A 57,671-nucleotide genomic window follows, 5' to 3' on the forward strand; every position below is an offset into this window, starting at 1 on the left:
CGGCGACGTGCTGGCCGAGATTGAAACCGACAAGGCCACCATGGAAGTCGAGGCAATCGACGAGGGCACCGTTGCCAAGCTCGTCGTTGCCGCCGGTACCCAGGGCGTCAAGGTCAACGCGCTGATCGCCGTACTGGCCGCCGATGGCGAGGACGTCGGTGCTGCTGCGAGCGGTGCGGGGTCCGCAGCCCCGGCTGCAGCGTCCGCGCCGAAGTCGGAAGCTGCACCTGCCGCCAAGCCTGAGGAAGCCGTCAAGGCGGATGCGCCGGCCGTCGCGGCCGCAGCACCTGCTGCGCCGAAGGCCGCTCCTGCAGCTGCCAGCGGCGCCCGGACCTTCTCGTCGCCGCTTGCCCGTCGCCTGGCGAAGGAAGCCGGAATCGATGTGTCGGCAGTGGCCGGTTCCGGCCCGCATGGTCGCGTCGTCAAGAGCGATGTCGAAGCTGCGGTTGCCGGTGGTGGCGCCAAGGCGGCCTCCGCAACACCTGCATCGGCCCCAGCAGCAAGCACACCGAAGGGTGCGTCGGACGAAGCCGTCATGAAGCTGTTCGAAGCCGGCTCCTACGAGCTTGTGCCGCATGACAACATGCGCAAGATCATCGCCAAGCGTCTGGTTGAATCCAAGCAGACCATCCCGCATTTCTATGTCACGGTGGATTGCAATCTCGATGCCCTGATGGCGTTGCGCGCGCAGCTCAACGATGCCGCACCGCGCAAGGACAGCGCGCCGGCCTACAAGCTGTCGGTCAACGACATGATCATCAAGGCGATGGCACTTGCGCTCCGCGATGTCCCGGATGCCAACGTGTCGTGGACCGAGAACGCCATGGTCAAGCACAAGCACGTGGACGTCGGCGTCGCCGTCTCCATCCCGGGCGGCCTGATCACGCCGATCATCCGCAAGGCCGAGCTGAAGACGTTGTCTGCCATCTCCAACGAGATGAAGGACCTCGGCAAGCGGGCCAAGGAACGCAAGCTGAAGCCGGAAGAATTCCAGGGCGGCACGACGTCGGTCTCGAACATGGGCATGATGGGCGTCAAGGAATTTGCCGCCGTCATCAACCCGCCGCACTCGACCATCCTGGCCGTGGGCGCAGGCGAGCAGCGCGTCATCGTCAAGAAGGGCGAAATGGCGATCGCTACCGTGATGAGCGTCACGCTGTCGACCGATCATCGCAGCGTTGACGGTGCCCTCGGCGCCCAGCTTCTCGCCGCCTTCAAGGGCTACGTCGAGAACCCGATGGGCATGCTGGTTTAGCGAATTTCCGGCCGCAACATCGTTGCGGCCGTCTGCCGACCACGTCACAACAGGCCGTGACATTTGGCGCACTCATCTCCATATTTTGTCGAGGCGGCTTTGGCGCCAAGGAGACACGCGATGGCAGATGATCCGAAAGACATGGTTATGCCGATGCTGCGCGAGATCCGCGCTGAGATCCGAGATCAGTTTCAGGAAGTGAAAGAGCGGCTGGACAAGTTGGAGAGTGGACAAAAGACCGTTCGCCACGCTTTGAAGGCGGACACCATGATGTCGTGACTAGTCACTGGTGACTTTGAAGATCGGATATTCGAGCTCGAGCGCAAGGTCGAAGCTCTTACGAAGGGCAAGTGAAAATGGTTTTCGCATGGCCCGGACTGACATTGGGGAATGAAGCTCGATGAGCGCCATGAAAACTGTTCTTTGCTACGGCGACTCCCTGACCTGGGGCTACGATGCCGACACGCTCGGCCGTCATGAATTCGAAAACCGCTGGCCGAGCGTGCTGCAGGAAGCACTCGGCGGCAAGGTTCGCGTCATCGCGGAAGGTCTGAATGGCCGCACAACGGCCTTCGACGATCATTTGGCCGACGGCGATCGCAACGGAGCGCGAATCCTGCCGACCGTGCTCGAGACGCATGCGCCTATCGACCTCGTTGTTATCCTGCTCGGCACCAACGATATGAAGCCGGTGCTCGCCGGTTCGGCGTTTGCTGCCTGCCAGGGGATGGCGCGGCTCGTCGGGCTGATCCGGCACCATGACTGGGCGTTTGACTACGACGCCCCTGAAATACTGATCGTTGCGCCGCCGATCATCTGCGAAACGGCGAATGCCCCATTTGCCGCGATGTTTGCCGGCGGTGTGGAAGAATCGCCGAAGCTGGCGACGCTCTATCGCGACCTGGCGGACGAGATGGGCTGCGGCTTCTTCGACGGTGCCTCGGTTGCCGTCACGACACCGCTCGACGGTGTTCACCTCGACGTTGAAAATACCCGGGCACTCGGCCGCGGCCTTGAGCCGATGGTGCGGATGATGCTCGGGCTTTGATTGATCTCTGGCTGGCCCTGGTTTTCGTGCGGCCGGTAACGACAAGAAACGACAAGACAGGAATTAAAATGGCAGAGAACTACGACGTCATTATCATCGGCTCCGGCCCCGGCGGTTACGTGGCGGCGATACGCGCGGCCCAGCTCGGCCTCAAGACGGCGATCGTCGAGCGCGAGCATCTCGGCGGAATCTGCCTCAACTGGGGCTGTATCCCGACCAAGGCGCTGCTTCGCTCGGCCGAGGTGATGGACCACGCCAACCATTTCAAGGATTACGGCCTGGTGCTCGAAGGCACCGTCAAGCCGGACGTGACCGCAGTCGTCGCCCGTTCGCGCGGCGTTTCCGCGCGGCTGACCGGCGGCGTTGCCTTCCTCATGAAGAAGAACAAGATCGACGTCATCTGGGGTGAAGCGAAGATCACCAAGCCCGGCGAGATCGTCGTCACCAAGTCGAAGAAGCCTGCCGTGCAGCCGCAGAACCCGCTGCCGAAAAATATCAAGAGCGAAGACGGCACCTACAACGCCAAGCACATCATCGTCGCCACCGGCGCTCGTCCGCGTGCGTTGCCGGGCATCGAGCCGGACGGCAAGCTCATCTGGACCTATTTCGAGGCGATGAAGCCCCAGGCTCTGCCGAAGACGCTGCTCGTCATGGGCTCCGGCGCTATCGGCATCGAGTTCGCCAGCTTCTATCGTTCCATGGGCGTCGACGTCACCGTCGTCGAGGTCATGTCGTCGATCATGCCGGTCGAAGATGTCGAGATTTCCGCCATCGCCAAGAAGCAGCTCGAGAAGCGCGGCCTGAAGTTCATCCTCGACGCGAAGGTGACCAAGGTCGACAAAGCGGCAGACAGCATCACGGCCACCATCGAGACCAGGGATGGCAAGAGCCAGCAGATCACTGCCGACCGGATGATTTCGGCCGTCGGCGTCGTCGGCAATATCGACAATCTCGGCCTCGAAGCGCTCGGCGTGAAGACCGATCGCGGCTGTGTCGTCATCGACGGCTACGGCAAGACCAACGTCCCCGGCATCTATGCGATCGGCGATGTCGCGGGTCCTCCGATGCTTGCCCATAAGGCCGAGCATGAAGGCGTCGTCTGCGTCGAGAAGATCGCCGGACTGCCGAATGTCCACGCCACCGACAAGAGCAAGGTTCCCGGCTGCACCTACTGCAATCCGCAGGTGGCATCGGTCGGCCTTACAGAAGCCAAGGCCAAGGAACTCGGCCGCGACATCCGCGTCGGCCGCTTTCCTTTCGCTGCCAACGGCAAGGCCATTGCGCTCGGCGAAGACCAGGGGCTTTGCAAGGTCATCTTCGACAACAAGACGGGCGAATTGCTTGGGGCGCACATGGTCGGCGCCGAGGTCACCGAACTTATCCAGGGCTTCGTCATCGCAATGAACCTGGAGACGACGGAAGAAGAGCTCATGCACACCATCTTCCCGCATCCGACGGTATCGGAGACGATGAAGGAAGCATCGTTGGACGCCTACGGCCGCGCGCTGAACGCTTAATAGACCGCTAAGCCGCCCTCTATTGTAGCGGACCAATGCAAAGGAGATTATCATGTCAATTCTATCGCAGCCTTGGGTCGTATTCCTGCTGATCGGCCTCGTGGCCGGCTTCCTCGCCAGCCTCGTAGTCGGCGGCGGCGGTCTGCTCAGCTGCCTGCTGAGCGGCGTCATCGGTGCGTTCGTCGGTGGTTTTCTGTTTCACGCGCTGGGCATCTCGCTCGGCATCCAAAATCTGCTGGTTGTGCAGATCATTCATGCGACTGTCGGCGCCATCATTGTGGTGTTGCTGGCGCGAGCGATAGCCTGAGGCTAAGGGCAAATCATGGGCGTAGGTTGGATTGGCGCTATCATCATCGGCGGACTTGCCGGCTGGCTGGCCGGCAAGCTGATGGAAGCGCGTTATGGCATCCTCTTGAATATCGTGCTCGGCATCGTCGGATCGGTGGTGGCGAACGCCATCCTGACCCAGTTCCACATCGCCGTGGCAGACACACGCATGGGCTTTTTCATCACCGGTTTCCTCGGTGCCTGCATTCTGATATTTCTCGCCCGGCTCGTCCAGCGATAGGTTTGTCGCTATAGCGGCAGAAAGAACGTTATGGTCACGATTCTCGACACCATCAATCCATCGGCCTTGCGCATCCGCCACCCGGAGAAGGCCCACAAGCCCGATACCGAAGTGCTGCGCAAGCCGGACTGGATCCGCGTCAAGGCCCCGACCTCAAAGGGCTACGCGGAAACGCGCGCTATCGTCAAGGAACACAAGCTCGTCACCGTCTGCGAAGAGGCGGGCTGCCCCAACATTGGCGAGTGCTGGGACAAGAAGCACGCGACCTTCATGATCATGGGCGAGATTTGCACCCGCGCTTGTGCCTTCTGCAACGTCTCGACCGGCAAGCCGAATGCCCTCGACATGGCGGAGCCTGAAAACGTCGCCAAGGCCGTCAAGGAAATGGGCCTCAGCCACGTGGTCATCACGTCAGTCGACCGTGACGACCTCGCGGATGGCGGCGCCGAGCATTTCGAGAAGGTGATCTGGGCGATCCGCGCCTCGTCTCCGCTGACCACCATCGAGATCCTGACGCCTGACTTCCTGAAGAAGCCCGGTGCGTTGGAGCGGGTCGTCGCTGCCAAGCCCGACGTCTTCAACCACAACATGGAAACGGTGCCCGGCAATTACCTGACGGTCCGTCCTGGTGCACGCTATTTCCACTCCATCCGCCTGCTGCAGCGCGTCAAGGAGCTCGACCCGACGATGTTCACCAAGTCCGGCATCATGGTCGGCCTCGGCGAAGAGCGCAACGAAGTGCTGCAGTTGATGGACGACCTGCGCACTGCCGATGTCGACTTCCTGACCATCGGCCAGTATCTGCAGCCGACCCGCAAGCACCATGCCGTCATCAGCTTCGTCACGCCGGACGAGTTCAAGTCCTACGAGACAGTTGCCTACACCAAGGGCTTCCTGATGGTGGCGTCCAGCCCCCTGACACGATCCTCCCACCACGCCGGAGACGATTTCGCGCGACTTCGTGCGGCGCGCGAAAAAAAGGTCCTGATGGCGGCTGAGTAGGCGGCATTTCTGGAGTGAGCCTGTTCTTTCCGACCAACTGGGGTTCGGAATGGTGATCTCCCGCTGTCATCCGCCGGTCATCGAAGCGGTTTAGGGCGTCGTCCGCGAATAGCATCCCCGGTCTCTGAGGTTCGATGAGGGCAGGGCGATTAACGCGGAGGCAGGCGATGACTGCATTAACGAAGCCCGAGGCCCCGAACTACCTCACTGATATCACAGACGTGGCCGAGCGCATTGGAAAAGCCAGTCGCATCATGGTGATCGGTTGCTCCGGCGGCGGTAAATCGACCTTGTCGCAATATCTGGCCGTACGCTTCGGCCTCACCTATGTCTCGATCGATCGTGATATTCTCTGGCTCCCCGGCTGGGCTCAGCGCGACAAGCAGGAACAGCGGCGGCTGATGGCCGAAAAGGTGCAGGAGGACAGATGGGTCTTCGACGGTACCGGTCCCACCAGTTTTGACATCCGCCTGCCGCGCACCGATATCGTCATCTGGGTGCGCATGCCACGCCTTCTCTGCATCTGGGGGGTAACGTCGCGATGGCTGCGATGGCTTGGCCGGACGCGACCAGAGATGGCGCCTGGTTGTCCCGAGAAGCTCGATTGGGAGTTCCTGCGCTATGTCTGGACGTTCGACAATCGCTTTGCGCCCCTGGTGGTCGCTTCACTCGTCAAGAACGGACCCGATGTTCCCGTTTTCCAACTAAATTCGCGCCGCCAGATGCGCAGGCTTCTTGATCTTCTGGGTCCGCCCGCTTAATTGCCGCTCATGCCAAAGTTCGAAACCCACCGTCCCGTTCCCCATACGCCCGATCAGATGTTCGACCTCGTCGCCGATGTTGAGCGCTATCCGGAATTTCTGCCGCTCTGCAATGGCCTCGTGGTGCGCAGCCGCAAGGAGCGCGACGGCAAGACCTTGCTGGTTGCCGACATGACTGTGGGCTACAAGGCCATCCGCGAGACCTTCACCACACAGGTGCTGCTCAACCGGGCGGAGCACGCCATCGACGTCCAGTACATCGACGGTCCCTTCAAATATCTCGACAACCGCTGGCGCTTCCAGCCCGACGGAAACGGTGGCTGCACCATCGACTTCTTCATCGACTACGAATTCAAGAGCCGTATTCTCGGCGCGCTGATGGGGTCGATGTTCGACCGCGCCTTCCGCATGTTCACGGAGGCCTTCGAGACCCGGGCCGGCAAGATCTACGCCTGAGCCAGATCCAGCAGCATTTCCAGCGCAGTCGCCACCGTCGCAAGCCGTACGGCATCCCGACCGAGATCGCCATAGCGCATCTCACGATGAACGATCGCGCCGCTGCGGGCACGAGCGGCGAGGTGCACAAGCCCGATCGGCTTTTCGGCGGAGCCGCCGCCCGGACCGGCAATACCGGTGACGGCAACGGCAAGCGCTGCATGCGAGCGGAACAGGGCGCCCTGAACCATCTGTAGCGCGGTCTCTGCAGACACCGCGCCATAGGCCACAAGCGTCGCTTCCTGCACCCCGAGCATCTCCATCTTCGCGGTGTTGGTATATGTGACGAAGCCACGGTCTACCACTGCCGACGAACCGGCGACATCCGTGAGCGAGCCGGCAATCAGGCCGCCCGTACAGGATTCCGCAGTGGCCACCATGAAGCCACGCGACTTGCAAAGCGTGACAAGCCGGGCCGCGAGTGTTGCGACCGGATCGGTAAAGGTGCTCATGGCTTGTTGCTCCTGTAGACCACTGTCGCCGTTGCAATCGCCGCAATGCCCTCGCGGCGGCCGATAAAGCCGATTTCCTCGTTCGTGGTCGCCTTGACCGAGCAGCGGTCGAGACTGATGCCGAGGCATTCCGAGAGCTTCTGGCGCATTTCGAGCCGGTGCGGGCCGATCTTTGGCGCTTCGGCAATCAGCGTCACATCGGCGTTCATGATGGTCCCGCCCGCATCGCGGACGATCCTTGCCGCATGCTCGATGAAGATCCGCGACGCGGCTCCCCGCCACTGCGGGTCGCTTGGCGGGAAGTGATCGCCGATATCGCCGGCACCGCAGGTCGCTAGCAGGGCGTCTGTGAGGGCATGCAGCGCCACGTCGGCGTCCGAATGGCCTTTCAGCCGCTGGTCGTGGGGCAGGAATATGCCACAGAGAGTGACACCGTCGCCGGGCTCCAGTTGATGAACGTCGTAGCCGTTGCCGGTCCGCACGTCGGGAAGGTTTGCCGACATTCTCTCATCTGCCATGCTGATATCCCTTGCGATCGTCAGTTTGATGTTGTCCGGGCTGCCGGCCACGAGTTGGACCGGCAAGCCTGCCCATTCGGCAATCGATGCGTCGTCGGTGAAGTCCGATCTGCCGTCGAGAGCGGCCTTTTCATGGGCGGCAAGGATAGCGGTAAGCTCGAAGGCCTGCGGCGTCTGGGCAGCGTAGAGCCCGGCACGCGCAACGGTTTCAACCACCAGACCGACAGAGCCGAGCCGCTTCAGTGTATCGGCGACCTGTATCGCAGGCAGCACGGCCGAGGCGCCGTTTTCGAGCGCGGTCATGATCTCGTCGAGGAGGGTATGGTTAAAAAACGGGCGGACCGCATCGTGGATCAGCACATGGGTTACGTCGGCAGCCTTGAGCGACCTCAAACCCTCCAGCACGGATTGCTGGCGCGTCTCGCCGCCAAATACGGTTGAGACCGATGCCGCTTCGCTGATTCCCCCAAGCGCCTTCGCCAGCAGCCGTTCGTCATCGCGATGAATAACCACGACTATTTGCAAAGCCTGGCGCCACGTCATAAAGCCTTCAAGCGTATGGGCGATAATCGCCTTGCCGCCGATCGGACGATACTGCTTCGGCCCGTCTTCCGGTGAACCTGCCCGCTCGCCCCGCCCGGCCGCAACGACGATAATTCCGATCTTGATCGGTTGCTTTGCGTGCATTTGCGTCCTAAACCCCGGATTGTCAGTCAAGTTCTGAAAGCGGGTCTATCGTCTCCCCCCGGGCTTTTCCAGCATTTGCCCAAAAAATATCGAGCACCTCCGAAAGCGCTTGGCAAGCATCGTAATTGTGGCTAAAAATAGTGCAAATTCCTCGCGTGCCCGAAAGATAACCGATTGTCAGCCATCGACATTGCATCCCCTTTGTCCATCGGGCCTGTCCAGATTAGAAACCGGGTGGTGCTTGCGCCCATGTCCGGGGTCACGGATCTACCCTTTCGCCAACTGGCAATGCGCTTCGGTGCGGGCCTTGTCGTCACTGAAATGGTGGCGAGCCGCGAGCTCGTTCAGGACACGGCAGAATCCTGGTCGCGCCTCAGGCATGCAGGTCTAAAGCCCCATATGGTGCAACTGGCCGGTCGCGATGCCTACTGGCTGGCGGAGGCCGCAAAGATCGCTGCCGGAAACGGCGCAGATATCATCGACATCAACATGGGTTGCCCTGCCAAGAAGGTTATCGGCGGTTATGCAGGTTCGGCTTTGATGCGCGAGCCCGATCATGCTCTTGCGCTGATCGAGGCAACGGTCAACGCCGTCGACGTGCCGGTAACGCTGAAGATGCGCCTTGGATGGGACGAGAATTCCATCAATGCTCCCGATATCGCAAGGCGCGCCGAGCAGGCCGGCATCAAGCTCGTCACGATCCACGGTAGAACGCGCATGCAGTTCTATCAGGGACGCGCCGATTGGGATGCGATCCGCGCAGTGCGCGACGCTGTCTCCATTCCGCTGGTTGCAAACGGCGATGTCGAGACATCCGAGGACGTTGCCGAGATCCTCCGTCGCTCTGGCGCCGATGCCGTCATGGTGGGACGCGGATGCCAAGGGCGACCCTGGCACGCCGGTTTCCTTGCCGGCCATGCAGCCCCTTCGGCAAGCGAGATCGCCGACATCGCTGTAGACCATTATCACGCCATGCTCGAATTCCATGGTGCTCAGGTCGGCTTGCGTCATGCGCGCAAGCACCTGGGCTGGTATCTCGATCGCCATGCGCCGGCCTTCGACAAGTCGGCCATCATGACATCGACCGATGCAGGGCAGGTGGCATCGCTTTTACACGAGGCGCTGTCCGGTCAATCGGGCGGCTCCCAAATGACGCAGGAGGCAGCATGACTTCCGGGTCAAAACACGAGCCAGCCGGCCACACCGTTGCCATGGCGGTGCTCAACGCCATCCAGAACCCCGTCGTCATGGTTGACGAAGCCGGCCTGATGGTGTTTGCCAACTGGGAGGCCGAGGCATTCTTCGGCGCCAGTGCCTCGCATCTGGCGCGCTACAATATCTCGACCTTCATTCCTTTCGGCAGCCCGTTGATCGGACTGATCGACCAGGTGCGCGAACGCCGCGCGCCGGTCAGCGAATACCGCGTCGACCTGAGCTCGCCGCGCCTCGGCCAGGACAAGCTTGTCGACATCTACGTGGCGCCGGTGGTGAGCGAGCCCGGCTGCGTCGTGATTGTCTTCCAGGAACGCTCCATGGCCGACAAGATCGATCGTCAGCTGACGCACCGGGCTGCGGCCCGTTCCGTCACGGGTCTCGCCTCGATGCTCGCCCATGAAATCAAGAACCCGCTTTCCGGCATTCGCGGCGCCGCGCAGTTGCTCGAGCAATCGGCTGCGGATGACGACCGCGCCCTGACCCGGCTGATCTGCGACGAGACCGACCGGATCGTATCGCTCGTCGACCGCATGGAAGTGTTCTCCGACGAGCGACCGGTCGACCGGACGCCGGTCAATATCCACTCCGTGCTCGACCGGGTGAAGGCCGTCGCCAAGGCGGGCTTCGGGCGCAACATCAAGATCACCGAGAACTACGATCCGTCGTTGCCGGCCGTCTACGCCAACCGGGACCAGCTTGTGCAGGTCTTTCTCAACCTCATCAAGAACGCCGCTGAGGCCGTTGCCGACCGCCCCGATGGCGAGATCGTGCTGACCACCGCCTATCGACCGGGCATCCGGCTGTCGGTTGCCGGCTCGCGTGAAAAGATTTCGCTGCCACTGGAGTTCTGCGTCATCGACAATGGACCGGGCGTGCCGGCCGATCTGCTGCCGCACCTGTTCGATCCGTTCATCACCACCAAAACCAACGGCACCGGCCTCGGCCTTGCGCTGGTCGCCAAGATCATCGGCGATCACGGCGGCATCGTCGAATGCGACAGCCAGAACCACAAGACCACCTTCCGCGTTTTGATGCCGGCTTCCAAGGGTACCACTCCCGAAGACTCCCTTCCCGCGAACACCACAGGATCTTCCAGATGACTGCTACGATACTTGTCGCTGACGACGATGCGGCCATTCGCACAGTTCTCAACCAGGCCCTCAGCCGGGCAGGGTACGATGTGCGCATCACGTCCAATGCCGCCACGCTCTGGCGCTGGATTTCCGCCGGCGAGGGCGATCTTGTGGTCACCGACGTGGTGATGCCCGACGAGAACGCCTTCGACCTGCTGCCGCGCATTAAGAAGGCAAGGCCTGAGCTGCCTGTTCTGGTGATGAGCGCCCAGAATACGTTCATGACGGCGATCAAGGCCTCGGAGAAGGGGGCCTACGACTACCTGCCGAAGCCTTTCGACCTTACCGAACTGATCGCCATCATCGGCCGCGCGCTCGCCGAGCCGAAGCGTCGCCCGATGAAGATCGAGGACGACATGCAGGACGGAATGCCACTCGTCGGCCGTTCGGCGGCGATGCAGGAAATCTACCGGGTGCTCGCCCGCCTGATGCAGACCGACCTGACGCTGATGATCACCGGCGAATCGGGCACCGGCAAGGAACTCGTGGCCCGCGCGTTACACGACTACGGCAAGCGCCGAAACGGTCCCTTCGTCGCCATCAACATGGCGGCTATTCCGCGGGACCTGATCGAATCGGAACTGTTCGGCCATGAAAAGGGAGCCTTCACCGGCGCACAGAATCGCTCGACAGGTCGTTTCGAGCAGGCCGAAGGCGGCACGCTGTTCCTGGACGAAATCGGCGACATGCCGATGGATGCCCAGACCCGATTGCTGCGCGTTCTGCAGCAGGGCGAGTACACCACAGTCGGTGGTCGTACGCCGATCCGCACCGATGTTCGCATTGTCGCGGCCACCAACAAGGATCTGAAGCAGGCGATCAACCAGGGCGTTTTCCGCGAAGACCTGTATTACCGCCTCAACGTCGTGCCGCTGCGCCTGCCGCCGCTGCGCGACCGCGCCGAGGACATCCCCGATCTGGTCCGTCATTTCATCCAGCAGGCCGAAAAAGAAGGTCTCGGTACCAAGCGATTCGACACCGAAGCGCTGGAGCTGATGAAAGCCTATCCGTGGCCCGGCAACGTCCGCGAGCTGGAAAACCTCATACGACGCCTGATGGCGCTCTACCCGCAGGAAGTCATCACCCGCGAGATCATCGATTCGGAACTCCGCGCCGATGTCGCCGACAGCCCGATCGACAAGGGCCCGGTACGCACGGGAACGATGACCATCGCCCAGGCGGTGGAAGAAAACATGCGCGCCTATTTCACCAGCTTCGGCGATAACCTGCCACCGCCCGGCCTTTACGATCGCGTTCTCACGGAGCTCGAATATCCGCTGATTCTGGCCGCGCTGACGGCCACACGGGGTAACCAGATCAAGGCGGCCGATCTCCTTGGTCTCAACCGCAATACTTTGCGCAAGAAGATCCGGGAACTGGGCGTCTCCGTGTACCGCAGTTCGCGCACGGCTTGACAACCGCCTCGCAACCGTTGCATTTTCGCCACAATGCGTTGCTTAAAGGTCACGCAGCCGGTGGAGGATTTTCCGAGGCGGTCTTGCGACAATCGCAATGCATCGAAGCTGTCTGAAGGTTGATGCACTCACAGTGTGCCGACTCTTGGCGAACTCGACGTTGTGACGGGTGGGTTACCCTCCTGGTCGCAGATTGCCGAATGCTGTGTCCTGCAAACCCGGTTTATCCAGTGGGCCAAGCGCTTCCCAGCGCCGGTGCCGGGAGACGAATGTATGAACGAGGACGCTGTAGCGCCGTCTGCCAGCGGCCAGGCGATCGTCAAGGTCACCGACCGCCGTGCGAGCTTCGCCTTGCCCGGCCTGATACTGGCAGGCGGAGCCTTGCTCTGCGCCGGCGTGACGCTTTTCATATTGCTCGGCCTGACACCCGTTCCGCCCACCTCCCATGTCGTCGTCGCCTCCGTTATCGTCAATTCGCTTTTCGTCGCGGCGCTGATCATCCTGATCGGTCGCGAGGTCTTCCGGCTTTTCAAGGCGCGCAGCCGTGGTCGTGCCGCAGCCCGCCTGCATATCCGCATCGTCGTGCTATTCTCCATCGTCGCCATAACGCCCGCCATCCTCGTGGCGATATTTGCCAGCTTGACGCTGAATGTCGGCCTTGATCGTTGGTTCGCGTTACGAACCCAGCAGATCATCCGCTCGTCGCAGAACGTTGCGCAGGCTTATCTCATGGAAAATGCTAGCTACCTGCAGGGGCAGACCGCGTCGATGGGCAACGACCTCGAGCGCAACCACACGCTCTACAGCCTGGACAGGACGGGTTTTGCCGACCTGATGACCCGTCAGGCCAAAGGGCGCGGTCTCCTGGGCGCCTTCCTCGTCCGTGGCGACGGTTCGGCCATCGTCCAGGCAGACATCAAGACGGAGCGGCCGCTGCCGGCCATTCCCAAGGATGCGCTGGAAGCATCGGCCGGCGGACAGCCGACACTCATCCCCCCGGGTGTAACCAACCTCGTCGGTGCCATCATCAAACTGGACGAAATTCCGGGCGCGTTCCTCTACACCGTTCGCGCCGTCGATCCGCGCGTGATGAATGCCATGCGCATGGTCGAGGAAAATACGGCCGAATACAAAGGCATGGAAGAGGGCCGCATGTCCCTCCAGATTGCCTTTGCGGTCCTCTATATCGGCTTTGCCCTGATCGTCCTGCTGGCGGCAATCTGGACAGCAATCGCGGTCGCCGACCGTATCGTCCGGCCGATACGGCTGCTGATCAGCGCCGCCGACAACGTCGCCTCCGGCAACATGAACGTGCTCGTGCCGGTGCGCGCCGCCGATGGCGACGTCGGCAGCCTGTCGCGGACGTTCAACAAGATGATTTCCGAGATCCGCACCCAGCGTGACGAGATCCTCGAGGCAAAGGACGAGGTCGACGACCGTCGCCGCTTTATCGAGGCCGTGCTGTCGGGCGTTACCGCAGCCGTCATCGGCGTCGAGCACGATCGCCGCATTACCATCGTCAACCTTTCCGCAGAAGTGCTGCTGACGCTTTCGAGCAACGAACTGCTGGGCAAGAGCCTTGCCGAGATTGCCCCCGAGGTCGATCAGGTCGTGACGGAAGCGACCGCTCGCCATCGCAATGACTTCCGCAAGCAGATCAGCCTGGTGCGCGGTGGAACCGTCCGCACGTTGAGCGTCCAGGTGACGCGCGAGGAAACGCGCGACATGAAGGAGTCCTATGTCATCACGCTCGATGACATCACCGACCTCGTCATCGCCCAGCGATCGACGGCTTGGGCGGATGTCGCCCGCCGCATTGCCCACGAGATCAAGAACCCGCTGACGCCGATCCAGCTTTCCGCCGAGCGTATCCGCCGGCGCTACGGCAAGCAGATCGACGAGAACGACCGGGCGGTGTTCGACCAGTGCACAGATACGATCATTCGCCAGGTCGGCGACATCGGACGTATGGTCGACGAATTCTCCTCCTTTGCCCGCATGCCGAAGCCTACCATGGAGCCCACGGACCTGCGCAGCATCATCCGCGATGCAGCCTTCCTGCGGGAAATGGGCAACAACCATGTCAAGTTCAAACGCGAACTCGGCAGCGAGCCGCTGGTCGGCATGTTCGATACCCGGATGCTCGGACAGGCGTTCGGCAATATCATCAAGAATGCCGTCGAGGCGATCGATGCGGTTGGGGCCGGGGAAGAACGGGGCGAGCCGACCATCCTCGTCAGGGCGTCGCTGGATCGGGAGCGCGACCGCTTCACCGTCGATGTCATCGACAACGGCCGCGGCCTGCCGGTGGAAAACCGCCACAGCATCCTTGAGCCCTATATGACGATGCGGGAAAAGGGCACGGGCCTCGGCCTGGCAATCGTCAAGAAGATTATAGAAGACCATGGCGGGCAGCTCGAACTGCACGATGCTCCCGCCGAATTCGACCAGGGAAGGGGAGCCATGATCCGCGTGCATCTGCCACGCCGCGAACTGGCGACCATTGCTCCCGAGGCAAACGACAAGGAAGCAGCTTATGGCATCTGATATTCTGGTGGTGGACGACGAGGAAGACATTCGCGAGATTGTCTCCGGTATTCTCTCCGACGAGGGCCACGAGACCCGAACGGCGCATGACAGCGACAGTGCGCTTGCGACCATTGCCGAACGCGTGCCGCGGCTGATATTTCTCGATATCTGGATGCAGGGCAGCAAGCTCGACGGGCTGGCGCTGCTGGACGAGATCAAGATACGTCACCCGGATCTGCCGGTGGTGATGATCTCTGGTCACGGCAACGTCGAGACAGCCGTTTCCGCCATCAAGCGCGGTGCCTTCGACTTTATCGAGAAGCCCTTCAAGGCCGACCGTCTTATCCTGATCGCCGAGCGGGCGCTCGAAAACTCCAAGCTCAAGAAGGAAGTGGTCGACCTGAAGCGGCGCACAGGCGACACGATCGAGCTGATCGGTACTTCGGTCGCTGTGTCGCAGTTGCGCCAGACCATCGACAAGGTGGCGCCGACCAACAGCCGCGTCATGATCTTCGGCCCGTCCGGCTCCGGCAAGGAACTTGTCGCGCGCATGGTGCACAAGAAATCGACCCGTGCCAACGGCCCGTTCGTCGCCCTCAACGCGGCCAATATTACCCCGGACCGGATGGAAGTGGCGCTGTTCGGCACCGAAGGTTCGCCCGGGCAGGCGCGCAAGATCGGCGCCCTCGAGGAAGCCCATCGCGGCATGCTCTATCTGGACGAAGTCGGAGAAATGCCGCGCGAGACGCAGAACAAGATCCTCCGGGTTCTGGTCGATCAGCAGTTCGAGCGCGTCGGCGGCTCCAAGCGCGTCAAGGTCGATGTCCGTATCATTTCGTCGACGGCCTATAATCTCGAAAGCCGGATCGCCGAAAACCTGTTCCGCGAGGACCTCTATCACCGGCTGGCCGTGGTGCCCGTCCGCGTTCCGGCGCTTGCCGAGCGTCGCGAGGACATTCCGTTCCTGGTAGACCAGCTGATGCGGCAGATCTCCGAGCAGGCCGGCATCCGCCAGCGCCGCATCGGCGACGACGCCATGGCAGTGCTGCAGGCTCATGACTGGCCAGGCAATATTCGCCAGCTGCGCAACAACATCGAGCGGCTGATGATTCTCGCCCGCACCGACGGACCGGACACACCGATCACCGCCGAGATGCTGCCGACCGATCTGGGCGATATGCTGCCGAAGGTGTCGGCGCAGAACGACTATCACATCATGACGTTGCCACTGCGCGAGGCCCGCGAAATGTTCGAACGCGATTACCTGATCGCCCAGATCAACCGTTTTGGCGGCAACATCTCGCGGACTGCCGAGTTCGTCGGCATGGAGCGATCGGCGCTGCATCGCAAGCTGAAGTCGCTGGGCGTGTGAGTCGCCGGGCAGGCAGACGGTAGCCGGCTGGGCCACATGCTTCGAGGGAGAGATGTCTTTTTATCGGTCTCTGGCGGGATATATAAGCAATTGCCAGCGGTTAGGGAGGTGACATTGGCCGAAATTCCGGCATAGCCTTTTCGACATTGCGGAAAAGACTGCGATTTGATACCAAGATTTGCTGGAGGAGAGGCGAGGGTATCTCCTGCCGCATCCCATAGTCTATAATGATATTGCACCGGCCGAAATGGTCGGCAAGAAAGAAAGAAGCGGCGCCATGGCGGAACGTTCTCAGAATTTGCAGGACTTATTTCTCAATACGGTTCGCAAGCAAAAGATTTCACTGACGATTTTTTTGATTAACGGTGTAAAACTCACGGGCGTTGTTACGTCCTTCGACAATTTCTGCGTCCTGTTGCGTCGTGACGGCCATTCTCAGCTTGTCTACAAGCACGCTATCTCTACGATTATGCCAGGCCAGCCCATGCAGATGTTCGAAAGCGAAGAAGCCGCTTCCTGACTGCATCCCCGATAGGATTTCTGACATCACAACACGCGATACCAAAAATGACAGCATCATCCCGGAAGCGGAAAAGCACAGGGATGACATGCGGGCCGTCGTCATCGTTCCTGTTCTGAAGCAGGCGCGCGGCAGGGCTTCCAAACCCGATGGCACCGTTACCACGACACGGACGCCGGAAAGCCGGCTGGAGGAAGGCAGGGGTCTGGCCCATGCCATCGACCTCGAAGTCATGTACGGCGCCATCGTCCCCGTAAACGAACCCCGTCCCGGGACGTTGCTCGGCAGCGGCAAGATCGAGGAGATCGGCGCGCTGCTTGACGAGTTCAATGCGGGCCTGGTCATCGTCGACCATCCGCTGACGCCGGTGCAGCAGCGCAATCTCGAGAAGGAATGGGGCGCCAAGGTCATCGACCGGACGGGCCTGATCCTGGAAATCTTCGGCCGCCGCGCCTCCACCAAGGAAGGTACGCTGCAGGTCGATCTTGCCCATCTCAATTACCAGAAAGGCCGCCTGGTCCGCAGCTGGACCCACCTTGAACGGCAGCGCGGCGGCGCGGGCTTCATGGGCGGTCCGGGTGAAACCCAGATCGAGGCCGACCGTCGGCAGTTGCAGGACCGGATCATCAAGCTCGAGAAAGAACTCGAGCAGGTGGTGCGGACGCGCCAGCTGCACAGAGCAAAGCGCCGCAAGGTGCCGCATCCGATCGTGGCACTGGTTGGCTATACCAATGCCGGCAAGTCGACGCTGTTCAACCGCATCACCGGCGCCGGCGTGCTGGCTGAGGATATGCTGTTTGCGACGCTTGACCCGACTTTGCGCCGCATGAAGCTGCCGCAGGGCCGCACCGTCATCATGTCCGACACCGTCGGCTTCATCTCCGACCTGCCCACCCATCTCGTGGCAGCCTTCCGCGCCACGCTGGAAGAGGTGCTCGAGGCAGACCTGATCCTGCACGTGCGCGACATGGCGGATGAGGACAATGCTGCCCAGAGCGTCGACGTCATGCGCATCCTGGCCGACCTCGGCATCGACGAGGCCGAGGGCGAAAAGCGTATCATCGAGGTCTGGAACAAGATCGACCGGCTCGAGCCCGAAGCCCATGACGCGATGATGCAGAAGGCCTCGACGGCGAAAAACGTCATCGCCGTATCGGCAATCACCGGCGAGGGTGTGGACACGCTGATGGACGAAATCAGCGGCCGGCTCTCGGGCGTGCTGGTCGAGGCAACGATCACGCTGCCTCTCGACAAGCTGGCCCTTCTGCCCTGGCTCTACAGCCACGGCATCGTCGATGGTCGCGAAGATCACGAGGACGGCACGGTGTCGCTCGACGTCCGACTTTCGGAAGCCGAAACCGCCGAACTGGAACGGCGCATGGGCAACGGCCAGAAGGCGCAAAACGCCGACTGGTGAACTATTCGGGACTGCAGCTCAAGTCAGCTGCCGCTCGATTGCCTTCGCCGCTTCCCAGAGTTCTTCCATTCTCTCCAGTGTCGCTGCTTCCAGCGTTTCGCCTTCTGCCTGAAGCGTGCGCTCGATATGGCCGAAGCGGCGGCGGAATTTGGCGTTGGTGCCGCGCAGCGCCTGCTCCGGATCGGCATCGACATGCCGACCGACATTGACGACGGCAAAGATGAGATCGCCGAGCTCGTCGCGGACCTTGGCCCGGTCGCCCTCTCTTAGCGCCTCGCGCAATTCAGCAATTTCCTCCTCGATCTTGTCGAGGATAGGTTCTGCCGTGGACCAGTCGAAGCCGACCTTGGCGGAGCGCTCCTGCAGCTTGAGGGCTTCCGTCAGTGCCGGAAAGCTGCGCTGCACTGAACCGAGATAGCCGGCGTCCGGATCGGCCTTCGATCCGCGCTTGGCGCGCCGTTCTGCCCGGAGCCGCTTTTCCTCAGTCTTGATCTGATCCCACTGCAGCTTTACGGCGCCGGGCGTGGATGCGTCGGACACGGCAAAGACATGCGGATGGCGCCGCACCATCTTGGCCGTAATGGCCTCAACCACGTCGCCGAATGAAAACTCCCCGGCTTCTTCCGCCATGCGGGCGTGAAACACAACCTGCAGCAGGAGGTCGCCGAGCTCGTCACAGAGATCGTCCATGTCGTTGCGCTCGATAGCGTCCGAAACTTCGTAAGCCTCTTCGATTGTATATGGTTTGATGCTTTCGAACGTCTGGACGATATCCCAGGGGCAGCCGGTTTGCGGATCGCGCAGTGCTGCCATGATCTCGATCAGGCGCGAAATGTCCTTGGAAGCTTCCATCACGATTTCTCGGTCACTTTTCGATCGTCAGTTGAGGGGGATGGCGTTGTCGTCTTTCGTCGCCTGATAGCTGTCCGAAAGTTGATCGTAGACGGCTTTGATCCGCGCTGTCTGTGCCTCGAGCGCCGCCTTGACTGGCTCCGGTTCGATGGCGACGAGGTCGGCGATGGCAAAGGAATTCCAGAAGGCGTTCTGCTTGCGGTAACCGCCGGGCTCGAGACCGAAAACTTCGCTCAGGATCTTCAGGTCGTGGGGTATGGCGAAGGCATCGCGCGAGTCCTCGTGGCTGAAGAAATAGTAGAAATTGTCGAACCCCGCCCAGGTGATTGCCGACATGCACATGCTGCAGGGTTCGTGAGTCGACAGGAAGATCAGCTCCTTGGTATCGGGCGTTTCGCCCATCTCGTAGAACCGCTTCAGCGTGTGAACTTCTCCGTGCCAGAGCGGGTTTTCCATCTCGTTGTTGGTGGCGGCAACGACGAGCGAGAGGTCAGACTTGCGCAGGATGGCCGCGCCAAAGACCTTGTTGCCGTCGGCAACGCCTTTTTCCGTCAGGGGAAGGATGCTCTGCTCGATGACATCGAGGAGACGGGCGACGATATTGGATGGCACGCGGGGATCTCCTTGGACGAGGTTTCCTGACCTTAGCCGCACAAAACCCCCGGATGAAAGCGAAAATGGCGAATGGACATTCTTTGTCACAGAGAATAAAAATCGCCGATCTGGTCAAGACGGCCGGTGAGTTTTACTCCAAGGCGGTGATTGTCTGGTAAAAGAATACGCAGGGCTTCCGCTATTGGAATTTCTGTTTCTTCAATTTCCCGCTGACAAGAGCCATATTCGGGCACTCTCGAAGTGGATTGATAATGCTTTCCTGGAATAAGCAGCTTTCAGTGTTTCCGGCTTTCATGCGCGTGGAAGGACGGATTGCAGCCGTATTCGGCAACGGTGACGAGGCTTTCGCCAAGGCGAGGCTTCTATCGAACACCCGTGCCAAGATCGTCGCCTATGCCGACGATCCTGCAGATGACTACGCCGCCTTTCTCGAATCGAACGGCATCGAAACCCATCGGAAGCCCTTTGCGCCAGAATTGATGGAGGGGGCCGTGCTCGTCTTTGCGGCAACCGGCGACGGCGCACTCGACCGGCGCATCGCGGAAGCCGCGCGCGCGGCAAGAATTGTGGTCAACGCCGTCGACCAACCGGATCAATGCGACTTCTATACGCCTGCCATCGTCAATCGCGCTCCGCTTGCCGTTGCCATAGGCACGGAAGGGGCGGGTCCGGTGCTGGCGCAGATGGTCCGTGCCCAGGTCGATCAATTGCTCTCTCCATCTCTCGGCCGGCTCGCGCAACTGGCAATCAGCTATCGCAAGGCTGTGGAGGAACGCATACCGAAGGGTGTGGCACGCCGCATCTTCTGGAGGCGCTTCTTCTCAGGCGGCGTCGCCGATGCCATGGCCACCGGCGATGTCACGCAGGCACAGCATGTTGCAGACGGGCTGCTCGCACAATCCGGGCGCGCCGAGGGGCACGTCTGGCTGGTTGGCGCAGGACCCGGTGCCGAAGACTTGCTGACGCTGCGCGCCCAGCGGGTGATGATGGAAGCCGATGTGCTGGTCTATGATGCGCTTGTGCCGCAGGCGATCGTCGACATGGGCCGCCGCGATGCAGAGCGCCTGTCGGTGGGCAAGCGCAAGGGCTGCCATTCAAAGTCGCAAGCCGAAATCAACGACCTGCTGGTACAGCTCGGTCGCGATGGCAAGCGGGTCGTGCGCCTGAAATCGGGCGATCCGCTGATCTACGGGCGTGCTGCCGAGGAAATGGCCGCACTTCGGGCAGCTGGCATATCCTATGAAATTGTTCCCGGCATAACCTCTGCCCTGGCTGCGGCCGCGGATTTCCAGCTGCCGCTGACATTGCGCGGCGTCGCCTCGTCGCTGGTTTTCACGACAGGCCACGACCTTACCGGCGACGCCTTGCCGGATTGGGCAAGCCTGGCGATATCGGGCGCCACCATCGCCGTCTACATGGGACGTACTGTGGCCGCCTCGGTCGCCGGCCGGCTGATGGAGGCCGGACTTCCGGCGGAGACGACGGTCGCTGTCATCGAGAACGCCAGCCGTGCCGATCGCCGCCTGTTGCACGGCACGCTGAAGGATCTTCCGGATCTGGAGTTCCGCGATGAACTCACCGGTCCGGTCATGGTCATCATCGGCGAAGCCGTGGCGGGCGCCAATTTCGATCACTCCGAGCCGCTGGTGCACCAGCAGTCCGTGGCTCAAGAACGTGCAAGGAACTGAGATGGCAGACAAGGTCCTGACCGCTAACCGCCTGACGGACGGCATTTCCGTCTGGCTTGACGCCAACGGCCAGTGGGCCACGTCTTTGCAGGAAGCGCTTGTCGCGCGCCATGCCGAGGCTGTGGCTGCCCTCGAGGCGATTGGCAAACAGTCCTATGCGGATAACAAGGTCGTTGACGTCAATCTCATCGACGTTCAAGAAACGGACGGTGTCCTGTGGCCGTTGCGTCTTCGCGAGCGCATCCGCGCCGAGGGCCCGACCATGGAATACGCACCGGGCTATCCGGTCGCCGATCCCAAATTCATTGATGCCTGAGGAAGACGATGTATCGCTACGACGAATTTGACCATGCCTTTGTCGCCGAACGCGTCGCCCAGTTTCGCGATCAGGTCGAGCGCCGGCTCTCCGGCGAACTGTCCGAGGATGCCTTCAAGCCGCTGCGCCTGATGAACGGCGTATATCTGCAGCTCCACGCGTACATGCTGCGCATCGCCATTCCCTACGGCACGCTTAGCTCCAAGCAGATGCGTATGCTGGCGCATGTGGCGCGCACCTATGACCGCGGTTACGGCCACTTCACCACGCGCCAGAACCTGCAGTTCAACTGGCCGAAGCTTTCCGACATGCCGGCGGTTCTCGACGACCTGTCGAAGGTCGAGATGCATGCCATCCAGACATCTGGCAACTGTATTCGCAACGTCACCGCAGACCATTTTGCCGGTGCCGCGGCCGACGAAGTTGCCGATCCGCGCCCCTATGCCGAAATCCTGCGCCAGTGGTCTTCGGTTCATCCCGAATTCTCGCTGCTGCCCCGCAAGTTCAAGATTGCCGTCACCGGCGCCGAGCGCGACCGTGCCGCTATCCAGGTGCACGACATCGGCCTGCACCTGAAGAAGAACGAAAAGGGTGAGATCGGTTTTGCCGTCTATGTCGGCGGTGGCCAGGGCCGCACGCCGATGATCGCCAAGCTGATCCGCGAATTCCTGCCGGAAGAGGACCTGCTGTCCTACACGACGGCCATCATGCGCGTGTACAATCTGCACGGCCGCCGCGACAACAAGTACAAGGCGCGCATCAAGATCCTGGTGCACGAGACCGGTGCCGAGGAGCTCGCCCGCCAGGTGGAGGTCGAGTTCGCGCAGCTGAAGGACACGGAACTGAGACTTCCGGAGGCCGACGTCCAGGCAATAACATCCTATTTCGCACTGCCTGACATGCCGGAGCGTCCCGAAGGCTGGGAAAGCCTGGCGCGCTGGAAGAAGGCCGATCCAGATTTTGCCCGCTGGGTCCAGCAGAACGTCCAGCCGCACAAGAACCCCGACTATGGCATGGTGACGATCTCCCTGAAGCCGATCGGCGGCATACCGGGCGATGCGACCGATGCGCAGATGGAAATCGTCGCCGACATCGCCGAGGAATTCGCCTTCGACGAGATCCGCGTCAGCCATGAGCAGAACCTGATCCTGCCGCACGTGGCGCTGGCCGATCTGGAATCGGTCTATCGCCGACTGCAGGGCACCGGTCTCGAGACAGCGAATGCCGGTCTGATCACCGATATCATTGCCTGTCCCGGGCTGGACTATTGCGCGCTGGCAAATGCCCGCTCCATCCCGCTGGCGCAGGAGATTTCGACGCGCTTCGGCTCGTTCGAGCGTCAGGCGGAAATCGGTGAATTGAAGATCAAGATTTCCGGCTGCATCAACGCCTGCGGCCATCATCATGTCGGTCACATCGGACTGCTCGGCGTCGAGAAAAAGGGCGCGGAGCTTTACCAGATCACGCTCGGCGGCTCCGGCGACGAAAACACATCCATCGGAGAAATCATCGGTCGCGGTTTCGATCCGGACAAGGTGACCGACGCCATCGAGACGCTGGTCAACACCTATCTCGGCCTGAGGCTGGATCCATCCGAGATTTTCCTCGCCGCCTACAGGCGCGTCGGACCGCAGCCCTTCAAGGATGCGCTCTACGGCTCGGCAGCGGAAGCGGCATAGGGGATGACCATGACACGTATCTGGAGAGAGACCGGTTTTGTCGACACCGATCCTTGGGTCGCCGAAACCGAAGAAGTCCAAGCGACGGAAAGCCAGACCCGGCTGCTCGACATCGACACGTTGGTGGCACGGGCCGAGGAAAGCAATGACGTCGGTCTCGGTGTGCTGCTGAAGCCTGCCGACGACGTCATGCGGCTGGAGCCCTATCTCGATCGTCTGGCCATCGTCGCGGTATCGTTTCCGGCGTTCAACGATGGCCGTGGCTTCAGTCAGGCCTCGCTGCTTCGCCAGCGACTGGGCTACGCCGGCGAGGTTCGCGCCATGGGAGACGTGCTGATCGACCAGGTGCCGCTGATGCTGCGCTGCGGTTTCGACAGCTTTTCCGTGACCAATGCGACGGCCTTGAAGCGCCTCTCGGAAAACAGGCTGCCCGGGATCCAGTACCACTACCAGCCGACGGCCCAGCCGGCAGAGGCAGGGCAGGGTTACAGCTGGCGCCGGATCTCGCCGAAGACGGCCTGATATTGGTTGTCGCTTCACCGCATGGCGGTGTCCTGCAGGCTTGAAACTTGACAAGTAGGTGCATATTTCCGTTCCTCGCTGCATTGCGGAACGGCATGCCTTCAAATTGCGGGCATTGTGGAATATCAGCCTGCGATCGATAGAAGTCGCACACGCATTATGGGATCTGAAATCGCATGAACGCCCCCACGACGACAGATGATTTTGCATCGACCGTACCCGCCGGCGTTTTCGCCGAGACGGTTTTGAGTGTCACCCACTATACCGATCGCCTTTTCCGTTTCACCATGACGAGGCCGCAGGGTTTTCGTTTTCGCTCCGGCGAGTTCGCGATGATCGGTCTGATGGTCGACGGCAAGCCGATTTACCGGGCCTATTCGATCGCCAGCCCGGCCTGGGCCGACGAACTCGAATTCTTCTCCATCAAGGTACTGGACGGTCCCCTGACGTCGCACCTGCAGGGCATCAAGCCTGGCGATCAGGTGCTCATGCGCAAGAAGCCCACGGGTACGCTGGTGCTTGATGCGCTCACCCCCGGAAAACGCCTCTATATGTTTTCCACCGGTACCGGCATCGCGCCGTTCGCCAGCCTTATCCGCGATCCAGAGACCTACGAGAAGTTCGACGAAGTCATCCTGACGCACACCTGCCGCGAAATCTCCGAGCTGAAATATGGATTCGATCTCGTCCACGAGATTCAGCACGACGAGTTGCTGAGCGAGATCGTCGGGTCGAAGCTTCGCCACTACGCGACTGTTACACGCGAGGATTTCGAGTATCGCGGCCGGATCACGGATCTCATCTCCTCCGGCAAGCTGTTCACCGATCTTGGCGTCCCGTCCATCGATCCCGCAATCGACCGCGGAATGATTTGCGGGTCTTCAGAGATGCTGAAAGAGACGAAGGAAATCCTGGAGAAGGCCGGTCTCGACGAAGGCGCCAACAACAAGCCGGGCGAGTTCGTCATCGAACGGGCATTCGTCGGGTGATCGTGGTCTAACCGCACAGCAAAAGGGCCGTGCGACGAACACACGGCCCTTTCTAGGACGCAAAACGTTATACGTTCAATCCTTTAGCGATCTACCGTCGTATCGGTAGCCGGCGGCCGTCTCTTGGCCGCCATGAGCAGGTCCAGTTCTGTCGAAGAAGGACCGAACTTCGTGAAGAGGCGCTCAGCCTCTTCTGCTTCGAGACTGTACTTTTCCGCAAACTCGGCGACGCTGTAAGGACGACCCCGGCTGACTTTGCGATTGGTTGAAGCGATCGATATTTCCGTCATTTCGTTCTCCCCACAAAACGAAGTGCGTCAGGTTAGCGGCGAATAAGACGTCCGACGGCGATCAGGATGCAAGCGCCGATGAAGCCGGCGATCAAGTATGCAATCCAGCCCGTGCCGAGGCTGATGTGAAGTGCGCCGAGGATAAAGTTGGCGACGATAGCGCCGACGATACCGAGAATGATGTTCATGATGATGCCGGTATTGCTCTTCATGAACATTTCGGCCAGCCAGCCTGCGAGGCCACCGATAACAATTGCTGCGATCCAACCAATTTGTGCGTCTTGCATAATATTCTCTCCGGTTAAGTAAAATCCCACGTAAAATGCACTTCACGCAGATTTGTTCCACGAGCGGCGTGAATTAAATGCGCCGATTCAACTCGGTAGCCGAAGATATTTGCTGCAGCGCAAACGCCGATGCGGTCAACGCTTTGTTTGGTTGACTTGGCAATCGATATTGAGGTGATCAATTTGGATCGGGAGATCGCTTCTTCACCTGCCTCGGCGGTCAAGCGATTTGCTTTATCTCGGGTCGGACAATTGTTGAAGTGGTGGGCGGGATGGGACTCGAACCCATGACCATTCGATTAAAAGTCGAATGCTCTACCAGCTGAGCTACCCGCCCCACCGTTGGCCTTGGGTCTCTGAACCGACCCTGCCTGAAGTGCGCGGAACATAGGCAGACGTCCCGATGCGGTCAACCCGGAAAATCGTGCTTTTTCGTCGCACAAACCGGTTTTCTTCTGCCTTCCTCAAAAGGTGATTGGCTTTGGCGGAATGCCGGCGATAGGTAGGCGATCTCGCTGGATCTGGAGTGTTTCGTGTCGATTGCCGATATTTCGCTGCTCAGTGCTCTGCTGGCCGGTGCGTTGTCCTTCCTGTCGCCTTGCGTCCTGCCGCTGGTGCCGCCTTACCTCTGCTACATGGCGGGTATCTCGGTGGAGCAGTTTCGTGGCGGTAACGCAGTGGTCACGGATCGATCGCAGGTGCGCGGCGGCGTGCTGCTTTCGGCGCTGTTCTTCACGCTGGGTTTTTCCACCGTCTTCGTGGCGCTCGGGGCCGGGGCCTCGACTATCGGCCTTATGTTGCGCCAGCATCTCGATCTGCTGGCACAGGTCGGCGGCTTCATCATCATCGTCATGGGGCTGAATTTCCTCGGCATCTTGCGGTTCGGCCTGCTGTCGCGGGAGGCGCGGTTCCAGGGTGGCGGCAAGCCTGCGACCTGGACCGGCGCCTATATCATGGGTCTGGCCTTTGCCTTCGGCTGGACGCCGTGTATCGGCCCGGTGCTTGGCGCCATCCTCGGAGTTGCCGCCTCGCGTGAAACCGTCGGTGCCGGAGCAGGGCTGTTGGCCGTCTATTCGCTGGGCCTTGCCGTGCCGTTTTGGATTGCCGCCGGATTTTCGGGCGCCTTCATGGGCTTTCTGGCACGCTTCCGCCGCCATCTCGGTCTGGTCGAAAAGGTGATGGGGGCGTTCCTGGTGCTGACCGGGCTGGCCTTCATTTTCGGCTTCGTCAGTCAAGCCGCGATCTGGTTCCAGCAGACCTTTCCCATCCTCATGCAAATCGGGTAGCAAGGCGAACTAATATTCTCCTGCTTTTCGAATCGGAAATGCCTGATGGCTGACATTGTCGGTCTGCTCCTACCGTTTTTCGGCCTGATCCTGATCGGTGCCGTCGCGGCGCGCATCACGAAGCAACCGGCCGAGGCTCTTGGCTGGCTCAACACCTTTATCGTCTACGCCGCGCTGCCTGCGCTTTTCTTCAAATTGGTGTCGCAGACGCCGATCGAGCAATTGACGCGCCTCGGCTTCATCGGCACCGATCTGGCTGCGACCTATTCCATCTTTGTCCTGCTGCTGCTGGTCGGGCGGTTCGTGCGACGAAACTCGCTGCCGGAAAGTACGATGCAGGCCTTCGCCGGGGCCTATGGCAATATCGGCTATATGGGGCCGGCCCTGGCGCTGCTGGCGCTTGGCGAGAAGGCTGCAGTGCCAGTGGCATTGATCGTCTGCCTGGAGAATGCGTTGCATTTCATCGTTGCGCCGGCGCTGATGGCAATCGATGGAAATGACAAAAGGACGAAGTCGCGTCTTGCTTTCGACGTCGCGCGAAAGGTCTTGTTTCACCCCTTCATCCTGTCCACGGCGCTGGGATCTGTCGCCGCCGCAACCGCTGTGGATCAGCCATTGGCGTTCCGCCGGTTCGTCGACTATCTCGCGCAGGCTGCAGCGCCTTGCGCCCTGTTTGCGATGGGTGTCACCCTTGCGTTGCGGCCACTGCGACGTATTCCGGCAGAGATCGGCTACATCGTGCCAGCCAAGCTCATTCTTCACCCGCTTGTCGTCTACCTGGCACTGGAGGCCGTCGGCGGCATAGAGCCAATCTGGATCTATTCCGCCGTACTGCTCGCCGCGTTGCCGACTGCCACGAATGTCTTCGTAATGAGCCAGCAATACGGTGTCTGGCAGGAGCGTGCGTCGGCGACCATCCTTATCAGCACGGCGGCCTCGATCGTCACGGTGTCGGCGATCCTCTATTTGATCCGCTCAGGAAGCCTGCCGGCGCAGCTTTTCCATTAGGAACGTGGGGATAAAGCGCAAACCTTTACCGGGCTCGATGCCTTCGCGCATGACGATGTTGCGCAGTGGCGTCAGCGAGGCGAGCACGTGCAATCCGGCTGCGCGAAGCATTTGGACCGGCAGGAAATCCGACAGAAGAGAACGGTTGAGCAAATCGACGCTTGCTGTCCGGCTGAGGATATCGGCACGCCGCTTGCGGTCGAAGCGATCGCCTGAAAGCGGTGAAACTGCCTCCTGCGGATTATCGCAAAGAATGTCGGTGAGCGCCATGATATCGCGCAGGCTGAGGTTGAGGCCTTGCGCACCGATGGGCGGGAACACATGGGCGGCCTCGCCGATCAGCGCCGCGCGACCCTTGCCGAAATGCGCAGCGGTCATCCCGGAAAGTGGCCACACCTGCACGCCATCCGCGACCGTCACCTTGCCCAGCAGCGACTGCATCCGTTCCTCGACGAGGACGCTGAGATCTTCAGGCGTCCTGGCTGCATTGCGCGCAGCCTCGTCCGGCTTCTGGACCCAGACCAGGCTCGATCGGTTGCCGGGAAGGGGCACTTGCGTGAATGGCCCGCTCTCGGTGTGGAATTCGGTAGAGACGTTACGATGGGGAAGGGAATGCTCGAAATTCAGCACCATCGCGGACTGTGGGTAGGACCAGGTCTTTACCGAGATGTCGGCAGCGTCTCTCACCATCGAACTCCGACCATCGGCGCCGACGACGAAATCGGATCGCACGGTCTCACCGGTGTCGAGCGTCACGATGACACCCTCGTCGCGGATGTCGATGCCAGCAGCTGTCGCCTCTATCGACGTAATGTTGCGTTCCTCACTGACAGCTTTGGCAAGTGCGGCCAGCAGCACCGAGTTCGGCATGTTGTACCCAAATGCCTCGAGGCCGATCTCGGCTGAATGGAAGGCAACGGTGGGCGAGCGCAGGAGGCGGGTGGTGCCGTCGATGATCTGCATGGTCGTCAAGGCAGCGGTGGACGGTGCAATCTCCTGCCACACGCCAAGCCTCTCGAGAAAGCGAATCGACTGGTCCATCAAAGCCGTGGTGCGCCGGTCGGTTTTAGCCGGCGCCGGCGCGACGAAGGCAACTTGCCTGCCACCGCGGGCAAGCGCAATGGCGGCAATCATGCCAGCAGGGCCACCGCCGACAATCGTGATATCCATCTGCTCCATAGGTCCCGTCCTGTTGTTTCAGGCATCAGAGGTAGTCTCTCGCACCGGCGAAATCCATGGGATGAAATGGCGCAGGCAGCGAAAATCGGCGGGCACAACGGTTATAAATTGTGCTTTTGCGCTGGCAGCGTTGAACAAAGGATGCATATTGGGCAAAACATGCCTGCCGGGACGGGCTGATAGGGTGGCGATACGGGGACGCATGAAAATCTTTAAGTACAGGCGGGTGCCTTATGCGGAGATCCGTGCGTTCTCCGTCCACATCCTGACAGCCTCCGGCTCGTTCCTGGCGTTCCTCGGCGTCGTGGCGGCGGCCGAGCATCGTTTCGTGGTGATGTTCTGGTGGCTCGGGCTGGCACTGCTGGTGGACGGGATAGACGGTCCCATCGCCAGAAAGGTGCGCGTCAAGGAGGTCCTGCCGAACTGGTCGGGCGATACGCTCGACAACATCATCGACTATGTGACCTATGTCCTGCTGCCGGCCTTTGCGCTTTACGAGAGCGGCATGATCGGCGAGCCGCTTTCCTTTGCCGCCGCCGGCATGATCGTCGTCTCGAGCGCGATCTACTACGCCGACACCGGCATGAAGACGGAAGAGTATTTCTTCTCCGGCTTCCCCGTCGTCTGGAACATGGTGGTATTCACGCTTTTCGTCATCCAGCCCGGAGCGACGACCGCCATGGTCATCGTCAGTTTCTCGGTCGTGCTGACATTCCTGCCGATCAATTTTCTTCATCCGGTGCGCGTCAAGCGGCTGCGACCGCTCAATCTCTTCGTTTTCCTGCTGTGGTCGGCGCTCGGCATCTTTTCGTTGCTGAGGGACTTCGTGATGCCCCAGTGGGCCCTCGTCCTGTTCATCCTGAGCGGCATCTATCTCTATTGCATCGGTGCCGTTCTGCAGTTCTTCCCGTCACTCGGTCGTCGCTGACGGGAAGTTCATCCACAGGATGAGCTTCGACGCATTATTTGCTGTTGTGCAAAGCAACAAAGTCGGTATCAATATCAACCAGACGTCGCCGTAGCCCGTGCTTGCGGTTGCATGAGAACAGAGTGGAACGAGACTGCTGAGGCCTAGAAGATCCTGAGAGGACGAGGGCTGCAGGGAAAATGAGGAATCCGTGTCGTCATCCGATGCGTCGCCGAACGGCGCGTTACTGTCGGTCCGAAAGCTGACGAAACTGTTTGGCAGTTTCGCTGCCTGCAACGAAATAGATATCGACATCCAGCCTGGCGAAATTCACGCGCTGCTCGGTGAAAACGGCGCCGGCAAGTCGACTCTCGTCAAGATGCTGTTCGGCGTCCTGGAGCCTAGCGACGGCGATATCGTCTGGCAGGGCAACGCTGTGTCGATCCCTTCACCCGGCGACGCCCGCAGGCTCGGCATCGGCATGGTATTCCAGCATTTCTCACTGTTCGAGGCGCTGACGGTGGCCGAGAACATCGCGCTTTCGCTGGACGACAATATCCCGATTGCCAAGATCGCCGAGGAAGCCGCCGCCCTGTCAGAGGCGTACGGACTGCCGCTCGATCCCTATGCCCACGTTGCCGATCTCTCCGTTGGCGAACGCCAGAGGATCGAGATCGTCCGGGCACTGCTGCAGAATCCGAAACTGATCATTCTCGATGAACCGACCTCCGTGCTGACACCGCAGGAGGCCGATCGCCTGTTCGAAACGCTGTTCAAGCTGCGTGCGGAAGGTCGCTCGGTACTTTACATTAGTCATCGCCTCGAAGAAGTGCAGCGTATCTGCGACCGCGCCACCGTGCTGCGCCACGGGCGCGTCACCGGCGCCTGCGATCCGAAGCAGGAGACGACCGGCTCGCTGGCGCGCATGATGGTCGGCAGCGACGTTGCCAGCATCAAGCACGGCGATCGCGGCGAAAAGGGCGAGATCCAGCTCGAGATTGCCGGTCTTTCCGTGCCCGCGCGCACGCCGTTCGCCATTTCGCTGAGCCAGGTGTCGCTCCGCGTCCGCGCCGGCGAAATCCTTGCAATCGCCGGGGTTGCCGGCAACGGCCAGGGCGAACTTTTCGACGTCATCTCCGGCGAGTTCCCGGTGGTCTCCGACGACCTTATTTTCATCCGCGGCGAGCCGGTGGGGACAAGGGGCATAACCGCCCGCCGCCTGCTTGGCGCCGGTTTCGTGCCCGAGGAGCGCCACGGCCACGCTGCCGTCACGACCCTAAGCCTTTCCGACAATCTGGTGCTGGCCCGCAGCCAGTCCGACCGCAAGGCGTTTCTCGGCGGAGGCGCGTTGCAGATCATTCGCCGCGCTGCGGTGACGCTGGCGACAAAGCGGATTTCCGCGGCCATGGACGTGCGCAAAAGCGGTGAGGACCCGATGGCCGGCTCGCTCTCCGGCGGCAACTTGCAGAAATTCATCGTCGGCCGCGAACTCGACCGCCAGCCGGACGTGCTGGTTGTCAACCAGCCCACCTGGGGCGTCGACGCCGGCGCTGCGAGCCGTATCCGCCAGGCCCTGGTCGACCTTGCCAAGGCCGGTTCGGCAGTGCTGGTCATCAGCCAGGACCTCGACGAAATCTTCGAGGTTGCCACCGAGATTGCCGTCATATCGGACGGGCACCTGTCCCCGTCTTATCCGGCAGGCGAGATGACACGTGAAAAGATCGGACTGTTGATGGGTGGCACCCACGGCGTGTCGACAGAGGCGGAGCCGGCCCATGCGCATTGAACTCGAAAAGCGCGGCGAAGTCTCCAGGCTGTTCGGCCTGCTGTCGCCGCTTCTGGCCCTGCTGCTCACCCTGATTGCCGGGGGCATCATGTTCCTGCTCCTCGGCAAGGATCCGCTCGGTTCGCTCTATGCCTTGCTGGTGGAACCGCTGTTCGATCCCTGGTCGCTGAACGAGCTTGCCAAGAAGGCCGCACCGCTGATCCTGATCGCCGTTGGCCTGTCTGTCTGCTACCGCTCGAACAACTGGAACATTGGCGCGGAAGGCCAGTACAGCGTCGGTGCCATCGTTGGCTCGATGATCCCCGTCTATTTCTACGACTGGCAGTCGCCGCTGGTCCTGCCGCTGATGCTGGTCATGGGCGCGCTCGGCGGCGCCCTGTTTGCGACGATCCCGGCACTGCTGAAGACGCATTTCAACACCAACGAAATTCTCACCAGCCTGATGCTCACCTATATCGCCCAGCTGTTTCTCGACTGGCTGACGCGCGGTCCCTGGCGCAATCCCGATGGGCACGGCTTTTACGGGACGCGCGACTTCACGCCAGACCAGGTGCTGCCGCCGATCTGGGACGATATCGTCACGGCCCATTGGGGACTGATATTCGCCATCGTTGCGGCGGTGCTCATCTGGTTCATGATGCGCTTTACCCTGAAGGGCTTCGAGGTCGTGGTACTCGGCCAATCCGAACGGGCAGGGCGGTTTGCCGGCTTTTCGCCCCGTAAGATGGTTTGGTTCAGCTTCATCCTCTCGGGTGCGCTGGCGGGCCTTGCAGGGATCTCCGAAGTTTCAGGCTCCATCGGCCATCTGCAGCCCGATATCTCGCCCAGCTACGGCTTCACGGCCATCATCGTCGCCTTTCTCGGCAGGCTCAATCCGCTCGGCATCATTGCATCGGGCTTCGTCCTGGCGCTCACCTACATCGGCGGCGAGGCGGCACAGTTGTCGATCGGTGTTTCGGACAAGGTGACGCGCGTCTTCCAAGGCTTCCTGCTGTTCTTCGTGCTCTCCTGCGATACGCTGATCTACTACAAGGTGCGCATCGTCTGGTCGCGCATCCGGGCCCGGACAGGAGCCGCATCATGACCTTTTTCGAAGCCGTCCTGCTGACCATCATCACCGCATCGACTCCGCTCGTCATTGCCGCCATCGGCGAACTGGTGACGGAGCGGGCCGGCGTCCTCAATCTCGGCGTCGAGGGCATGGTGGTCATCGGCTCCGTCAGCGCCTTCGCCGCAGCACAACTGAGCGGCTCCGCCTATATCGGCCTGCTGGCAGGGATTGCCGGCGGCGCATTTTTCTCGCTACTGTTCAGCTTCCTGACCCTGACGCTGGTGGCAAACCAGGTGGCGACGGGGCTGGCGCTGACGATTATGGGGCTCGGCGCCTCCGGCATGATCGGCGAGTCCTATGTCAGCGTTCCCGGCATCCGGCTGCTTCCGATCGAGATCCCGCTGCTGTCGCAGATACCCTACATCGGCACCGTGCTGTTCAAGCAGGACATCGTCTTTTACGTATCCATCTTGCTCGTCATCGCCGTCAACTGGTTCCTGTTCCGCAGCCGGGCGGGGCTTAAACTCCGAGCCATCGGCGACAGCCACGGATCGGCCCATGCCCTCGGCATTCCTGTCATCAGGACGCGCTATCTGGCCGTGATGTTCGGCGGTGCCTGCGTCGGGCTGGCTGGCGCGCAGCTGTCGCTGATCTATACGCCGCAATGGACGGAGAACATGTCCGGCGGCCGTGGCTGGATCGCCCTGGCGCTCGTGGTGTTCTCGTCCTGGCGTCCGTGGCGCATATTGGCGGGCGGCTACCTGTTCGGGGCGGTGACGATCCTGCAGCTGCATGCACAGGCGTTCGGCATCGGCATTCCAGCCCAGTTTCTGTCGATGCTTCCCTATGCGGCGACAGTGATCGTGCTTATCATCATTTCTCAAAATCGGCGTATGACTCTCATCAATACGCCGGCATCGCTCGGCAAATCCTTCGTGCCGGACCGGTGATAAAATGCCAGAAGACGGGCTCTCGCCAACTTTACAAACAACAGGGGTTCTTATGAAAAAAATTGCAATTGCACTGGCAGCAACCGCCGCCGTGATCATCGGTTTCGGCTCGTCGGCCGAAGCGGCTGGCAAGACCAAGGTCTGCTTCGTCTATGTCGGTTCCCACACCGACGGCGGCTGGTCGCAGGCCCACGACATGGGCCGCCTTGCGGTCGAAAAGGAATTCGGCAGCAAAGTCGAAACCGCCTACCTCGAAAACGTTGCCGAAGGCCCGGACTCCGAGCGCGCCATCGAGCGCATGGCCCGTTCGAATTGCTCGATCGTCTTCACGACGTCGTTCGGTTTCATGGATTCGACGGTTGCAGTTGCCAAGAAGTTCCCGAAGGTCAAGTTTGAACACGCGACCGGATTCAAGACTGCCGACAACCTTGCCACCTACAATTCGCGCTTCTACGAAGGCCGCTACATTAACGGCCAGATCGCCGGCAAGATGTCGAAGAAGGGTATCGCCGGATACATCGCGACCTTCCCGGTTCCGGAAGTCGTCATGGGCATCAACGCCTTCGAGCAGGGCGCCAAGTCGGTCAACCCGAACTTCAAGATGAAGGTCATCTGGATCAACACCTGGTTCGACCCGGGCAAGGAAGCCGATGCGGCGAAGGCGCTGATCGACCAGGGCGTCGACGTGCTGACCCAGCATACCGATACCACGGCACCAATGCAGGTCGCCGAACAGCGCGGCGTCTATGCTTTCGGTCAGTCCTCGGACATGATCAAGGCCGGCCCCAAGGTACAGCTGACGGCGATCGAAGACACCTGGGGTCCGTACTACATCAAGCGCGTCAAGGCGCTGATGGACGGCACCTGGAAGTCCGAGCAGTCCTTCGACGGACTGAAGGCCGGCAACCTCACCATGGCGCCCTACACCAACATGCCGGATGACGTGAAGAAGATGGCCGAAGACACCGAAGCCAAGATCAAGTCCGGCGAGCTTGCACCGTTCACCGGCCCGATCAACAAGCAGGACGGTACGCCTTGGCTCAAGGCTGGCGAGAAGGCCGACGACGGCACACTGCTGGGCATGAACTTTTACGTCGAAGGCGTTGATGATAAACTGCCGAAGTGAACAGTATATTCCAATGAACTAACAGAAAGGGCGCCGATTTGGCGCCCTTTTTGCTGCAGTGCGTCACACTATCCGCATTTACAAAAGTATTACTATATGATTTTTTGACGTTGGCCGCGTGGAGGCGGCCCAATGGGAGGAAATCATGAGATTGAAGACCGCACTCGCGAGTGCAACGATTCTTGCTGCCTGCATGTTTAATTCGGCCTACGCCAAGCCATTGGTTGTGGGCTTCTCGCAGATCGGCTCCGAATCGGGCTGGCGCGCCGCCGAGACGACGCTGACGAAGAACGAAGCCAAGAAGCGCGGCATCGATCTGAAGTTCGCCGATGCGCAGCAGAAGCAGGAAAACCAGATCAAGGCCATCCGTTCCTTCATCGCCCAGGGCGTCGATGCCATCCTGATCGCACCGATCGTTGCAACAGGCTGGGACGCTGTCCTGAAGGAAGCCAAGGAAGCCAAGATCCCGGTCATCCTGCTCGACCGCGACATTGACGCACCGAAGGACCTTTACCTGACTGCCGTTACCTCCGACCAGGTCTACGAAGGCAAGGTTGCCGGCGACTGGCTGGTAAAGACGGTCGGCACGAAGAAGTGCGATATCGTCGAGCTTCAGGGCACCACAGGTTCATCGCCTGCCATCGCCCGCAAGAAGGGCTTCGAGCAAGCCATTGCCGGCCATGACAACCTCAAGATCGTTCGCAGCCAGACTGGCGACTTTACCCGTTCCAAGGGCAAGGAAGTCATGGAAAGCTTCCTGAAGGCCGAAAATGGCGGCAAGGACATCTGCGCCGTCTACGCACATAACGACGACATGGCTGTCGGCGCTATCCAGGCCATCAAGGAAGCCGGCCTGAAGCCAGGCAAGGACATCCTCACAGTTTCGATCGACTCGGTGCCGGATCTGTTCAAGGCAATGGCAGCCGGCGAAGCCAATGCCACGGTCGAGCTGACGCCGAACATGGCGGGACCAGCCTTCGACGCTCTCGAAGCCTACCTGAAGGACAAGAAAGAGCCTAAGAAGTGGATCCAGACGGACTCCAAGCTCTACACGCAGGCTGACGACCCGCAGAAGGTCTACGAAGCCAAAAAGGGCCTCGGCTACTGATTTGAACTATAGAACCGCACCGGCCCATCATGGGCCGGTGCGGAACAGCCTTGGCATCGTATCGGACATCATGTCCGCCGCCGTGGCCTGAACGCTCAATATCAGGAAACATATCCTTCCATGGCTCACGATTTCGAGAACATTCTCGCGGCCACCGATTTCTGCAAATATTTCCCTGGCTCAACCGCCCTCGATCACGTCAATTTCACATTACGACGCGGCGAAGTGCATGCGCTGCTTGGCGAAAACGGCGCAGGCAAATCGACGTTGATCAAATGCATGACCGGCGCTTACCGTCCCGATGCCGGCACCCTCGTTCTCGATGGCGCTGAAATTCAGCCGCACGACACGCTGTCGGCGCAAATGCTCGGGATCGGAACCGTTTATCAGGAAGTCAACCTGCTGCCCAACCTGAGCGTCGCCGAGAACCTGTTTTTAGGGCGTCAACCGCGCAAGTTCGGCATGGTCAGCACCCGCAAGATGAACGAGCAGGCCCGTACGCTGCTGGCGCAATACGGCATCGATCTCGATGTCGGCCGCCAGCTCGACCGCTTCTCCGTCGCCATCCAGCAGGTCATCGCCATCGCCCGTGCCGTCGATCTCTCCGGCAAGGTGCTGATCCTCGACGAGCCGACCGCCAGCCTCGACGCGCAGGAAGTCGCGATGCTTTTTGGCATCATCAAGAACCTGAGGGCTCGCGGCCTAGGCATTATATTCATTACGCATTTTCTCGAGCAGGTTTTCGAGATCAGCGACCGTATCACTGTTCTTCGCAACGGCAAGCTGGTCGGAACGCGCGACCGCGAGGGACTGGAGCGGCAGGCGCTGATCGAGATGATGCTTGGCCGTGAGCTGGCCGCAGCCGAGGCTACCGTCCGGGTGGATCAGGACGCTGCCGGGCCGGTCAAGTTCCAGTTCAGGAATTTCGGCAAGCGCGGCAAAATCATGCCGTTCGATCTCGATGTTCGCGCCGGCGAAGTGGTCGGCGTTGCCGGCCTGCTCGGCTCTGGCCGGACGGAGACGGCGGAGGTCATGTTCGGCGTCGTCCGAGCCGACAGCGGCGAGGCGAAGGCAGACGGCAAGCCCCTGGCACTGTCCACACCACGCGCTGCCATCAAGAGCGGCTTCGGCTTTTGCCCGGAAGACCGCAAGACCGACGGCATCATCGGCGACCTGTCGATCCGCGAAAATATCGTCGTGGCGCTGCAGGCACGCCGCGGCTGGGCGCGGCCGCTTGCACGGAGCGAACAGAACGCCATCGCCGACCGCTACATCAAGGCCCTCGATATCCGCACGACCGACCGCGAAAAACCGATCCGGCTTTTGTCCGGCGGCAACCAGCAGAAGGCCATCCTTGCCCGCTGGCTGGCGACCAACCCGAGCTTCCTCATACTCGACGAGCCGACGCGCGGCATCGATGTGGGCGCGCATGCCGAGATCATCCATCTCATCGAGGATCTCTGCGCCCAGGGCATGTCGCTGATCGTCATCTCGTCCGAACTCGACGAACTCGTCGCATATAGCTCGCGCGTCGTCGTCTTGCGCGACCGCGAACACATCGCCGAACTGACCGGCGCCGAAATTTCGGCCAACCGCATCGTCGAGGCAATTGCCGGCACATCCAGCAAAAAGGTGGATGCATGACTTCCGCATTCAAGCCACTGCTGATCAGGCTGGCTCCGCAGCTGATCGCACTCGCTCTCATTCTTCTTTTGAATTTCATCATGTTCCCGCAGTTCTTTCATCTGGAAATTCAGAATGAGAGACTTTACGGGAGCCTGATCGACGTCCTCAATCGCGGCGCGCCGGTGGCGCTGCTGGCAATTGGAATGACGCTGGTGATCGCCACCAAGGGAATCGATTTGTCGGTCGGTGCTGTCATCGCCATCTGCGGCGCTGTTGCGGCATCCTCGATCGTCTCGGGCAATTCGGTCGGCTACACCCTGGTGCTGGCGCTGGGTACAGGCCTGCTCTGCGGCGTCTGGAACGGCTTCCTCGTCGCAGTCCTCGACATACAGCCGATCATCGCTACCCTGGTGCTGATGGTGGCAGGTCGCGGCATCGCCCAGTTGGTGACCGAAGGCGTCATAATGACCTTCAACAATGACGGGCTGATCTTTTTTGGCAGCGGCTCGATTGCAGCCCTGCCGATGCCGGTCGTCATCTGGATCGTCGCCGGCATCGCCATCACGCTGTTGGTGCGACGGACCGCGCTCGGCATGCTGGTCGAAGCCATCGGCATCAACAGGCGGGCGAGCACGCTGTCGGGCATCCAGACACCGGTGCTGCTGATGGCTGTCTATGCACTGAGCGGCCTATGCGCCTCGGTCGCAGGCGTCGTCGTCGCTGCGGACATCAAAGGCGCCGATGCGAATAATGCGGGCCTCTGGCTGGAGCTCGATGCGATCCTTGCTGTGGTCGTCGGTGGAAACTCGCTGCTCGGCGGCCGGTTCAGTATCGTCGGCTCGTTGCTGGGCGCGATGATCATCCAGTCCGTCAATACCGGCATCCTGCTGTCGGGTTTTCCGCCGGAGTTCAATCTGGTGATCAAGGCGGTCATCGTGATCGTCATCCTCGTCATCCAGTCGCCAGCCCTGAAATCCGTCGGTATTTTCTTCAGCCGTCGCCCGGAGCGACAGGTCGAAATGCCCAAGCCCGATAGCCAGAGGGAGCCGGCCAAGTGAACTCCAAATACCTGCCCTTACTGGCCACCATCATCATCTTCATCCTCGCCTACGCGCTGTGCGCGGTCCAGTATCCGACCTTCCTCTCGACCCGGGTCGTCGGCAACCTGTTCACCGACAACGCCTTCCTCGGTATCGCGGCCGTCGGCATGACCTTCGTCATTCTCTCCGGCGGCATCGATCTGTCGATCGGCTCGGTGATCGCCTTTACCGGCGTGTTTCTGGCGGTCGTGTTGCGCGATACGTCGATCCATCCGCTCGTCGCATTCGCAATTGTGCTCGTCATCACCAGCACCTTCGGCGCTGCGATGGGGGCGACCATCCACTATCTGCAAATGCCGCCCTTCATCGTCACGCTTGCCGGCATGTTTCTTGCCCGCGGCATCGCCTTCGTGGTTTCGATCGACAGCATTCCGATCAACAACGACTTCTACACCCAGCTCAGCGATTTCTATCTGCTTCTGCCCGGCGGCGGCAGGTTGACATGCATCGGTTTCATTATGCTCGTCGTCTTTGCCGTCGGCATGCTGCTTGCCCACCGCACGCGTTTCGGCGCAAACGTCTATGCGCTTGGCGGCGGAGTGCAGACGGCAGCGCTGATGGGCGTTCCGGTGGCACGCACGACCATCCTGATCTACGCGCTTTCCGGTTTCCTGGCAGGTCTCTCCGGGATAGTCTTCTCGCTCTACACCTCAGCCGGCTATTCTCTGGCAACGGTCGGGGTGGAGCTCGATGCTATTGCGGCCGTGGTGATCGGCGGCACGCTGCTCACGGGCGGCGCCGGCTTTGTCGGAGGCACGCTGATCGGCATCCTGATACAGGGCCTCATCCAGACCTACATCACCTTCGACGGTACGCTGTCGAGCTGGTGGACCAAGATCCTTATCGGCTTTCTGCTTTTTGCCTTCATCCTGCTGCAAAAGGGCCTGCTCCTGCTGTCACGCTATAACCGGCGTTTTGCTTGAGAGGATAACAAGTTGCGCAGCCGTTTGATCGACAGACAACAGCCGAACGGCAAATCGCGGAACAGCCATTCCCAGGTCGTCGACGATCTCGGCAAGGCCATCGTCAGCGGCTCCTTTGCCGTCGGCGAGATCCTGCCCGGCGATGGCGATCTGCTCCAGCGCTTCAAGGTATCGCGCACCGTGCTGCGAGAGAGCATGAAGACCCTGGCGGCCAAGGGGCTGGTCGTGCCGCGTGCCCGCGTGGGCACGAAGGTCACCGAAAAAATCCACTGGAACATGTTCGACAGCGAGGTGCTGACCTGGCATTTCGACAGCGGCGTCAATCGTGAATTTCTGTTGCATCTCTATGACATACGGCTTGCTTTTGAACCTTTTGCTGCAGGTCTGGTTGCCGAGCGCGCCATCGAGTCGGAGATCGAGGATCTGCGGCTGCTGGCAACCGAGATGGCGGCCACGAACCACACGAGAGACAGTCTCGCCGTCGCCGACCTCAAGTTCCACATGGCCATCGCCGATATCTCTCACAACCCCTTCATGCGGACGCTCGGAAGCCTGATCGAGGCGGCGCTGGTCGGAATGTTCCGCATGAGCACGCCGCCTTCGAGCGAGGGCTTCAGCAACATTTCAGTCACCCACATGCAGATCGTCGACGCCATCGGCGCCCGCGATGTGAAGGCTGCCCGCGCGGCTATGGAATATGTGATTCTCGATGGTCGCGGCCATGTGCTGGAGGCTTTCGAGGCACTGAGCAAACCATGATCGGCCATCGCTTTTTGCTCTTGGTGCCGCTCCGGTCTAGCTGCTATGAGACGCCCAAGCGGTGTTGACCGCACAAGATCCAGTCGCCGGAGCTCGCCATGGAACGCACTTGCCTTGCCGTCATTCTCGCTGCCGGCGACAGCACCCGTATGAAGTCGTCGATGTCGAAGGTGCTGCATCCCATCGCTGGTCGCCCGATGATCGCGCATGTGATGGAGGCCATCGCCAGAACCGATATTGCAGCGACAGCGCTGGTCGTAGGGCGTGATGCCGAGGCTGTCACCCGGGCAGCCCGGCGCGACGGCATGGAGATCCAGGCTTTCCTCCAGAAGGAGCGACGCGGAACCGGCCACGCCGTGTTGGCCGCGAAGGAGGCGATTGCATCCGGCTACGACGATATCCTGATTGCCTATGGCGACGTTCCGCTGATCACCGATGGACCGCTCCGGGCAGCGCGGGCAGGGCTTGCTGCCGGCAACGATGTCGTCGTGATCGGCTTTCACACGGACAAGCCGAGCGGTTACGGACGGCTTCTGGTCAGGGACGACGAACTGATCGCGATCCGCGAGGAGAAGGACGCAACCGATGAAGAGCGCGCCGTGACCTGGTGCAACAGCGGCTTGATGGCGATCAACGGTGCCAAGGCGCTGGACCTGTTGTCGCGTATCACCAACGAAAATGCCAAGGGCGAATATTATCTGACCGACCTCGTCGAGATCGCCCGCTCCGAGGGCGGCCGCGTGGTTGTTGTCGATGCGCCCGAGTCAGAGGTCATCGGTTGCAACAATCGCGCTGAACTGGCCGTCATCGAGCGCCTCTGGCAACAGCGACGCCGATACGAGGTCATGCTGTCGGGTGTGACGATGATCGCCCCGGAGACCGTTTATCTCTCCTACGACACTATCATCGGCCCCGATGCGCTGATCGAGCCGAATGTCGTTTTCGGCCCCGGCGCTGTGGTCGAGGGTGGCGCGGTGATCCACGCCTTTTCCCATGTCGAGGGTGCTCGCATCAGCGAGGGCGCGACTGTTGGCCCGTTTGCGCGCCTCCGTCCCGGCGCCGACCTGGCCACAGGCGCCAAGGTCGGCAATTTCGTCGAGATCAAGAACGCGAAGATCGGCGAGGGCGCCAAGGTCAGCCATCTCACCTATATCGGGGATGCCACCATCGGGGCCGACAGCAACATCGGCGCCGGCACCGTGACCTGCAATTACGATGGCATCAACAAGCACCACACGACCATCGGCGCCGGCAGCTTCATCGGCTCGAACTCGTCCCTCGTCGCCCCGGTCACCATCGGCGACGGCGCCTATGTGGCATCCGGCAGCGTGATCACTGCCGACGTGCCGGCCGACGCCCTGGCGCTTGGACGTGCGCGGCAGGAGATCAAGCCGGAACGTGCCCGGCTGATCCGCGAACGGGCGCGCGCGCTGAAGGCGGCAAGGTCGGCAAAATCCTGAAAATCGGCTGCGTAACGGTCGGAAATTCAATGTGACCGCTGGCCCGATTGAGTAACGCCGAAGAACCGCTAGAAGTCGTTGCATCGAAGAGTTGAGACGGAGAAGTTCATGTGCGGCATTGTCGGTATCGTAGGAGCCAAGCCTGTGGCCGGCCGTTTGGTCGATGCGCTGAAGCGTCTCGAATATCGCGGCTACGATTCGGCCGGCGTCGCCACCATCCATGACGATATTCTCGAGCGCCGCCGCGCCGAAGGAAAGCTGTTCAATCTCGAAAGCCTGCTCGACCGCGAGCCGCTGGACGGATCGATCGGCATTGCCCATACGCGGTGGGCGACCCACGGCGTTCCGAACGAAACCAATGCCCATCCGCATTTCGTCGATGGCGTCGCTGTTGTCCACAACGGCATCATCGAGAACTTTTCCGAGTTGCGCGAAGAGCTGAAAGGCGAGGGCGCAGTCTTTACCACCCAGACCGACACCGAGGTCGTTGCCCATCTGCTGGCAAAGTCGATCCGCGAGGGCCTTGAGCCGCAGGCAGCGATGCTCCGCATGCTCAACCGCGTCACCGGCGCATACGCGCTGGTGGTGATGTTCAAGGATCATCCCGATGTGCTGATGGCTGCCCGCTCGGGCCCGCCGCTGGCCATCGGCTACGGTCGTGGCGAGATGTTCCTCGGCTCGGACGCCATCGCGCTGTCGCCGTTCACCAACGATATCGCCTATCTCGTCGACGGCGACTTCGCCATCGTGACGCGCGAGGCTGCCGAGATATTCGATTTTGCCGGCAAGCCGGTCCAGCGTGCCCGGCAGATCTCTCAGGCAACTGCCTTCGTTGTCGACAAGGGAAATCACCGGCATTTCATGGAAAAGGAAATCTATGAACAGCCGGAAGTCATCTCCCATGCGCTAGGCCATTATGTCGACTTTGCCAGCAACCGCATCAATGCCAATGCGTCGGCGATCGATTTCAGCGGTGTGACCGGGCTTGCGGTATCTGCCTGCGGCACTGCATTTCTTGCGGGTCTGATCGGCAAATACTGGTTCGAGCGCTATGCGCGCCTGCCAGTCGAAATCGATGTCGCATCCGAGTTCCGATACCGCGAGATGCCAATTTTGCCAAGCCAGGCAGCGCTGTTCATCTCGCAGTCCGGGGAGACGGCAGATACGCTGGCGTCGCTCCGCTACTGCAAGGAAAACGGCCTGAAGATCGGCGCCATCGTCAACGTTCGCGAATCGACCATTGCCCGTGAATCCGATGCCGTCTTTCCGATCATGGCAGGCCCAGAGATCGGCGTCGCTTCGACGAAGGCCTTCACCTGCCAGCTGGCCGTCCTGGCAGCGCTCGCAATCGGAGCCGGTCGCGCGCGCGGGACTGTCAGCGCCGACGAGGAGGTGACCCTTGTCCGCCACCTGGCCGAGATGCCGCGTATCATGAGCCGGGTGCTTAACCTGATCCAGCCGCAGATGGAAAGCCTTGCCCGCGAGATCGCCAAGTTCAAGGACGTGCTCTATCTCGGTCGCGGCACCAGCTACCCGCTGGCGATGGAAGGCGCGCTGAAGCTGAAAGAAATTTCCTACATTCACGCCGAAGGCTATGCGGCAGGCGAGCTCAAGCACGGACCGATCGCATTGATCGACGAAAACATGCCGGTCATCGTCATCGCGCCCTATGACCGCTTCTTCGAGAAGACCATTTCGAACATGCAGGAGGTTGCGGCACGCGGCGGGCGCATCATCTTCATCACCGACGAGGCCGGTGCTGCCGCCTCCAACCTGCCGACCATGGCGACTATCGTGCTGCCGGTCGTCGACGAAATCATTGCGCCGATGATCTTCTCCATGCCGATCCAGCTGCTTGCCTACCACACGGCAGTCTTCATGGGCACCGACGTCGACCAGCCCCGCAATCTGGCGAAATCGGTCACGGTTGAGTGATTTGAGGCGCTACGCTGTCGATTGCTGCGTCCTGATGCATTAACGGGTTGGTGGCAAGCGTTGCTGCGGGTTGTGCGTCGCAGCAACTTCTGGCAATTTCAACTCTGTCGGCAATGGGGATTTTGCTGACGACGCGGCAGGCTGAACGGAGTTCAGAAACGACAAATGGCGGAAAATCCCGAAAAGACGACGACGAGACTGTCGGTCGCGGCACGCATCCGCAACAATTTTCTGACGGGGCTCATCATCTGCGCGCCGATCGCCATTACGCTGTGGCTGACCTGGTCCGTCGTCCACTGGGCTGACAGTTGGGTTGAACCCTACATTCCCGCCCGCTACGACCCCGAGAGCTACCTTAACTTCGCCGTGCCCGGAACCGGGCTTGTCATGGCGATGATCTTCATCACTATCATCGGCTTTCTCGGCAAGAACCTCATCGGCCAAAGCATCGTCCAGTTTGGTGAATCCTTGGTGCGTCGGGTGCCGCTGGTCCGCACCATCTACAAGAGCCTCAAGCAAATCTTCGAAACGGTGCTGAAGGAGAAGAGCAATTCTTTCAAGCAGGTGGGGCTGATCGAATATCCGAGCCCCGGCCTCTGGTCGCTTGTCTTCGTCGCAACCGATGCAAAGGGCGAGATCGCATCCAAGTTCAACGCCATGGGCGTGGATATGGTTAGTGTCTTCCTGCCGCCGACGCCAGTTCCGACCGCAGGCTTCCTGGTGTTCGTGCCGCGCGAAAAAATCGTCATTCTCGACATGAGCCCGGAAGACGGGGCGAGGCTGCTCATTTCGGGTGGACTGGTGACGCCGGATCACGTCGATGCTTTGCCCACCTCGGAACTCCACACGGCGTACAAGGCAAAGCGCCTAGCCCGCGCGGAGAAAGCGGATCGCCTCATCACGCCGGAATAGATATAGCAGCGTCCTGACGGCCTGGCCGCGATCACTGACGAGATCTGCGTCCCGTTCAATGAGATAGGCGGCGTCTTTCCGGGCAATTTCCAGAAGATCGGCATGGGCTTCGATGCTGGCGATGCGAAAGCCCGGGGTGCCCGACTGACGGGTGCCGAGAAGCTCGCCTTCGCCGCGCAATTTCAGGTCTTCCTCGGCGATGCGAAAACCGTCCTCGGTGTCGCGCATGATCGATAGCCGCGCATGGCCGGTTTCGCTGAGCGGTCCCTTGTAGAGAAGGATGCAGCTCGACGCCTCGTCACCGCGTCCGACACGACCGCGCAACTGGTGCAACTGCGCCAGCCCGAAGCGCTCGGCGCGCTCGATGACCATGATCGTCGCATCCGGTACGTCGACGCCGACTTCCACGACAGTGGTCGCCACCAGCAGCCTGGTTTCGCCGTTCTTGAAAGCCTGCATCGTGGCATCCTTTTCCGGCCCGCTCATCCGCCCGTGGATGAGCCCGACCTTGGGCCCGAAGAACTGGGCGAGCGTCTCGAAGCGCTCCTCGACGGACATCAGGTCGGATTGCTCGGACTCTTCCACCAGCGGGCAGATCCAGTAGGCCTTCTTGCCATCGGCAAGGGCGCTGCGCAGCCGCTGGACGATATCGCCGACGCGTTCCGTGGGAACGGTCACGGTATGGATCGGCTTGCGGCCGGCCGGCTTTTCCGTCAGCTTCGAGACATCCATGTCGCCGAACGCGGCCAGCACCAGCGTTCTGGGGATCGGCGTCGCCGTCATCACCAGCATATGCGGTGAGATCCCCTTGGCCGTCAGGCGCAGCCGCTGGTGGACGCCGAACCGGTGCTGCTCATCGACGACAGCCAGCATCAGGTTTGCATAGGAGACGCTGTCCTGAAACAGCGCATGGGTGCCGATGACGATCTGGGCCTGACCGGACGCAATGCGCTCAAGGATTCCGTCACGCTCCTTGCCCTTCGTGCGGCCTGTGAGGACTTCGATAGAAAGTCCTGCAACGGCAGCGAATTTTGAGATCGTGCTGTAGTGCTGGCGGGCGAGGATTTCCGTTGGCGCCATCAGCACCGCCTGTCCGCCGTTCTCGATCACGGCGGCAATCGCCATCAACGCTACCAGCGTCTTGCCGGCACCTACATCCCCCTGCAGCAGGCGCAGCATGCGCTCGCTGCCCGCCATGTCCTTCAGGACATCGGCGATTGCCGCCGTCTGGCTGCCGGTCAGCGAGAAAGGCAGCGCGCCAAGAATCCGGCTGCTGATCTTACCAGTCGCATGAACGGGCTGGCCCGGCACGCGACGCAGCCGCTGGCGGACAAGTGCCAGAGACAACTGGCCGGCCAGGAACTCGTCATAGGCAAGGCGACGGCGGGCAGGTGCCTGCGGGTCGATGTCTTTCGCATCGCGCGGATCGTGCAGCATTCGGAAGCTCGTCGCGAAATCGGAAAAGCCCTGCTTCGTCACCAACGCTGCGTCGTCCCATTCCGGCATATCCGGCATGCGCGTCAGCGCCGCCTCGATCGCCTTGCGGACGGTGCGCAACGTCAGGCCGGCGGTCAGCGGGTAGACGGGCTCCACCAGGGGCAGAGTCTCGCCTTCGCTTTCGCGGACGATGTAATCCGGATGCACCATTGACGGACGGCCGTTGAACCAGTCGACCTTGCCGCTGACGGTGACGGTCTCGCCGAGCGGTAGCTGCTTTTCCAGCCACTGTGCCTTGCCTCGGAAGAAGACGAGGCCGAGTTCGCCGGTCTCGTCGTGCAGGAACACGCGGTACGGCTGGCTGGTGCGCGGCGGCGGCGCCTGATGGCGGTCGACCCGGCCGGTGATGGTGACGATGGTCCCCTGCGGCGCCCGTGCGATTCCCGGCTGTTCGCGCCGGTCGACGATTGATGAGGGGGCATGGAACAGCAGGTCGACGACCCTGGTGTCCTCAAGATTTTCGCGGCCAAGCAGCTTTACCAGCAGGTCGGCCACTTTTGGCCCGACGCCCGGCAGCGAGGAAATGGAAGCAAACAGCGGATCGAGAATGGCAGGGCGCATGATGGCGGCAAAATGCGACGGCGGACCCCGCTTTGGCAAGGCCGGATGACGCGATCCGCCGAGAGTTCTCGACATGCCCCCGGAAAAATCCCCGGCAGCGTCTTTTTTCCGAAAAACCGGTTCCCACATTTCGAAGCGATGCTTTATAGAGACGCAGCAACAAGAAGGTGTGTGAGATGACAGGCGTAACACTGAGCAGCGCGCTCCTCGATCCACGCCGCAAGCGGATTCTGTTTCGTTGCTGGCATCGCGGTCTCCGGGAAATGGATCTGGTGTTCGGCCAGTTCGCGGACGCAGAGCTGCCGACACTGTCGGAGGCCGAGCTCGACGAGTTCGAGATCATCATGGATGAGGAAGACAATGATCTGAACCGCTGGATCCTCGGCACGCTTCCCGTACCCGAGCGGTTCCAGACGCCGCTGTTTACCCGCATTGCCGCCTACGCGCCGGATTTCGAACAGATGACCGCCGACCTGCGCAGGGTCGCGGAATGATTGCAGGTATCGACGTCAGGAAACTTGCAGCGGCGCCCGTGCCGCTGACGATCGGCAACGTTCCGGCCGGCCTCGATCCCTTTATCATCGCGGAATTGGCGCGGTCCGGCGAACCGGTTGCCTACGTGCTTTCCGACGGACAGCGCATGGCTGACATCGAGCAGATGCTGTCGTTCATTGCGCCTGAAATTCCGGTGCTGACCCTGCCGGCCTGGGACTGCCTTCCCTATGACCGCGTTTCCCCGAGTTCCGACACGTCGGCACGCCGGCTGGCGGCGCTTGGCGGGCTGATCGCCTACCACAAGAAGCCACATTCGGCGATCGTCCTCGTCACCGTCAATGCCCTGTTGCAGAAGGTCGCCCCGCAGGACGTGATCGAAAGCCTGGCCTTCTCGGCAAAGCCCGGCAGCCAGTTGCGCATGGACGATATCGCCGGCCGCCTGGAGCGCAACGGTTTCGACCGGGTCGCGACCGTGCGCGAGGTCGGTGAATTCGCGGTGCGCGGCGGTATTCTCGATGTCTTCGTGCCCGGGTCGGAAGAGCCCGTGCGCCTCGATTTCTTCGGCGATACGCTGGAGAGCATCCGCAGCTTCGACCCGGCAAGCCAGCGGACGACCGGGCAGGTGCGCTCGCTCGATCTCAATCCGATGAGCGAAGTGACGCTGACGCCGGATACGATCAGCCGCTTCCGTACCAATTACCTGGCGACCTTCGGCGCTGCCACCCGCGACGACGCCCTGTATGTCGCCGTCTCCGAAGGCCGGCGGTATCCCGGCATGGAGCACTGGTTGCCGCTTTTCTATGAAAAGCTCGATACGATCTTCGACTACCTGAAGGGCTTCCGCTTCATCACCGACCATACGGTGCGCGAAGCAGCAGAGGAGCGCTCGAAGCTCGTCCGCGACTATTACGAGGCGCGCCAGCAGTCCGGCGAGCAACGCAAGGGCGCGATGACGCAGGGCACCCCCTACAAGCCTGTGGCCCCCGGCGAGCTTTACCTCGACGGCAAGATGTTTGGCGCGACGCTCGATGCCTTCAACGCCATCCGGATGTCGCCGTTCAACGAGCACGAGGGCGCGACCCGGATGGTGGTCAATGTCGATGCGCGCCAGGGGCCGCGCTGGGCCCGCGGTGCCACCGAGCAGGTCGATGCCGAGCGCGTCAACGTCTTCGATGCCGTCGTCAAGCATATCGCAGATCGTCGTGCGGCCGGTGGCAAGGTACTCGTCACCGCCTGGACGGAAGGCTCGCTGGAGCGCCTGCTACAGGTGCTCGCCGAGCATGGCCTGCAACGCGTCAAGACCATCGAGGCGATGAAGGATGTCGATGCGCTGGCCAAGGGCGAGGCGGCAGCGGCCGTGCTCAACCTCGAAAGCGGTTTCGAAACCGGCAATCTGGTCGTCATCGGTGAACAGGACATTCTCGGCGACCGCATGGTCCGCCGCTCCAAGCGCAGCAAGCGCGGCGCCAACTTCATTTCCGAAGTCGCAGGCCTCGACGAAGGCTCCATCGTCGTCCACGCCGAACACGGCATAGGCCGCTTCGTCGGCCTCCGGACCATCGAGGCTGCCGGCGCGCCGCATGCCTGTCTCGAGCTGCTCTATGCCGACGACGCAAAGCTGTTCCTGCCGGTCGAAAACATCGACCTCCTGTCGCGCTACGGCTCGGAAACCAGCGACGCGCAGCTGGACAGGCTCGGCGGCGGTGCATGGCAGATGCGCAAGGCCAAGCTGAAGAAGCGGCTGCTGGATATGGCCGGATCCCTGATCCGTATCGCGGCCGAACGCCTGACGCGCCATGCGCCGGCGCTGATCGCACCCGATGGCATCTACGACGAGTTCGCCGCTCGCTTCCCTTACGACGAGACCGAGGATCAGGCGAACGCCATCGACGCCGTGCGTGACGATCTCGCCGCCGGCCGGCCGATGGATCGCCTCGTCTGCGGCGACGTCGGGTTCGGCAAGACGGAAGTTGCGTTGCGCGCCGCCTTCGTCGCGGCGATGAACGGCGCCCAGGTGGCGATCGTGGTGCCGACGACGCTGCTGGCTCGCCAGCATTTCAAGACGTTTTCCGAGCGTTTCCGTGGTCTGCCGATCCGGGTTCAGCAGGCTTCGCGCCTGGTTGGCGCAAAGGAACTGGCACTGACCAAGAAGGAAGTCGCCGAAGGCAAGACCGACATCGTCGTCGGTACGCACGCGCTGCTCGGCAACGGTATCAAGTTCGCCAATCTTGGCCTGCTGGTCATCGACGAAGAGCAGCATTTCGGCGTCAAGCACAAGGAGCGGCTGAAGGAGCTGAAGAGCGACGTCCACGTCCTCACCCTCTCGGCGACGCCGATCCCGCGCACCCTGCAGCTGGCGATGACGGGTGTGCGCGAGCTCTCCCTGATCAAGACGCCACCGGTCGACCGCATGGCGGTGCGCACCTTCATCTCGCCCTTCGATTCGCTGGTGATCCGCGAAACGCTGATGCGCGAGCATTATCGGGGGGGCCAGAGTTTCTATGTCTGCCCACGGCTCGCCGACCTTTCCGATATCCACGCTTTCCTGCAATCGGATCTGCCGGAACTGAAAGTCGCCGTTGCCCACGGCCAGATGCCGGCGAGCGAGCTCGAAGACATCATGAATGCCTTCTACGAGGGCCGCTACGATGTGCTGCTGTCGACCACCATCGTCGAATCTGGCCTCGACGTGCCGACTGCCAACACCCTGATCGTCCACCGCGCCGACATGTTCGGGCTTGCCCAGCTTTACCAGCTGCGCGGTCGTGTCGGACGTTCCAAGGTGCGGGCTTTCGCGCTGTTCACGCTGCCCGTCAACAAGGTGCTCACCTCGACGGCAGAGCGCCGCCTGAAGGTGCTGCAGTCGCTGGATACCCTCGGCGCCGGCTTCCAGCTCGCCAGCCACGATCTGGACATCCGAGGCGCCGGCAATCTGCTGGGCGAGGAACAGTCTGGCCATATCAAGGAGGTTGGCTTCGAACTCTACCAGCAGATGCTGGAAGAGGCCGTGGTCGAAGTGAAGGGCGTCGACGAGATCCAGGACACCGGTTGGTCGCCGCAGATTTCGGTGGGCACGCCGGTGATGATCCCCGACGACTATGTGCCCGACCTGCACCTGCGCATGGCGCTCTACCGCCGGCTCGGCGAGATCACCGATCTCAAGGAAATCGACGGTTTCGGCGCCGAGATGATCGACCGCTTCGGACCCATGCCGATCGAGGTGCAGCACCTGCTGAAGATCGTCTACATCAAGTCTCTCTGCCGCATTGCCCATGTGGAGAAGCTCGATGCCGGGCCGAAGGGTGTCGTCGTGCAGTTCCGCCACAAGGAATTCCCGAATCCGGCAGCCCTCGTCGGCTATATCGCCAGGCAGGGCTCAATGGCGAAGATCAGGCCAGACCACAGCGTCTTCCTCACCCGCGACCTCCCAACACCAGCCAAGCGCTTGGCGGGCGCCGCCGTAGTCATGACGCAGCTGGCGGAACTGGCAAAATAAAAGGCTGCGTGCCCTGACGGAGCGCGCAGCCTGATTTACAGGGTAAATGTGAGAAATGCTGCGCTAGTTGAGCGCCGCGCGGGCCTCGCCCTTCGTCTTGGCGATGTCGCGGAGCGCGTTGGCAATCACATCCGGCGTCTGGGCGCCGCTGACTGCATATTGCTGGTCGAAGATGAAGAACGGCACGCCGTTGACGCCCATCTGCCGTGCCGACTCGATTTCCGCGACGATCAGGTCGCTGTCGGCATCGGAGGCGAGGAGGGCCTCGATGACCGCGCGATCCAGTCCGGCGGCTTCGGCGATGTCGAGAAGTACGGCGTGGTTGCCGACATTTCTGCCTTCTTCGAAATTCGCCTTGAAGAGGCCTTCGACCACCCGGTTCTGGAGTTCGCGATCTTCGGTCACAGCCCAGTGGATCAGTCTGTGGGCATCGAGCGTGTTCGGGCCGATGGTGATGGCATCGAAATTGAATGCAATTCCGACCTCGCGGCCAAGACCTGTGAGCATCGCGTGAGCGCTGGCCACCTTGTCTGCACCGCCAAGCTTTTCAGCCAGCTTTTGCTTCTGGTCGACGCCTTCAGGCGGATAATCCGGATTGAGACGGTAAGGGCGCCAGTTGATGTCGACACCGACTTCGTCCTGCACTTCGGCAATCGCCAGTTCGAGCCGCGCCTTGCCGAGGTAGCACCACGGGCAGACGACGTCCGAGACGATATCGATTGTGATGCGTTCCATGGTCGTTGCCCTTTCCTGTTTATCGGACCGAAATAGTCTCTTTGCCGCCTGGCTTCAACCAGGCACCAAAAAGGAACTACCTCACTGCACCGACGCATCCCACCACACAGGCAGCTGATAGCCGTATAGGGGCGTGACAGCCGGATGCCCTATCCGTTTGTGCCGAGCCACATATTGCTGGTCGATATGATAGAGCGGCACGAAGTAATGGCCGGAAAGCAACAGCCGGTCGAAGGAACGGACGGCATCGCGAAAATCCTCAACGCCGCGCGCCGAGAGAATGTGGCCGATCAACGTATCCACATCGGGATCGGCAACGCCCGCAAAGTTCTCGCTGCCCTGTCGATCACGCGCCACCGAACCCCATCGCCCGACCTGCTCGATGCCCGGCGAGAGGGAAGATGTGAACGATTTGATGATGATGTCGTAGTCGAAGCTGATTGTCCGGCGCTGGTACTGCGAATCGTCGACGGTGCGGATCGCCACCTCGATCCCCAGCAGGTTCAGCGTTCTCCGGTAGGCGATTGCCAGTCTCTCCTGGTCGGCATTCTGTGTCATGATCTCGAACGCCAGCTGATGCCCGCCGGCATCGACCATCTTGTCATCCTTGATCGTGTATCCACCTGCCTTTAGCAGATCCACGGCCCGGCGCAGCACGGTGCGGTCGCGGCCGGAACCGTTGGTGACGGGCAGCTTGTAGGTACCGTCGAGCACGGCCGGATCGATGCGCTTGCTGATCGGACCCAGCATTTCGAGCTCGCGGGCATCGGCGGGTACGCCGAAGGAAGACAGGTCTGAGCCCTGCCAGTAGCTCTCCGTTCGCGTATAGGCGCCTGACGATAGGTTCTTGTTGACCCACTCGAAATCGAAAGCCAGCGAAAGGCCTTCGCGCACCTTGGCGTTGGCGAAGATCGGCCGCCGCGTGTTGAAGACAAATCCGAACATGCCGCTGGGAAGCTTGGGATTGAAGACATCCTTTACAACCTCGCCGGAGCGCGCCGCCGGAAAGTCGTAGGCATTTGCCCAGTGGCCGGGGCTACCATCCGCATAGATATCGACATCGCCTTTCTTGAAGGCCTCGAACAGCGTGTTTTCCTGCAGGAAATAGTGAACGGTCAGCAGGTCGTAATTGTCGACCCCGACCTTGGCCGGAATATCCTTGCCCCAGTAATCCGGGTTCCGCGCAAAGACGATGCTGTCGCCGGGGTTCACCGTTTTCACCCGGTAAGGCCCGGACCCGATGGGTGCCACCAGCGTCGTCTGGTCGAATTTATCCGGATCGATCGCATGCTGCGGCAGGATCGGCGTCGAGCTGGCGATGATCATCGGCGTCTCGCGGTCGGCCTTGTCGTTGAAGGTGAAGCGGACACTGTGCTCGCCGACTTTCTCCATCTTGGCAACGGCATTCAGCCGGTTCGAGTAGGGCACGCGGCCCTTGTCACGCAAAAGGTTGAAGCTGAAGATCACATCATCCGGTGTCACCGGCTGGCCATCCGACCACTTGGCGGCGGGATTGAGATTGAACTGTATATAGGACCGCTTGTCGTCCCATTCGGCGGTCTGGGCGAGCAAGCCGTAGAGGGTAAACGGCTCGTCGCGCGAGCGCTGCATCAGCGTTTCGTAGACGATGTTGCCGTAGTCCGGATCCCACATGCCGCGCGCCGTCGTCCGCATGCTTTTGAGGATGAAAGGGTTGAGATTATCGAAGGTACCGACCACCCCGTAGCTGATGTGGCCGCCCTTCTTGACGGTCGGATTGACGTAAGGGAGGGCCTTGAAGTCGGCGGCAAGCGCCGGATCGCCGTGCATGACAAGGCCGTGCACGGGGTCCGCCTGGGCGGTCTTGCAAAGCATTGCCGCAGCTAGATAAATCGCGACCCGGAGCGCTCGCATGGCATCCTTTCCCATAAGGGCATGATTCGTGACGGCGACCTTATCATGGCCTCCTCGATCCAAGACATAGGCATCGGATTTGTCCATCCTGCGGCCGAAACATGCAAAGAAAAGCTGGATATCCGAAGCAACGCCATGTAACAGGTGATCCACAGTTCGGAGTCATGCATTTGCCTTATTCTTTCGACAGGTGGACAGCAGTTTGACCCGAAAGGCATGAGGTGGCAGAAGGCTGCTTTGCATCGGATTTCAGGAGGCGGATTTCGCTATGACGTTCAAAACTGACAAAACAATTCGCGCGGCTCTGTCTGCACTGGCACTCGTGATGGGCGCTGCTGCGCCGGCTTTTGCGCAGGATGCACCGGCTGCTCCGGCCGATGGCGCCGCTCAGACCCCACGTCTCGGCTGGTACAAGACATGCGCAAAGCAGGATGACAACGACATCTGCATCGTCCAGAACCTGATCATGGCCAACAGCGGCCAGCTGGTGACGGCAATTGGTCTGATCTCTATCGACGGCAAGGTCAACCGCAAGATCCTGCAGATCTCCGTCCCGACAGCGCGCCTGATCGGGCCCGGCATCACCATGCAGATCGATGGCGGCAAGGGCCAGAAGGTCGATTACGCCGTCTGCCTGCCGGACAAGTGCACAGCCGAAATTCCTCTGACGGATGCGACGATCGCATCGCTGAAGAAGGGCACGGACGTGACCTTCACATCGATCAACTTCCGCCGCGCTCCGAACCCGATCAAGGTTTCGCTGACCGGCTTCGGCGCCGCCTATGACGGCCCGGCGATCTCCGATACCAAGCTCGCAGAAAGCCAGCGCAGCCTGCAGGACAGCATGCAGAAGAAGGCTGAAGAAGCCCGCAAGAAGCTTGAAGACGCCCAGAAGGCAGCGAAGTCCCAGTAAGCACCACACGCGTATGATCTAAAAAGCCCGGTTCAGCCGGGCTTTTTTTATGGCTCATCGTCAGACGACAAAAAAGCAAGCCGGTTTGTCGGCTTCCTTTCATAGGCGCGTATCTGTTGAGGGATCAGTGGGCGAAGCTCATCTTGGGCTTGAGCTCGCCGGTCGTCTTGCGGTCGAAGATTTGGTAGACCTGCGGGTTGCGGAGAGGTTCTCCGCTGTCGTCGCTGACGAGGTTCTGCTCTGAGACATAAGCGACATATTCCGTCTCCTCGTTTTCAGCCAGCAGGTGATAGAACGGCTGGTCCTTGCTGGGACGAACCTCGGTCGGAATGGCATTCCACCATTCTTCCGTGTTGGCGAACTCCGGATCTACGTCGAACACGACGCCTCGGAATGGAAACACCCGATGCCGGACCACTTCGCCGATATTGAATTTTGCATCTTTTTGTTTCATGGCGCGACTTCCTTTCACGCAATTATGTGGGACGATGCGCCACATTTTTCAAGCCTTTTGCCGCCGTTGTCCCACAGCGCTGCCATAGTCAGGCGGCCGACAAGACCAGTAAAGCACGCCGCGCTGGCTCGGCGCAGAAAAAAAGTCCCGGCGATGACCGGGACTTTCTGGTTGATGACTAGGCCGAGTAGTACATGTCGAATTCGACCGGATGGGGTGTCATTTCGTAGCGCATGACCTCCACCATCTTCAGTTCGATGAACGAATCGATCTGGTCGTCGTCGAACACGCCGCCGGCGGTCAGGAACTTGCGGTCCCGATCAAGGTTTTCCAGCGCTTCACGCAGCGATGCGCAGACGGTCGGGATCTTCTTCAGTTCCTTCGGCGGCAGGTCGTACAGGTCCTTGTCCATCGGCTTGCCGGGATGGATCTTGTTCTTGATGCCGTCAAGGCCGGCCATCAGCATGGCGGCAAACGCCAGGTATGGGTTGGCAGTCGGATCCGGGAAGCGAACTTCTACGCGCTTCGCCTTCGGGTTGGAGCCGAAGGGAATACGGCAGGAAGCCGAACGATTGCGAGCCGAATAGGCAAGCAGCACCGGAGCCTCATAGCCCGGGACGAGACGCTTGTAGGAGTTCGTCGACGGGTTTGTGAAAGCGTTGATGGCCTTCGCGTGCTTGATGATGCCGCCGATGTAATAGAGGCAGGATTCCGACAGGCCGGCATACTCGTCGCCGGCGAAGGTCGGCTTGCCGCCCTTCCAGATCGACTGGTGCACATGCATGCCCGAGCCGTTATCGCCGAAGATCGGCTTGGGCATGAAGGTCGCCGTCTTGCCATAGGCGTTGGCGACCTGATGAACGACGTACTTGTAGATCTGGATCTTGTCGGCGTTGCGCACCAGCGTGTCGAACTTGACGCCGAGTTCGTGCTGTCCCGCAGCCACTTCGTGATGGTGCTTTTCAACCACGACGCCCATTTCGCCGAGAACCGTCAGCATCTCGGAGCGCATGTCCTGGCAACTGTCGATCGGCGGAACTGGAAAATAGCCGCCCTTGACGCGAGGACGGTGACCGAGGTTGCCGGTCTCGTAGTCGGTGTCGTCGTTCGACGGCAGTTCGCTGGAATCGAGCTTGAAGCCGGTGTTGTAGGGATCGGCTTTGTACTTGACGTCGTCGAATACGAAGAACTCAGGCTCCGGGCCTACGAAGATCGTGTCGCCGATGCCGGAAGCCTTCAGGTAGGCTTCTGCCTTCTTGGCGGTACCGCGCGGATCGCGATTGTAGGATTCGCCGGAAACCGGGTCCAGGATGTCGCAGAGGATGACCATGGTCGACTGCGCGAAGAACGGGTCCATGTGAACCGTTTCCGTGTCGGGCATCAGCACCATGTCGGATTCGTTGATGGCCTTCCATCCTCCGATAGAGGAGCCGTCGAACATGACGCCATCGGCGAACATGTCTTCATCGACGCAGGCAACGTCCATCGTCACGTGCTGCAGCTTGCCCTTCGGGTCCGTAAAGCGCAGGTCGACGAACTTGACGTCGTTGTCCTTGATCTGTTTCAGAATTTCGTTTGCGGTCGTCATGGGATGCTTCCTCGGTTTTTTATGACGATTTTGCCCTGGCCACCGGCGAGGGCTTAGATGGCATCTATACCCGTCTCTCCCGTACGGATTCGGATGACCTCTTCGATATTGGAAACGAAGATCTTTCCGTCGCCAATTCGTCCGGTCTGCGCCGCCTTGCGGATCGCGTCAATAACCGCTTCGGCATTTTCGTCTGCCAACACAACTTCGACCTTCACTTTCGGAAGGAAATCGACGACATATTCGGCACCACGGTAGAGTTCCGTGTGACCTTTCTGGCGACCGAAGCCCTTGGCTTCCGTGACAGTGATACCCTGCAAGCCGACTTCCTGAAGGGCTTCCTTCACTTCGTCCAGCTTGAATGGCTTTATGATCGCTTCGATCTTTTTCATGAGAAAATGTCTCTCCGCTTCTCCCGTTAGAGCGGACATTGCCCGCTCGCCCTTGTTGATGCACGTATCATGCCAGATTATCCAGAGATGTTTCGGTAAATGTTGCAGTTTTGAGCAATTTTGAGGCTGATACAGGGTTGTTTGACATATCGTGCCCCGAATTGAATATGCGCAGACACGTTTCGGACGATATCCGGAATGGAGGGCGGACCGCAGCGGTTGGAACGGCCTACACGCCCTGAATTCGACTGATTAAAAAGCGTGCTTTTGCTCAAATTTAAGTCGGCGGCACGCGGGATTTTTTGATTGTTTTTCAGGCGTCGTTGCGATCATTATCGTCCATGACACACACCCTAGCTGAACTCCTCCTGACACCCCAATCGATGGCGGCGGTCGACAAGGCCGCTGCGGCTTCAGGAATTGACTCTTTCGGACTGATGCAGAAAGCCGGCCGGGCGGTGGCGGCTGCGGCCTTGCGGGATTGTCCGGAGGCGCTGCGATACGCGGTCCTGTGCGGCCCCGGCAACAATGGCGGAGATGGCTACGTGGCCGCTTTGGCGTTGCACGAATGCGGTGCCGAGGTCGACGTATATCACCTCGGAGATGCAGCCGTGCTGAAGGGCGATGCGGCGCGCGCCTTTTCCGCCTGTCCGATTGCCGGCTCGCCGCTCGGTGCCTATCTGCCCCGGGCCGGCGACCTCATCATCGATGCGATTTTCGGTGCCGGCCTCGCGCGGGATGTGCCTGACGCCGTCGCAGCCGTGATCGAACGAACACGTGCCGCTTCCATCCCGGTTATCGCCGTCGATTTGCCGTCGGGCGTCAACGGCGCTACCGGCCGAGTGCTGGGCGCCGCCTTTCGCGCTTCCCATACGGTGAGCTTCATGACGCGCAAACCCGGGCATCTGCTGATGCCGGGCAGGGAGCTGTGCGGCACGCTCGAGATCGTCGATATCGGCATCCCGGCCCGCATCGTCCGGGAAAACGCCAACGGGCTCATCGCCGAGAACACGCCGGAACAGTGGCGGTCTTCCGTGCCTGAGGCTTTGGTGGAAACCCACAAATACAAACGCGGGCATCTTGTCGTCTTTTCCGGCAGCGAGACGGCGACGGGTGCGGCACGCATGTCGGCCATGGCGGGTCTGAAGGCTGGGGCGGGGCTGGTGACGATCGCCTCTTCCAGAGCCGCGCTCAAAGTCAATGCGGGGGCGCTGACGGCGATCATGCTGCGCGAAATCGATGACAGAGCCGCTCTTGAGGAGTGGCTCAACGATGCACGGCTATCGACTTTCGTTCTCGGCCCGGGTTTTGGCACAGGCGAAAAAGCACGGCAGTTCGTGGCAGCGCTGGTGGATCGACATCTCGTGCTCGATGCGGACGGCATCACCT

Annotated in this window: 54 protein-coding genes and 1 tRNA gene (2 of these 55 running past the window's edge); 40 read left to right on the forward strand and 15 right to left on the reverse strand. The window is 61.0% G+C overall.

The window, feature by feature from the left end; translation table 11 throughout:
• The 9 genes from J5289_RS10315 to J5289_RS10355 all read left to right on the forward strand — a co-directional run.
• Window positions 1–1,255, forward strand: partial view of a pyruvate dehydrogenase complex dihydrolipoamide acetyltransferase gene (locus tag J5289_RS10315; RefSeq protein ID WP_209183672.1) — the 3' portion only. The gene continues 95 nt to the left of window position 1, outside the view; only the last 1,255 of its 1,350 coding nucleotides appear in the window; the start codon falls outside the window, past its left edge; its stop codon occupies window positions 1,253–1,255.
• Window positions 1,256–1,375: 120 nt separating this feature from the next.
• On the forward strand, window positions 1,376–1,534 hold the full coding sequence (locus tag J5289_RS10320) for a hypothetical protein (RefSeq protein ID WP_209183673.1): 159 nt from the start codon (window positions 1,376–1,378) through the stop codon (window positions 1,532–1,534).
• A 130-nt stretch (window positions 1,535–1,664) separates the two neighbouring features.
• Window positions 1,665–2,303: an SGNH/GDSL hydrolase family protein gene (locus tag J5289_RS10325; RefSeq protein ID WP_209184110.1), complete on the forward strand. Its 639-nt coding sequence runs from the start codon at window positions 1,665–1,667 to the stop codon at window positions 2,301–2,303.
• A 68-nt stretch (window positions 2,304–2,371) separates the two neighbouring features.
• Entirely contained in the window at window positions 2,372–3,820 is a 1,449-nt protein-coding gene (lpdA, locus tag J5289_RS10330) for a dihydrolipoyl dehydrogenase (protein ID WP_209183674.1), read from the forward strand.
• Between the two features lie 52 nt (window positions 3,821–3,872).
• Window positions 3,873–4,127: a GlsB/YeaQ/YmgE family stress response membrane protein gene (locus J5289_RS10335; RefSeq protein WP_142822569.1), complete on the forward strand. Its 255-nt coding sequence runs from the start codon at window positions 3,873–3,875 to the stop codon at window positions 4,125–4,127.
• Between the two features lie 12 nt (window positions 4,128–4,139).
• A complete protein-coding gene (locus J5289_RS10340) occupies window positions 4,140–4,388 on the forward strand; it encodes a GlsB/YeaQ/YmgE family stress response membrane protein (RefSeq protein ID WP_111215561.1) in 249 nt (82 codons plus the stop codon).
• A 30-nt stretch (window positions 4,389–4,418) separates the two neighbouring features.
• Complete coding sequence (gene lipA, locus J5289_RS10345; RefSeq protein ID WP_209183675.1) at window positions 4,419–5,390, forward strand: lipoyl synthase; 972 nt, start codon at window positions 4,419–4,421, stop codon at window positions 5,388–5,390.
• Window positions 5,391–5,557: 167 nt separating this feature from the next.
• Entirely contained in the window at window positions 5,558–6,151 is a 594-nt protein-coding gene (locus J5289_RS10350; protein WP_209183676.1) for an AAA family ATPase, read from the forward strand.
• A gap of 9 nt (window positions 6,152–6,160) precedes the next feature.
• Window positions 6,161–6,607, forward strand: coding sequence for a type II toxin-antitoxin system RatA family toxin (locus J5289_RS10355; protein ID WP_142822573.1), 447 nt, complete (start codon window positions 6,161–6,163; stop codon window positions 6,605–6,607).
• Here the strand turns inward: J5289_RS10355 and J5289_RS10360 are convergent.
• Together J5289_RS10360 and J5289_RS10365 are read right to left on the reverse strand one after the other, a co-directional pair.
• A complete protein-coding gene (locus J5289_RS10360) occupies window positions 6,598–7,098 on the reverse strand; it encodes a CinA family protein (protein ID WP_209183677.1) in 501 nt (166 codons plus the stop codon). The genes J5289_RS10355 and J5289_RS10360 overlap by 10 nt on opposite strands.
• Entirely contained in the window at window positions 7,095–8,303 is a 1,209-nt protein-coding gene (locus J5289_RS10365) for a bifunctional 2-C-methyl-D-erythritol 4-phosphate cytidylyltransferase/2-C-methyl-D-erythritol 2,4-cyclodiphosphate synthase (protein WP_209183678.1), read from the reverse strand. The genes J5289_RS10360 and J5289_RS10365 overlap by 4 nt, the downstream gene beginning before the upstream one ends.
• Before the next feature lie 249 nt (window positions 8,304–8,552).
• On the opposite strand from J5289_RS10365, the gene dusB reads away from it, so the two are divergent.
• The 7 genes from dusB (at window position 8,553) to hflX (ending at window position 17,904) form a co-directional block, all read left to right on the forward strand.
• Entirely contained in the window at window positions 8,553–9,473 is a 921-nt protein-coding gene (dusB, locus tag J5289_RS10370) for a tRNA dihydrouridine synthase DusB (protein WP_374108557.1), read from the forward strand.
• Window positions 9,470–10,618 carry a nitrogen regulation protein NR(II) gene (locus tag J5289_RS10375; protein WP_142822581.1) on the forward strand — a complete coding sequence of 383 codons (1,149 nt, stop codon included), beginning with the start codon at window positions 9,470–9,472 and terminating at the stop codon, window positions 10,616–10,618. Before dusB ends, J5289_RS10375 begins: the two co-directional genes overlap by 4 nt.
• The gene (ntrC, locus tag J5289_RS10380) at window positions 10,615–12,066 is read left to right on the forward strand and encodes a nitrogen regulation protein NR(I) (RefSeq protein WP_142822582.1); all 1,452 of its coding nucleotides are present in this window, start codon (window positions 10,615–10,617) and stop codon (window positions 12,064–12,066) included. Before J5289_RS10375 ends, ntrC begins: the two co-directional genes overlap by 4 nt.
• Before the next feature lie 273 nt (window positions 12,067–12,339).
• Window positions 12,340–14,613: a PAS domain-containing sensor histidine kinase gene (locus tag J5289_RS10385; RefSeq protein WP_209183680.1), complete on the forward strand. Its 2,274-nt coding sequence runs from the start codon at window positions 12,340–12,342 to the stop codon at window positions 14,611–14,613.
• On the forward strand, window positions 14,603–15,967 hold the full coding sequence (locus J5289_RS10390; protein ID WP_111215576.1) for a sigma-54 dependent transcriptional regulator: 1,365 nt from the start codon (window positions 14,603–14,605) through the stop codon (window positions 15,965–15,967). The genes J5289_RS10385 and J5289_RS10390 overlap by 11 nt, the downstream gene beginning before the upstream one ends.
• A gap of 277 nt (window positions 15,968–16,244) precedes the next feature.
• Window positions 16,245–16,487, forward strand: a complete 243-nt coding sequence (gene hfq / locus J5289_RS10395; RefSeq protein ID WP_003539403.1) for an RNA chaperone Hfq — start codon at window positions 16,245–16,247, stop codon at window positions 16,485–16,487.
• A 16-nt stretch (window positions 16,488–16,503) separates the two neighbouring features.
• A complete protein-coding gene (gene hflX / locus J5289_RS10400) occupies window positions 16,504–17,904 on the forward strand; it encodes a GTPase HflX (RefSeq protein ID WP_209184111.1) in 1,401 nt (466 codons plus the stop codon).
• An 18-nt stretch (window positions 17,905–17,922) separates the two neighbouring features.
• Here hflX and mazG read toward each other — a convergent pair whose 3' ends face one another.
• Entirely contained in the window at window positions 17,923–18,756 is an 834-nt protein-coding gene (gene mazG / locus J5289_RS10405; protein WP_209183681.1) for a nucleoside triphosphate pyrophosphohydrolase, read from the reverse strand.
• 27 nt (window positions 18,757–18,783) lie between these two features.
• Window positions 18,784–19,368: a deaminase gene (locus J5289_RS10410; protein WP_209183682.1), complete on the reverse strand. Its 585-nt coding sequence runs from the start codon at window positions 19,366–19,368 to the stop codon at window positions 18,784–18,786.
• Window positions 19,369–19,622: 254 nt separating this feature from the next.
• On the opposite strand from J5289_RS10410, the gene cysG reads away from it, so the two are divergent.
• The 5 genes from cysG to J5289_RS10435 all read left to right on the forward strand — a co-directional run bounded on the left by cysG (window position 19,623) and on the right by J5289_RS10435 (window position 24,565).
• Entirely contained in the window at window positions 19,623–21,059 is a 1,437-nt protein-coding gene (gene cysG / locus J5289_RS10415; protein ID WP_209183683.1) for a siroheme synthase CysG, read from the forward strand.
• A 1-nt stretch (window position 21,060) separates the two neighbouring features.
• Entirely contained in the window at window positions 21,061–21,375 is a 315-nt protein-coding gene (locus J5289_RS10420; RefSeq protein WP_142822590.1) for a DUF2849 domain-containing protein, read from the forward strand.
• An 8-nt stretch (window positions 21,376–21,383) separates the two neighbouring features.
• A complete protein-coding gene (locus tag J5289_RS10425; RefSeq protein WP_209183684.1) occupies window positions 21,384–23,054 on the forward strand; it encodes a nitrite/sulfite reductase in 1,671 nt (556 codons plus the stop codon).
• A 9-nt stretch (window positions 23,055–23,063) separates the two neighbouring features.
• Window positions 23,064–23,576: a DUF934 domain-containing protein gene (locus tag J5289_RS10430; RefSeq protein ID WP_209183685.1), complete on the forward strand. Its 513-nt coding sequence runs from the start codon at window positions 23,064–23,066 to the stop codon at window positions 23,574–23,576.
• Window positions 23,577–23,752: 176 nt separating this feature from the next.
• Window positions 23,753–24,565: a ferredoxin--NADP reductase gene (locus J5289_RS10435; RefSeq protein WP_209183686.1), complete on the forward strand. Its 813-nt coding sequence runs from the start codon at window positions 23,753–23,755 to the stop codon at window positions 24,563–24,565.
• Window positions 24,566–24,648: 83 nt separating this feature from the next.
• On the opposite strand, the gene J5289_RS10440 is transcribed toward J5289_RS10435, so the two are convergent.
• The 4 genes from J5289_RS10440 to J5289_RS10455 form a co-directional block, all read right to left on the reverse strand.
• The gene (locus J5289_RS10440; RefSeq protein WP_209183687.1) at window positions 24,649–24,855 is read right to left on the reverse strand and encodes a hypothetical protein; all 207 of its coding nucleotides are present in this window, start codon (window positions 24,853–24,855) and stop codon (window positions 24,649–24,651) included.
• 32 nt (window positions 24,856–24,887) lie between these two features.
• Entirely contained in the window at window positions 24,888–25,142 is a 255-nt protein-coding gene (locus tag J5289_RS10445; RefSeq protein ID WP_111215590.1) for a GlsB/YeaQ/YmgE family stress response membrane protein, read from the reverse strand.
• Between the two features lie 14 nt (window positions 25,143–25,156).
• Window positions 25,157–25,366 (reverse strand): hypothetical protein, encoded by a 210-nt coding sequence (locus tag J5289_RS10450; RefSeq protein WP_209183688.1) that lies wholly within the window; start codon window positions 25,364–25,366, stop codon window positions 25,157–25,159.
• A 37-nt stretch (window positions 25,367–25,403) separates the two neighbouring features.
• Window positions 25,404–25,479 (reverse strand) — tRNA-Lys (locus J5289_RS10455).
• A gap of 196 nt (window positions 25,480–25,675) precedes the next feature.
• Here J5289_RS10455 and J5289_RS10460 point away from each other — a divergent pair.
• Together J5289_RS10460 and J5289_RS10465 are read left to right on the forward strand one after the other, a co-directional pair.
• Entirely contained in the window at window positions 25,676–26,428 is a 753-nt protein-coding gene (locus tag J5289_RS10460; RefSeq protein WP_209183689.1) for a cytochrome c biogenesis CcdA family protein, read from the forward strand.
• A 45-nt stretch (window positions 26,429–26,473) separates the two neighbouring features.
• Window positions 26,474–27,436: an AEC family transporter gene (locus J5289_RS10465; protein ID WP_209183690.1), complete on the forward strand. Its 963-nt coding sequence runs from the start codon at window positions 26,474–26,476 to the stop codon at window positions 27,434–27,436.
• Here the strand turns inward: J5289_RS10465 and J5289_RS10470 are convergent.
• The gene (locus tag J5289_RS10470) at window positions 27,404–28,615 is read right to left on the reverse strand and encodes a UbiH/UbiF family hydroxylase (RefSeq protein ID WP_209183691.1); all 1,212 of its coding nucleotides are present in this window, start codon (window positions 28,613–28,615) and stop codon (window positions 27,404–27,406) included. The genes J5289_RS10465 and J5289_RS10470 overlap by 33 nt on opposite strands.
• A gap of 202 nt (window positions 28,616–28,817) precedes the next feature.
• On the opposite strand from J5289_RS10470, the gene pcsA reads away from it, so the two are divergent.
• From pcsA to J5289_RS10535, 13 genes are all read left to right on the forward strand, one after another.
• Entirely contained in the window at window positions 28,818–29,543 is a 726-nt protein-coding gene (gene pcsA, locus J5289_RS10475; protein ID WP_209187454.1) for a phosphatidylcholine synthase, read from the forward strand.
• A gap of 190 nt (window positions 29,544–29,733) precedes the next feature.
• A complete protein-coding gene (locus J5289_RS10480; protein ID WP_209183693.1) occupies window positions 29,734–31,308 on the forward strand; it encodes an ABC transporter ATP-binding protein in 1,575 nt (524 codons plus the stop codon).
• Window positions 31,298–32,392, forward strand: a complete 1,095-nt coding sequence (locus J5289_RS10485) for an ABC transporter permease (protein ID WP_209183694.1) — start codon at window positions 31,298–31,300, stop codon at window positions 32,390–32,392. Before J5289_RS10480 ends, J5289_RS10485 begins: the two co-directional genes overlap by 11 nt.
• On the forward strand, window positions 32,389–33,309 hold the full coding sequence (locus J5289_RS10490) for an ABC transporter permease (protein WP_209206566.1): 921 nt from the start codon (window positions 32,389–32,391) through the stop codon (window positions 33,307–33,309). Before J5289_RS10485 ends, J5289_RS10490 begins: the two co-directional genes overlap by 4 nt.
• A 52-nt stretch (window positions 33,310–33,361) precedes the next feature.
• Window positions 33,362–34,435, forward strand: a complete 1,074-nt coding sequence (locus tag J5289_RS10495; protein ID WP_209183695.1) for a BMP family ABC transporter substrate-binding protein — start codon at window positions 33,362–33,364, stop codon at window positions 34,433–34,435.
• 145 nt (window positions 34,436–34,580) lie between these two features.
• The gene (gene ytfQ, locus J5289_RS10500; protein ID WP_142822615.1) at window positions 34,581–35,543 is read left to right on the forward strand and encodes a galactofuranose ABC transporter, galactofuranose-binding protein YtfQ; all 963 of its coding nucleotides are present in this window, start codon (window positions 34,581–34,583) and stop codon (window positions 35,541–35,543) included.
• 120 nt (window positions 35,544–35,663) lie between these two features.
• Window positions 35,664–37,187: a galactofuranose ABC transporter, ATP-binding protein YtfR gene (gene ytfR / locus J5289_RS10505; RefSeq protein WP_209183696.1), complete on the forward strand. Its 1,524-nt coding sequence runs from the start codon at window positions 35,664–35,666 to the stop codon at window positions 37,185–37,187.
• Window positions 37,184–38,227, forward strand: coding sequence for an ABC transporter permease (locus tag J5289_RS10510; protein WP_209183697.1), 1,044 nt, complete (start codon window positions 37,184–37,186; stop codon window positions 38,225–38,227). Before ytfR ends, J5289_RS10510 begins: the two co-directional genes overlap by 4 nt.
• Complete coding sequence (yjfF, locus tag J5289_RS10515) at window positions 38,224–39,192, forward strand: galactofuranose ABC transporter, permease protein YjfF (protein WP_209206565.1); 969 nt, start codon at window positions 38,224–38,226, stop codon at window positions 39,190–39,192. The genes J5289_RS10510 and yjfF overlap by 4 nt, the downstream gene beginning before the upstream one ends.
• 12 nt (window positions 39,193–39,204) lie before the next feature.
• Window positions 39,205–39,951, forward strand: a complete 747-nt coding sequence (locus J5289_RS10520; protein ID WP_209183699.1) for a FadR/GntR family transcriptional regulator — start codon at window positions 39,205–39,207, stop codon at window positions 39,949–39,951.
• Between the two features lie 98 nt (window positions 39,952–40,049).
• The gene (gene glmU, locus J5289_RS10525) at window positions 40,050–41,411 is read left to right on the forward strand and encodes a bifunctional UDP-N-acetylglucosamine diphosphorylase/glucosamine-1-phosphate N-acetyltransferase GlmU (protein WP_209183700.1); all 1,362 of its coding nucleotides are present in this window, start codon (window positions 40,050–40,052) and stop codon (window positions 41,409–41,411) included.
• Window positions 41,412–41,519: 108 nt separating this feature from the next.
• On the forward strand, window positions 41,520–43,346 hold the full coding sequence (gene glmS / locus J5289_RS10530) for a glutamine--fructose-6-phosphate transaminase (isomerizing) (RefSeq protein WP_209183701.1): 1,827 nt from the start codon (window positions 41,520–41,522) through the stop codon (window positions 43,344–43,346).
• 165 nt (window positions 43,347–43,511) lie between these two features.
• Entirely contained in the window at window positions 43,512–44,258 is a 747-nt protein-coding gene (locus J5289_RS10535) for a DUF502 domain-containing protein (protein ID WP_142822627.1), read from the forward strand.
• Here J5289_RS10535 and recG read toward each other — a convergent pair.
• Window positions 44,214–46,316 carry an ATP-dependent DNA helicase RecG gene (gene recG, locus J5289_RS10540; protein WP_209187504.1) on the reverse strand — a complete coding sequence of 701 codons (2,103 nt, stop codon included), beginning with the start codon at window positions 46,314–46,316 and terminating at the stop codon, window positions 44,214–44,216. The two genes, J5289_RS10535 and recG, sit on opposite strands and share 45 nt — an antisense overlap.
• 176 nt (window positions 46,317–46,492) lie before the next feature.
• Here recG and J5289_RS10545 point away from each other — a divergent pair, with 176 nt between their 5' ends.
• Window positions 46,493–46,810 carry a succinate dehydrogenase assembly factor 2 gene (locus J5289_RS10545; RefSeq protein WP_209183702.1) on the forward strand — a complete coding sequence of 106 codons (318 nt, stop codon included), beginning with the start codon at window positions 46,493–46,495 and terminating at the stop codon, window positions 46,808–46,810.
• The gene (gene mfd / locus J5289_RS10550; protein WP_209187455.1) at window positions 46,807–50,307 is read left to right on the forward strand and encodes a transcription-repair coupling factor; all 3,501 of its coding nucleotides are present in this window, start codon (window positions 46,807–46,809) and stop codon (window positions 50,305–50,307) included. Before J5289_RS10545 ends, mfd begins: the two co-directional genes overlap by 4 nt.
• Before the next feature lie 63 nt (window positions 50,308–50,370).
• On the opposite strand, the gene J5289_RS10555 is transcribed toward mfd, so the two are convergent.
• Both J5289_RS10555 and J5289_RS10560 read right to left on the reverse strand, forming a co-directional pair.
• A complete protein-coding gene (locus J5289_RS10555) occupies window positions 50,371–51,042 on the reverse strand; it encodes a DsbA family oxidoreductase (RefSeq protein ID WP_209183704.1) in 672 nt (223 codons plus the stop codon).
• Between the two features lie 81 nt (window positions 51,043–51,123).
• Window positions 51,124–52,935: an extracellular solute-binding protein gene (locus tag J5289_RS10560; protein WP_209206564.1), complete on the reverse strand. Its 1,812-nt coding sequence runs from the start codon at window positions 52,933–52,935 to the stop codon at window positions 51,124–51,126.
• A 268-nt stretch (window positions 52,936–53,203) separates the two neighbouring features.
• Here J5289_RS10560 and J5289_RS10565 point away from each other — a divergent pair, with 268 nt between their 5' ends.
• On the forward strand, window positions 53,204–53,848 hold the full coding sequence (locus tag J5289_RS10565; RefSeq protein ID WP_209183706.1) for an invasion associated locus B family protein: 645 nt from the start codon (window positions 53,204–53,206) through the stop codon (window positions 53,846–53,848).
• 124 nt (window positions 53,849–53,972) lie between these two features.
• Here the strand turns inward: J5289_RS10565 and hspQ are convergent, their stop codons facing one another.
• The 3 genes from hspQ to J5289_RS10580 form a co-directional block, all read right to left on the reverse strand.
• Entirely contained in the window at window positions 53,973–54,302 is a 330-nt protein-coding gene (gene hspQ, locus J5289_RS10570; protein WP_111215626.1) for a heat shock protein HspQ, read from the reverse strand.
• 178 nt (window positions 54,303–54,480) lie between these two features.
• A complete protein-coding gene (glnA, locus tag J5289_RS10575; protein ID WP_142822635.1) occupies window positions 54,481–55,890 on the reverse strand; it encodes a type I glutamate--ammonia ligase in 1,410 nt (469 codons plus the stop codon).
• Window positions 55,891–55,943: 53 nt separating this feature from the next.
• Window positions 55,944–56,282: a P-II family nitrogen regulator gene (locus J5289_RS10580; RefSeq protein ID WP_003579240.1), complete on the reverse strand. Its 339-nt coding sequence runs from the start codon at window positions 56,280–56,282 to the stop codon at window positions 55,944–55,946.
• A 341-nt stretch (window positions 56,283–56,623) separates the two neighbouring features.
• Between J5289_RS10580 and J5289_RS10585 the strand changes: the two genes are divergently transcribed.
• Window positions 56,624–57,671, forward strand: partial view of an NAD(P)H-hydrate dehydratase gene (locus J5289_RS10585; protein ID WP_209183707.1) — the 5' portion only. It continues 428 nt past the right edge of the window; only the first 1,048 of its 1,476 coding nucleotides appear in the window; its start codon is at window positions 56,624–56,626; its stop codon lies off the right edge, out of view.

The organism is Rhizobium sp. B230/85 (genome assembly GCF_019355735.1).
GTDB lineage: Bacteria > Pseudomonadota > Alphaproteobacteria > Rhizobiales > Rhizobiaceae > Rhizobium > Rhizobium rhododendri.

Coding starts and splice junctions, on each gene's coding strand:
- J5289_RS10320 (WP_209183673.1), top strand. CDS start 1,376: ATGGCAGATGATCCGAAAGACATGGTTATGCCGATGCTGCGCGAGATC.
- J5289_RS10325 (WP_209184110.1), top strand. CDS start 1,665: ATGAAAACTGTTCTTTGCTACGGCGACTCCCTGACCTGGGGCTACGAT.
- lpdA (WP_209183674.1), top strand. CDS start 2,372: ATGGCAGAGAACTACGACGTCATTATCATCGGCTCCGGCCCCGGCGGT.
- J5289_RS10335 (WP_142822569.1), top strand. CDS start 3,873: ATGTCAATTCTATCGCAGCCTTGGGTCGTATTCCTGCTGATCGGCCTC.
- lipA (WP_209183675.1), top strand. CDS start 4,419: ATGGTCACGATTCTCGACACCATCAATCCATCGGCCTTGCGCATCCGC.
- J5289_RS10350 (WP_209183676.1), top strand. CDS start 5,558: ATGACTGCATTAACGAAGCCCGAGGCCCCGAACTACCTCACTGATATC.
- J5289_RS10355 (WP_142822573.1), top strand. CDS start 6,161: ATGCCAAAGTTCGAAACCCACCGTCCCGTTCCCCATACGCCCGATCAG.
- J5289_RS10360 (WP_209183677.1), bottom strand. CDS start 7,098: ATGAGCACCTTTACCGATCCGGTCGCAACACTCGCGGCCCGGCTTGTC.
- J5289_RS10365 (WP_209183678.1), bottom strand. CDS start 8,303: ATGCACGCAAAGCAACCGATCAAGATCGGAATTATCGTCGTTGCGGCC.
- dusB (WP_374108557.1), top strand. CDS start 8,553: ATGTCCGGGGTCACGGATCTACCCTTTCGCCAACTGGCAATGCGCTTC.
- J5289_RS10375 (WP_142822581.1), top strand. CDS start 9,470: ATGACTTCCGGGTCAAAACACGAGCCAGCCGGCCACACCGTTGCCATG.
- ntrC (WP_142822582.1), top strand. CDS start 10,615: ATGACTGCTACGATACTTGTCGCTGACGACGATGCGGCCATTCGCACA.
- J5289_RS10385 (WP_209183680.1), top strand. CDS start 12,340: ATGAACGAGGACGCTGTAGCGCCGTCTGCCAGCGGCCAGGCGATCGTC.
- J5289_RS10390 (WP_111215576.1), top strand. CDS start 14,603: ATGGCATCTGATATTCTGGTGGTGGACGACGAGGAAGACATTCGCGAG.
- hfq (WP_003539403.1), top strand. CDS start 16,245: ATGGCGGAACGTTCTCAGAATTTGCAGGACTTATTTCTCAATACGGTT.
- mazG (WP_209183681.1), bottom strand. CDS start 18,756: ATGGAAGCTTCCAAGGACATTTCGCGCCTGATCGAGATCATGGCAGCA.
- cysG (WP_209183683.1), top strand. CDS start 19,623: ATGCTTTCCTGGAATAAGCAGCTTTCAGTGTTTCCGGCTTTCATGCGC.
- J5289_RS10420 (WP_142822590.1), top strand. CDS start 21,061: ATGGCAGACAAGGTCCTGACCGCTAACCGCCTGACGGACGGCATTTCC.
- J5289_RS10425 (WP_209183684.1), top strand. CDS start 21,384: ATGTATCGCTACGACGAATTTGACCATGCCTTTGTCGCCGAACGCGTC.
- J5289_RS10430 (WP_209183685.1), top strand. CDS start 23,064: ATGACACGTATCTGGAGAGAGACCGGTTTTGTCGACACCGATCCTTGG.
- J5289_RS10435 (WP_209183686.1), top strand. CDS start 23,753: ATGAACGCCCCCACGACGACAGATGATTTTGCATCGACCGTACCCGCC.
- J5289_RS10440 (WP_209183687.1), bottom strand. CDS start 24,855: ATGACGGAAATATCGATCGCTTCAACCAATCGCAAAGTCAGCCGGGGT.
- J5289_RS10445 (WP_111215590.1), bottom strand. CDS start 25,142: ATGCAAGACGCACAAATTGGTTGGATCGCAGCAATTGTTATCGGTGGC.
- J5289_RS10465 (WP_209183690.1), top strand. CDS start 26,474: ATGGCTGACATTGTCGGTCTGCTCCTACCGTTTTTCGGCCTGATCCTG.
- J5289_RS10470 (WP_209183691.1), bottom strand. CDS start 28,615: ATGGAGCAGATGGATATCACGATTGTCGGCGGTGGCCCTGCTGGCATG.
- pcsA (WP_209187454.1), top strand. CDS start 28,818: ATGAAAATCTTTAAGTACAGGCGGGTGCCTTATGCGGAGATCCGTGCG.
- J5289_RS10485 (WP_209183694.1), top strand. CDS start 31,298: ATGCGCATTGAACTCGAAAAGCGCGGCGAAGTCTCCAGGCTGTTCGGC.
- J5289_RS10490 (WP_209206566.1), top strand. CDS start 32,389: ATGACCTTTTTCGAAGCCGTCCTGCTGACCATCATCACCGCATCGACT.
- J5289_RS10495 (WP_209183695.1), top strand. CDS start 33,362: ATGAAAAAAATTGCAATTGCACTGGCAGCAACCGCCGCCGTGATCATC.
- ytfQ (WP_142822615.1), top strand. CDS start 34,581: ATGAGATTGAAGACCGCACTCGCGAGTGCAACGATTCTTGCTGCCTGC.
- ytfR (WP_209183696.1), top strand. CDS start 35,664: ATGGCTCACGATTTCGAGAACATTCTCGCGGCCACCGATTTCTGCAAA.
- J5289_RS10510 (WP_209183697.1), top strand. CDS start 37,184: ATGACTTCCGCATTCAAGCCACTGCTGATCAGGCTGGCTCCGCAGCTG.
- glmU (WP_209183700.1), top strand. CDS start 40,050: ATGGAACGCACTTGCCTTGCCGTCATTCTCGCTGCCGGCGACAGCACC.
- glmS (WP_209183701.1), top strand. CDS start 41,520: ATGTGCGGCATTGTCGGTATCGTAGGAGCCAAGCCTGTGGCCGGCCGT.
- J5289_RS10535 (WP_142822627.1), top strand. CDS start 43,512: ATGGCGGAAAATCCCGAAAAGACGACGACGAGACTGTCGGTCGCGGCA.
- recG (WP_209187504.1), bottom strand. CDS start 46,316: ATGCGCCCTGCCATTCTCGATCCGCTGTTTGCTTCCATTTCCTCGCTG.
- J5289_RS10545 (WP_209183702.1), top strand. CDS start 46,493: ATGACAGGCGTAACACTGAGCAGCGCGCTCCTCGATCCACGCCGCAAG.
- mfd (WP_209187455.1), top strand. CDS start 46,807: ATGATTGCAGGTATCGACGTCAGGAAACTTGCAGCGGCGCCCGTGCCG.
- J5289_RS10555 (WP_209183704.1), bottom strand. CDS start 51,042: ATGGAACGCATCACAATCGATATCGTCTCGGACGTCGTCTGCCCGTGG.
- J5289_RS10560 (WP_209206564.1), bottom strand. CDS start 52,935: ATGCGAGCGCTCCGGGTCGCGATTTATCTAGCTGCGGCAATGCTTTGC.
- J5289_RS10565 (WP_209183706.1), top strand. CDS start 53,204: ATGACGTTCAAAACTGACAAAACAATTCGCGCGGCTCTGTCTGCACTG.
- hspQ (WP_111215626.1), bottom strand. CDS start 54,302: ATGAAACAAAAAGATGCAAAATTCAATATCGGCGAAGTGGTCCGGCAT.
- glnA (WP_142822635.1), bottom strand. CDS start 55,890: ATGACGACCGCAAACGAAATTCTGAAACAGATCAAGGACAACGACGTC.
- J5289_RS10580 (WP_003579240.1), bottom strand. CDS start 56,282: ATGAAAAAGATCGAAGCGATCATAAAGCCATTCAAGCTGGACGAAGTG.